Genomic DNA, 57671 nt, shown 5'->3' on the forward strand with positions numbered 1-57671 from the left:
CCTGTCGTTGCAATCACCCGATAGGAAGCCCGGCAGATAACGGAGCATCAGCCTCGAGACAAACTGTCTGCGTTATTCGCCATAAAGCAGCTCGGGAGAGTCAATGAAGATAAGGCCGGCGCAATGACCGGAATCCGTCTGTTCGGTAAAATCTGATTATGGAGCAGGATACTACAAGGATACAAAATGAAAAGAATGCTTATCAATGCTACGCAGGCAGAAGAACTGCGAGTTGCTTTGGTAGACGGTCAAAAATTATACGATTTTGACATAGAAATCCCTTCAAAAGAACAAAAAAAATCGAATATTTACAAAGGAATCATTACTCGAGTGGAACCGAGCCTGGAAGCGGCCTTTGTAAACTACGGCGCCGAAAAGCACGGTTTTTTGCCTTTTAAGGAAATTTCTCCCGCCTACCGTCAAGGTCAGAGCGATGCCGAAACCGAAGGCCGTCGCTCTTCGATCAAAGAATCGATCAAGGAAGGCCAGGAAATTCTCGTCCAGATCGAAAAAGAGGAACGCGGCAATAAAGGCGCCGCCTTGACTACCTACATCAGTCTTGCCGGCACCTACCTCGTACTGATGCCCAATAATCCGAAAGCCGGCGGCATCTCCAGACGTATCGAAGGGGAAACCCGGAACGAACTGCGCGAAGTCATGGCGGCCCTAGAAATTCCGGACAGCATGGGGTTGATCGTCCGGACGGCCGGCTGCGGCAAAAATGCCGAAGAGCTGCAATGGGACCTGAACTACTTGATGCAGTTGTGGGAAGCCATTGAGCGGTCTTCATCCGAACAAACGGCGCCGTTCCTGGTGTTTCAGGAAAGCAACGTCATCATCCGGGCCTTGCGCGATCATCTGCGCGGCAACATCGACGAAATCCTGATCGACAACCCCGAGTCGTTCAAGCTGGTGCAGAACTTTCTGAAACAGGTCATGCCTCACTTTCTGCAGAAAGCGAAACTGTATCAGGACTCGGTGCCTTTATTCAGCCGGTACCAGATCGAATCCCAAATCGAACTGGCCTACGGCCGTGAAGTGCCGCTGCCTTCCGGCGGCTGCCTGGTCATCGACCACACAGAAGCCTTGACCTCGATCGACATCAACTCGGCGCGCGCGACCAAGGGCAGTGACATCGAAGAAACCGCCCTCAACACCAATCTGGAGGCTTGCGATGAAATCGCCCGCCAGCTCAGGCTGCGCGATTCGGGCGGATTGTTCGTCATCGACTTTATCGACATGCTTTCCAACAAAAATCAGAGAGCCGTCGAAAACCGCCTGCGCGAAGCGCTCAAGATCGACCGGGCCCGCATCCAGACCAGCCGTATTTCGCGCTTCGGATTGTTGGAAATGTCCAGGCAACGAATGCGTCCTTCCCTGGGGGAATCGACCCAGTTGCCTTGCCCCCGCTGCAAGGGCCAGGGCACGATACGCAACGTCGAATCGGTGGCGCTTTCGGTCTTGCGCATTATCGAAGAAGAGGCCATGAAAAAAGGCACGGAAAAGGTAATCGCCCATCTGCCCATTGAGTGCGCCACCTTCTTATTGAACGAAAAACGCCATACCATCGAGCAAATCGAAAACAGGCTGAAAGTAGGCATCGTCATCCTGCCCAGCAAGCATCTGGAAACGCCGGCTTACGACATCGAGCGTATCAAGGAAAAGGATGCCTATGAAGAAAAGGCCAGCTATCAGCAGATCAAGGCCGAAGAAATCACCGTTCCCGAGTTTGCCCAGCAGGTCCGCCAGCGAGTGGAGAAGCCCGCCATCAAGGAGTTTTTACCCGAATCTCCGGCGCCTGTGCAGAGTAAAATCGAATCCGCCAGCCTGATCAAACGGTTCTGGTACAAACTGATCGGCCCGGGCAAAAAGCCGGCCGCGCCGGAACCCGTTGCCGCCCCCCCGGCCAAGGAGAAAACGCCGCCTCCTGCCGGCAGAAACCGCGGCGGCAAACGAGGTAAAGATCAACCTCAAAACGGCGAGGCCCGCGCTCATAGAAACCCGAAGGCTTCCGGCAAGAATCTCAAGCCACAGCACGATTCGGCCTCCCAAACGAACGCGAAACCGGAACCGGTTGAAATTGAATCGGTCTCCGCAACCGATGCCGTTCAGGCAATGCCGGAAACAACCGCGGCCAATGGCGAGCAGAAAAAGCATTTCAGCGGCAAGAGCGGCAGAAGAAGCCCGAATCGAAGAAGACCTCGCAATCCCAACTATAACAAGCCCGACGGCAACGGAGAAACCGGTCCCCAGCCCGATAATTCCTCGCCGCCGTCTTTGAGGGAAAACGCATCCGAAACGGCGGGAGCGGCCTCTTATGCGCATGATTTTTCGACTAGAATGGTCGCGCCGGAACTCCAGACGAGCAGGCCGGAACGTCAGGAGTCCAGAAAAGACCCCGACTCCTATCGGGAAAACGAAAACAAGCGTTCTCTTGAAACCACCGCCGTAGCCGCCGAACCGGCCAATTCCGGTTTGAGCCAGGATTCTTGAGGATAAAGACTCACAGCGTGTTGTTTTTCAGGTTAAGAAAAACAACACGCGGGTCTTCTCTGCACTCTACCGCCAGTCCGGTCCACGGCCGATGTCTAGACACGTCTCTGCCGAAGCAGTTGCCGTCATAGGCGGTGGACCGGCCGGATTGATGTCGGCCGAGGTGTTGTCCTTGCATGGCGTTCCGGTTCGGCTGTTCGATGCCATGCCTTCGGTCGGCAGAAAATTCCTGATGGCCGGAAAAGGCGGGATGAACGTCACCCACTCCGAACCTTACGATCTCTTTCTGTCGCGCTACGGCGGCCGTCAAGCCCGAATCAAGCCGCTGCTCGACCGGTTCGGGCCGGAGTCGTTGCGGCAATGGCTGAAGGATCTCGGCATCGACACGTTTGTCGGAACGTCCGGCCGAGTCTTTCCCACCGACATGAAAGCGGCACCGTTGCTGAGAGCCTGGCTGCACAGGCTGCGTATTCAAGGCGTCGAATTCCACGTGCGGCATCGCTGGACCGGATGGGCCGGCGAAGGAACCGATGTTTTATGCTTTGACACTCCCGCCGGCGAACGCCGCGTCCCAAGTCCTGCCGTCGTCCTGGCTTTAGGCGGGGCCAGTTGGCCTCAATTGGGCTCCACCGGCGCCTGGGTGCCGTTGTTGCAGGCAAGAGGCGTCCCGGTCGAACCGTTCAAACCCGCCAACTGCGGTTTTAAGGTCCTCTGGAGCGAGTATTTTCGCCAGCGGTTCGCAGGAGCGCCTTTGAAGCCGGTCGCATTGAAGTTTGTAACTCGGGAAGAAAAAGTCATCTCCCAAACGGGAGAATTTGTAGTGACGCAGGACGGGGTCGAAGGCAGCCTGATTTACGCCGTCTCTTCGCGCCTGCGCGAGGCCATCGCCGCATCCGGCGAAGCGGTCATCGAACTGGATTTAATGCCGGGCCGCGATCTCGGCGATTTGATCGGCCGGCTGTCCCGACCCCGAGGCAAACTGTCTTTGTCCAACCACCTCAGGAAATGCCTGGGCCTTCAGGGCGTCAAGGCCGCCTTGCTCAGAGAACTCTTGCCCGCTTCGGAGCTTAAGGAGCCGGACCGGCTCGGTGCTGCGCTGAAAGGATTGAAAGTCAGGCTGACCGCTCCCAGTCCTATTGAAGAAGCCATCAGTTGCGCCGGGGGCATACCTTTTGAAGCGCTCAACGAACACTTGATGATAAGGAAGCTACCCGGCGTCTTCTGCGCCGGCGAAATGCTCGACTGGGAAGCTCCGACCGGCGGCTACTTGCTCAGCGCCTGCTTCGCCGGCGGCCGGGCGGCCGGCCTGGGGGCCTTGGCCTGGCTGAAAGACAACGAATCCAGTCCTGCTCTTTCATAAAGCCCGCAGCAATTCTTTTGCGGCACGCTCGCCTTCGCTCGCCCCTCCTTCCATGAAGCCTTGAAAATCCTGGGACGTGTGTTCTCCGCAAAACAAAACCGTCCCCTGCGGCGCTTTTTCATAACCGCCGAAGGTCGTGTACTGGCCGACCCGGTAATAGGAATAAGACGCCTTGAAGAACGAACTCAAATGCGGCAGCGATTGGGTAATTTTACCGTTCCATTCCTGTGCCGCTCCCGGAAAAACGGGCGCCATTTGCGTTACCCCCTGCAAAGCGTCCTGTACCGATTGTTTGTTGGCGTCCGTGGCAAACGGTACTTTGGTTTTCATCGATCCGGTGGTCTCTCCTCCGGAATACAAGTTCAGGATTCCCTGGATTCCGGGCTGCGCCCGCGTTACTTCCCACGAGGCCTGATAACCGGTATCGCTGTAGGTGCTGCCGTTACTGACGCCGCTCTCTCCCGTTTGCCGCTGATGCCAGAAACGATGCAAGAATTGCAGTTGCAATTTGCCGTTGCGGCCGCGGCCGAGCTCCTGAATGGCGGTGTGTTTCAGCTCGTCGAAGCCCGCCTCGCTGTAATCGATCTCTCTCAGCACGGCGAAAGGAATCGCCAGCACCACATAATCGAAGTATTCTTCAAACGAGTCTTTGCCGTCGACCGTTTTGAACCGGAGCCGGTATTGCTGGTTTTCGGTTCGGGTGATCTTGGTCAATTGCGCCCCGAAACGAAACCAGCTTTCACCCAGATAGTTTTTGATCGCTTCGGGTAATTTCTGATTGCCGCCGCGAATATGATAGCGCTCGTCGGAAACTCCGAAAATATTGAAAGCATTGGCGCCGGCGGAAGAATTCGCTTGGTATCCCAGAAGATAGAGCAGATTCAGCGCCGACTGATCGGTGGTTTCGGCACCGTATTCGATGTTGTAAGCGACGTCCAGCAGTTGGCCGAACCGCGAGGCGTGGCCTCCGGGTATGCGCGTTTCTATCCAGTCGTAAATGGACATGTGGTCCAGTGCATAACCGGCCTGGGTGAAGGAATCGAACTGTGTGGGGTAATCGGCGGCCTGAAGGTCGTCTTTAATGATATTGAAAACTCCGGCAAAATCGGCTTTCGCTTCGTCGTAGGTATAGTCATTGCCGAAAAAATAATACAGTTCCTCGGCATGCTCAGGTTCGGCGGACAACAAGTCGTCCAGCGGCAACCCGAATCTCATGGCCAGTTGACGGATGGTCTGATGGCCGGAATCGATCAGCTCGCCGCACCATTCGCTGATTTGATTGCCGTCCCAATAATCCGTTTTGGAAAACATTCGGCCTCCGACGCGATGGGAAGCTTCGTAGACGGTGGCCTTCACGCCCCGGTCATCGAGCTTCAGAGCACAGGCAAGACCGGCGATGCCGCTGCCGACAATGGCAATGCGGGGTGTCAGTCCGGCTTTGGCCCATTTCGGCAGCAAAGAAATCATTCCTGCCGCGCCGAGCCCTGCAATAAATTCCCGCCGTGTCAGCGATGGGCCTAAGGTCCCTCTGCCGTTATTCGCATTGATTTCTTTCAATTGCAATTCTTGAGCCCATTTTTTTATGAGGCGCATTAAAGAGGTACGTGCCATGGTATTCCTTATGAAGTGGTTGATATAAAAAGCTGTGAGAGTAACGTAGAATCATCAAGAAAAAACAGCGGGCCTCCTGGCCATGCCGGCAGGAGTGTGCTTTCCGAACCTCCCGCCTCCGGACGAATCGTAACAACCGCGTTCGCCGAGCCCTATCGCAAGTTCCTTACCGACATTATGAAATAAAAGTCTAGCAAAAAAATTCTTTTGACCTGTCTTGATCCCTGCATTTTTCCCGTCGCTCCAGAAACCATGGTCTCGTTAATGCCCCCGGCAAAGGAAAGACCGAAACAAGCGATAAGCCGGATGCGCCCCGGCGCTAAAGACGGGGATTGAATTCGGCAAGACTTTCCATCATTATCGAGCATTTATCGTCGAACCGGTGAGTCGTTGTGAAGATATTCCGCACCCAACATACAGCCAGATACCGCTTTCGCGGCAAGCCGGCCAGAAAGCGCCGGAATACGGCAGCGCAAGACGGTCTAACGATAGTATGCCTGGCCTCGTCATTGGCGCTTTCCGCCTGCTCTTCCCTGCCCCGCCTCGAATGCCCGAAAGAAGAACCGCCTTCCGTTCAAGAGATGCTTTATTTCGGCACCGACGGTCCCGCCGGCATTGTTTCCCGGAGTCAATGGTCCGATTTTTTGAAGTTCACCGTGACTCCCCGCTTTACTCAAGGATTTACGGTATGGCAAGGGGACGGACAATGGCAATCTGTCGACGGAAAGGTCCAGCACGAATCCACCTATATTCTCAGTCTGGTCCATCCCGATAACGATTCCAACGAAAAGGCCGTGCAGGAAATCATCGGCCGATACAAGTTACAGTTCCGTCAGGAAGCTGTGCTTCGAGTCAAGTTTCCGGCATGCACGTCGTTCTAACAGATAAGACAGGTTAAATTTTGTAAGAATAAAGCCATTTCGTGCCCGTCCGATTAATTTAGCGCCCTGTCCGGGCATGAGAACCGACCGAAAACCGGACCAGAAACCTAAGGCGCCATACCGACAATAGCTCTTACAAGCAAGGATAAACCGGGGCTGCAAACGCCCGAAGCAGGCACAAACAGTGTCTGGCGCCTAACCTTAAGTACTTGATAAAAAAATAATCCACTTATCCGTCAAAACAATCTTGCTGCCGAATAGCGAGAACAACGGCGAACAAAAATGTTTTCCTTTACATTTGAAGCAAAAGGAATAGAATTGGCAGCGGAGTTTATAGGTTAGTTCTGCGATTATTTTACCTGGGGCGATCGCGTTAACCATCTAAACTCCATTTAAATGCCGTACTCCGTTCGCGATGGCGAAACGATGCCATTAGCAGCTAATCGAGTCGGATCTTGCACATTCTGAAACTGTTAAAAAACAGTCGTCCCATTGATAGAAATTGACTATGCAAAAACAAAAGGAATAGAGATTTTCCGTTTCCGATAAAAATGAATATTTCTCCGGAGCGGTAAAATCTTGAGCTAATTTAAATAGCTTTTAAATTAAAACTCTAATTAACGTATAACCTGCTGGGGATATTTTATGAAGATGCTAACGAGTTACCTATTATCCGGACTGGCGCTGGCCCTGGCGGTCATGGCCACTCCCGGCCAAGCCGTCGTTCGGGGCTTCGTGCCCAACCCGAGAGGGGGCAACGTAACGGTCATCGACAACGCCAGCGGCACGGTCGTGACCAATATCGTCGCCCAGAACGGGGCCTCCTACATCGTCTTTTCGCCGGACCTGAAGACCGCCTACGTGTCCAACCAGGGCTCGAAATCGGTCTCGGTGATCGATACCCTGACCAATACCGTGACCACGACGATCAGCGTCGGCACGATTCCGGAAGGCATGGCGGTCACCACCGACGGCTCGAAGCTGTACGTGGCCAACAACCAGGACGGCACCGTGTCGGTGATCGATACCGCTTCGAACACCGTGATCAAGACGTTGACCCTGCAGAAGAGTCCGCGGTTCATGGCCAGGACCCTGGACGGCCACTGGATTTACGTGACCAACCAGGGCTCCAATTCGGTCAGCGTCATCGATACGCAGACCGACACCGTCGCCAAAACCATTGCGGTCGGCGTCACTCCGCTGCGCATCACGATCAATCCGGCCAGCACCCGTATCTATGTCGCCAACCATAACTCGAACACCGTCTCGGTGATCGATACCGCGACCCAAGCTGTGATCTCGACGATCACCGTCGGCACCAAGCCGGCGGGCATGGCGGTGACGCCGAACGGGGCCGAGCTCTGGGTGGTCAACATCAACAGCGCCAACGTCTCGGTGATCAACACCTCGAACAACACCGTCACCCACACGATCACCGTCGGCGCCACGCCCTGGACCATCGACTTCTCTCCGGACGGCACCCTGGCCTGCACCGCCCCGGCCAACGCCAACACCGGCGTGATCATGGACACCGCGACCAAGACCGTGAAAGTGACCTTGCCGGTGGGCACCGGTCCCTACTGGGTCAAGTTCGACCCGCAAGGCAAGAACTGTTACGTGACCAGCCCGATCGACGGCAAGATCACGATCATTAACGCCAGCACCTTGTCGGTGTTCAAGAACATCACCACCGGCGGCGGCGCCTGGACGGTGGACGTCCGCGACATCCCGACCGGCGGCAGCACCGATTCGGACGGCGACGGCATCCCCGACAGCAGCGACAACTGCCCGACGGTGGCCAACCCCGACCAGGCCGACAGCGACGGCGACGGCGTCGGCGATGCCTGCGAAACCGCCTCGACCAATCCGGTGATCAACGCGGTGTCGCCGGCCACGGTGACCCGCGGCACCAGCGGCGTGGCGCTGACCTTGACCGGCCAGAACTTCGAAGCCGGCATGACCGCGGCCATCCTGCCGTTTCCGGGCGGCGTCTCGGTGCAGTCGCTGACCGTCAACAGCACCACCAGCGCGACCCTGACCGTCAACGTCGCCTCGACGGCGCGCACCGGCTGGCGCGGCATCAAGCTCACCAAGACCTCCGGCGCAACGGGATCGCTCTCCCAGGCCTTCAGAGTGCAATAAAAAAATCGGCCCGGCTCAAGGTCTTTGGATCTTGAGCATCGGATTATTCCTTCTCTTCATTGAAGCCGCAAAAACTTCTGTCTTATCATCCGGCCTGGTCTCTTTCTGACGAGGAAGAGGCCGGGCTGGACGCAGCCGAAAAACCGGCTCGATCTTCTGAAAAAACCATTGCTCGAATCGATTTCAGATTTTTCTATCTTTATGGAAACGGATAACAGCCTTTTTCCTGGAAGATCACGACCCGGTCCATCTTCTTACATATTCTGAATATTGGAGATCAAATCGCCGAAATAGGAAATCACCTGCTGAAGATAAAGAATCAGGCTGTCGATTCGCTCTTTCAAGAAATAAAAATAATTGTGATGCCTAAAATTTTCTTCGACGTAAAAACTGAGCCCGCGGTAGAAGGTGTGCATTCCCATGACTATCATGATCAATGCGGCCGCCTTGTACATGAAGCCGCGTACGTTCGCCTTGATTTTGCCGAATGCCAGGCTGATAAACAGCATCATCGGCAGGGTCCCGGCGCCGAAAGTCAGCATCAACGCGCCGCCTTCCAGCACGGTAGAAGCCGACGTCGCCTTGACCGCCATCGCAAACGTCAGCGGGCACGGCATCATGCCGTTCAACAAGCCGGCCAGCATCGCTCCGCCGACAGCTCCCTGTTGCCGGGAGCGGGCATAACCCTTGCGCAAAAGCGACATGGGCAGCAGCCGGAAGGCTCCCTGCCACGGCAGCCAGCCCAGGATGCCCAGGCCCAGTCCGATCACCGTCAGACCGATCAGCATTTGCAACAGACTCTGAATTTTACCGAACAAGCCGCCGGACATGACGACGACGCCGAGCAGGGCCGCCGCGAAGCCGAACAATGTATACACCGAGATGCGGGACAGTTGATACATGACGTAGGGCAAATAAGAACGCTGCCGGCCGGAGTTCATAAAATACCCGGAAACCAGCGCGCCGCACATGCCGAGGCAATGTCCGCTGCCCAAAAAGCCGGCCACGAAAGCCAGCGTATAGTCAAAGCCGGCCGAGACAGCCATGTCGCCCATGCCGTGCATGGAGCCATGGTCCATCATTGAATGATCCATTTGAAAACCTATTTTTTACTGAGTCGCAATGAATTAAGGATGACCGATACCGAGCTTAACGCCATCGCCATGGAGGCGATCATCGGATTCAGTTTGCCGACCGCGGCGATGGGAATCGCGATCGTGTTATAGCCGAACGCCCAGAAAAGATTCTCCTTGATGATGGCGATGGTATTCGCACTTAACTCGATGGCGTCCGTCACCTTGGAAATGTCGCCCTGCACCAGCGTCAGATCGGCCGACTCGATCGCGATGTCGGTGCCGCTGCCGACGGCAAAGCCCACATCGGCGGCAACCAGCGCCGGGGCGTCATTGATGCCGTCCCCGATCATGCCGACCTGTTGGCCTTGCACCTGCAATTGGTGGATGATGGCTAATTTCTGATCGGGTTTGGCGTTGGCGACAAACTCATCGATGCCGACTTGAACAGCGACATATTGCGCCGTTTTTTCGGTATCGCCGGTCGCCATCAGCGTTCTGACTCCTCTTTTGTGGAGCCTCGCCAAGGCTGGTCTTGCCTGCGCACGAGGCCGGTCGGCGATGCCGAAGACAGCGGCCTCCTTGCCGTCGACCGCCATAAAAACCGGCGTTTTGCCCTGCTCGGCGAACTGCCCGGCCTCCGACAGTAAACGCTGGACGTCGATCTCCCGTTGCAGCATCCAGGGCAGGTTGCCCAGCAGCACCTGTTTACCGTCGATTTCGGCTTCAATGCCGCGGCCGGGTTCATTGTAAAAATGCGAGCATTCTCTCAATTCAATGCTCCGTTCGCGGGCGTAGTCGACAATCGCCTTGCCCAGAAAATGCTCCGAATTGTGTTCAGCCGAGGCCGCCAACATCAGGACGCTTTCCTCGCCCAGCCTCGAAACTTTAAGAAAATCGCTGACTTTCGGCTTGCCTTCGGTGATCGTGCCGGTTTTATCGAAAACGATCACGTTGAGCTTGGCCGCCACTTCCAGGCTTTCACCGTTGCGGATGTAAATGCCTTTTTTAGCGGCCTGACCGGTGCCGACCATGATCGCCGCCGGCGTAGCCAGACCCAGGGCGCAAGGACAGGCGATCAACAGTACGGTAATGGCATTGCCGAACGCATAGGCGAACGGCGCTCCCGCCAGTTTCCAGCCGGCCAGCGTCAAACCGGACAATGCCATGACCGACGGCACGAACACCGCGGAAATCCGGTCGACCTGTTTTTGAATCGGCAGCTTCGCCGACTGGGCCTGATCGACCATGTGCACGATGCCGGCCAGTACGGTATCCATACCGACGGCCGTCGCCCGGATCCTCAGCACGCCGTTGCCGTTGACGCAGCCGCCGATGACCCTGTGCCCCGTTTCCTTGACGACCGGCATGCTCTCGCCGGTTACCATGGACTCGTCCACGGTCGAGGTGCCGGCAATAATTTCGCCGTCGGTGGGAATTTTTTCTCCGGGGCGAACCAGTAAAACATCGCCGACCGCTACGGCTTCCACGTCGACGACGATTTCCCGGTTATCCTTGATCAGAACGGCCGTCTGCGGCTGCAAATCGACCAATTGCCGTATCGCTTCACCGGCTTTGCCTTTGGCGCGTTCTTCGAGATAACGGCCCAGCAGCACGAAGGTGATGATCGCCGCGGAGGCTTCGAAATAGATGTGCCCGCGCCGACGGAAGAAGGAGGGCAAGCTGTAAGCGTAGGCCGAACCCACGCCGAGCGCGATCAAGGTATCCATGTTGGCGGCTCGATGCCGGGCGAGCTTCCGAGCCTTGACGAAAAAAGGTTTGCCCGAGCCGAACACTACCGGAGTCGTCAGCAGGAATTGAAGCCAGTGCAGCGGCCGGGACTTTGTCATCGTCATCGCCACGGCGACGACCGGAGCGCTCAACAGAGCGGACCAGAGAAGTCGCCGCCGGGCCGACTCGATACGCTGTTGCTCCTTTTTAATTAAGTTTTTCCGCTGCGAAAGCGTATCCATCGGAAAAGCCTTGTAGCCAAGGACTTCGATGCGGGCGCACACGTCCTCCCTGCTTAATTGCCCCTGGACGGCCAGGGTTTCGGTGCCGAAATTGACGCTGGCCGCTTTTATTTTCGGCTCGCGTTTAAGCACCATTTCCAGCAACAGGGCGCAGGAAGCGCAGGTCATGCCCTCGACGGCCAGTTCGAACTCCTGCAGGGGACCGGAAAAATCGGCTTTTTCCTGCCGGATCTCGCCCCCCGGCCTGGCCGCGATATTGCCCAGCACCGCATCCAGTAAAATCAGCAAATTGGCCTTGGGCAAACCCTTGGGATCGAACTCGACGACTACCGTTCCAAGCTGGGCCGTAAACCGGACATTTTTGATCTCCGGCCTCTTGCGCAGAAGGATCTCAAGAATGTAACAGCGCTCCGGATCCTTTTTCAATATCGGCGCAAACGCCCGGATCCGCCGTTTTAACTGATGGATCAATTGATAATTTTTGTAGGGTGCCGATGCTATGGCCATCGTTTTAAATCCGTGACAAAATCAAGAAAAAGCTTATCCGCCGTGTGTTCCGGCCGCTCCTCGGGCACAAGGCCGGCAATCGGCCGCCGGCCGGACCGCACAGTATCCGGCAAAATTATTTGGGCCTGCGCGAGCGCATCAGCAGGAAAATCATGTAAAACACCGCCACCCATTCGTAACGGTATTTGAAAGGCCTGGGAATCCATTCTTTGGTAATATGGTCCCAGTGCAGCCTGATCAGGAACAGCACGAGAACGTCATTGAAGAAATCGATAAAGACTTTTTCGGGATCGTTAAAAAATTTTCCCTGCTGACGAAATCCCGTTTTGGTTAAAATCCTGGCCGCCAGCAGAGTTTCCTTGGCATCGCCGTATTTTTGACCAAACCACCTGGAAATCTTGAGTTGCCTGAATTTGTTTTTGAGACCCGGTCCGGCCTGTGTTGAAACGGCCCGCTGACTCTCCGACATCGCTTTTCTTTCCAGGCCGCCCACGATATCGAACAACAGCCGGGCAAGCGCGGTAAAATCGCAAGCCGCTTCCTGATACCGAATCGACAGCTTGGCCTGGCGCCGATAAACCTTGACCCGATAAATGCCGTCCACAGCCGAAAGCTGATCGGCTAATGCCTTTGCAATGCCCGCATCGGTGAACTGAACAGGTATCTGGAAGCGCACATGCCCAGGCTCCCGGTAACGCAGGACGAACTGTTTTTGGATAGCCATAAGTTAAAACGAAACTGAGAATAGACAAAAACGGGCGATTTCTGCTTCAGTAGAAATCGCCCGTTTATTTGAACAGATAATGAAAAGATTTCGATCCGGGGCGAATCAGCCTTCCTCCTTGGTCTCCGCAACCATATCCTCCAGATTTTCTTTTTGCTGCAAGACAAAATCTTTTCCCGTGTCGACGACTTTGGTAGCGCCGGCAATGATTTCCTTTCTGTATTTATAAACCAGCACTCCGGCCACAACCCCAAGACCGAAAACAAGCGCCGGATGTTTCGTCAATTTACTCACCCATTTTCCTCCTTTCATAACCGCCGCAGAAGTCACGGCCCCCTTTACCGCCTGTTTACTCATAGCTTCTCCGGCATGACTCATGCCCTTCATCACTTCTTTCCCATGTACATGCGCCATGTTTTTTCTCTCCACCAATAACGATTAATCAACAATAAATTCAACTCTTGCCGGATTTTATCAAGAAACGGTGCATTGCTTCCGGACTGCGGCTCGTAACGACCGGGTGCGATAGCGCTCAAGCCTCACTCCGTTTCGTCGATTTGATCGGGAACATCGAGCACCGTCTCCTCGTGCAGCATCTGATATATGCCTTTGCAACCCTCGCAGCAGAACGCCTTGTCCCCTTCCTTCGTGCGCAGTTTGAAGCCTTCAATTTCAACAGGAAGCCCGCAAAGATCGCATGCTTTCGTATTCTCGCCCATAGCAGCCAATAATTCATTTAATATTAACAAATACTACTAAACTAGCAGGCTTTGAGCAATACGGATGTGAAAAGCAAGCTACCGAACTCGTCCGGCAGTTCCTGCTTCAGCAAGGGGGAACGCGAGCTTTCAATCAGGATTCGGCCGAATCGAAGCGGGCAGGACTGAAAGAGAGAGCCGATTACCAACCTCTTAGTCCAACTCAACCGCAACGCGCGACAAGCCTTTTCTTAATCGGCCCGATTCTGGCCAAGTCACCAATTCAGAGTCGGAACGGTTTTAATTCATCCCCGCAGCGCCTGATTGCTGGCCTTCATCATGGCCATTCTCAAGGCACCCGTGACGCTCGCGCCCAAACCGAGACGCGTCGCGAACGCGGGAATCAATATCATCGAAACCAGTGCAAGGCTGGTTCCCAAAAGCAGGGATCCCTGATTTCCGGCTTTGTGATTGACGTGGTGGGTGGCTAATTCTTGATTCATTTTTATAACCTCGTTACGGCGCATGCTTGTACCGATATGAAATAAGCATAAACAGTGCCAGGAGCAATACATAACAATCAGAAACATGCCGGCACTTGACCCCAACCGGTACAGACTCCATTTTTCCGTGTTGTTCGGCCGAATCTTCGGCGGCCGCCGCATTACGACCGAAATATTTCTCGCTCAAAAACCCGGACGGCATCGAAAAAATTTTTTACTCAGCGTAATCCAAGGTATTTGCCGCATTTGGACTGTGTTAAATAACACAGTTTAATTATTGCCTCTGTTGCCCGATCGTCGAGGGATGGCTGATCACTCTCTTCTACTTTTTCGCGCTTGCAGAAAGCTCGGAAAATACAGCCGACTCCCTCTCTCCGGCGCTCCCGTCACCGATGTTTCATCAAATTAAGACCGGTATTTTTCCAATAAAATCCCCCACGGTTAATCGGTCAGGCGCACTTTGGCAAAGCCGCCGTTTTCGGTTCGGAGATTGGTCACCTGCCCGTGGTAAATGCGCGCGGTCAAGCCGAGCAGACGCTCCCGATAGGTAAACAGCCGATAGTCGGTCTTGAATTGCTCGCCTTCTCCGCCTTGCGTCAGTGAGGGCTCGATGCGCCGTTGCAGCAGAGTGTCGGCTTGCTCCAGTTCGGCAAATTTGTGCCGGGTCAGTTTTTCTCCGACATATACGCCTCGGCTGGCATAGCCGGTATCGGGCTTGAAGACCCATTGCTTCCGGGTTCGCCAGGCTTCCTCCGAAGTCAGTGAATGGAGCGGACGCGTTTCCGGAATCGTCTCGGACAACAGGGCGGCTTCGCGTTCGCCTAATCCGAAGCTCCGCATCAACTCGGGCTGAGACCATAAAATCATTCGCTTCTTGTCGGCGAGCAAGCCGTAGGTATGAGGATTCGGGCTCAGGCAGACTTGCCGCCGCAGCCAGGCGTCCCGTATGATTTTCATCGCATCGGTTTGCAAATAAAAATCGCAGTGCCTGTTATAAATCATGTCGATGCGTCGGTCTTCCAGAAACAGTCCGCCCGCTTCGGGCCGGATCGCTTCGGGAGAAGCAATCGCGGCATCGATGCCCGCCTGCAGGAACATCCTTGCGAATACCTGCATTTCCGGATAAAGCGGCTGCTGCTCCGGGGTTTCATCGACAGTCACTAGAAACCCGGGACGCGCCCCCGGCTTTTGCCGAAACAGCGCATAATCGTCGAGAAAGGTTGCCAGCAGCCGACTGCCGAATCGGCCCGAAAAACCGGTTGCCTGCGGACGATAGGTCAAACGGGCGTACCAGAGGCCGCCGGCATTGGTGTTGACTTCGATCAGCTTGGGACCTGCGTCGCCAAGATGGAAATCGTAGCCCATCATGACCGAATGATGTCCCGGATCGAACCGCGCGTTTGCCGGCAACCGGGATTCCAGATAATTCCGGTAGAGACGGTTCTCGCCGATTTTCTGCAGCAGCCGAACCAATCTCACCATTTTCCGGAAATCCTTAAAGGACAAGTCGGCAGTATAAGGACTGATCGGAGGCTCTAAATTCATATTAAACGGGAGATGAATGGCGGGATGGGGGAATAGAAGTTCGGTCATTTCCTTTTCCAAGGTTAGTCTATTGATTCGATCCCGGCGCGAAGGCCGGGCTTGACGTGTGACGGATTATGCCAAAGGAAGCGCAACGATCGGTGGAACCGTGGTTCCCGCAAAATGATCCGACGCCCCGGGCTTGAGCCGATAAACGAGTCCGGAAGAGCTATCGCATCATCTTGCGAAACTGATCCAGAAACGTTTTACCGTCCAGATAACCGACAATTCGGTAAGCCATTCTTTCCTGCTGCTCCGGCCCGAAGAACAGGATCGCGGGCGGCCCGATCAGGTCGAAGCGGCGCAATAAGGAGCGCGCGGGCGCGTTTTCCTCGGTCACGTCCGCCTGCAGCAGGATGACATTCGACAGGGCGGCCTGCACGTCGGCCTCGGCAAAGGTCGTATGCTGCAACTTCCGGCAGGACACGCACCAGTCGGCATAAAACTCCAGCATGACCCAGCGGCCTTGTTGTTGAGCCTCCGCAAGGCTTTGCTGCAATGCCTGTTCCGTGTCGATTCGTTTGAAAGCAAGCGACGACTTGTCCTGGCACGCCACCGCCACATTGCACACCAGAGCCATATAATCCTTTTGCTGCTCGGTGACCACACCGACAAGCAGGAAAACTCCGTAAATGAATGCCAGGGCTGCGGTGGTTTTCCACAATTTTCTCCAGCCCAGATAGATCAGGGGAATCGTCAATACCGCGCCCCACAGCGCCAGAATGGCCGGCAACGGCATGATGCGCCCGAGCATCCAGACCGCTACCGCCAGGAGGCCTACTCCGAAAAAAACCCGAGTGACGTGCAGCCATGCGCCGGCCCTGGGCATCAGCTTTCCGGCCGACGTGCCCACAATCAACAAAGGAATGCCCATGCCGAAGCCGAGTGCGAACAGCGCCGCGCCGCCGAGCACGGCGTCCCCCGTCTTGCCGATATAGATCAACGCTCCGGCCAGCGGCGCCGTAACGCAAGGCCCGACGGCCAACGCCGACAGCATGCCCATCACGGCAGCGCCCAGCCAGTTGCCGCGCCGCTGCCGGGAACTGAGAATTCCCAGCCGGGTTTGAATAAAGGAAGGCATCTGGAAGTTGAACACGCCGAACATGGACAAAGCCAGCCCCAAAAAAATGATGCTGATGCCTATGAGCACCGCGGGCTGTTGAAAAACGGCTTGAATATTCTTGCCGAACAGTCCGGCTAAAACCCCGAACAGGGTATAGGTCGCCGCAGAAGCCAGCACGTAACAAAGAGACAGGCCGAACGCCCGGCGCGCGCCCTGACCCGGCCCATGGCCGCCGATCACGCCGGAAATGATCGGAATCATCGGAAAAACGCAGGGCGTGAACGCCAGCAGCAGACCGAAGCCGAGAAAGCTCAGCATGACGAGTCCTAGAGAACGGCCAGTGAATACCCGCGCAATCCGGTCCTGTTCCGAGACGAAAGGCGGCGGGCTGCCGGACGGAACTTCCCGGACCGATCCGGACAGACTCGCTTCCGGCAAATCGAATTCGACCGTTTTCCGAATCGGCAAATAACAGACGCCGGCCTCGGAACAGCCCTGATAGGCGACTTCAAGCAGTAATTTCCTTTCCTTGGGATCCAGACGACGAAGCGGAAGCTCGATTGCCAGTTTTCTCCGGTAGGTTTCGACGTCCCCGAAATTCGGATCGTGCTTGAGCTCCGCCGCCGGCAAAATGGGCGCGCCCGTCTCGATCTTCGGCGTCAAGGAAGTCCATTTGATTTTATCCCGGTAGAGATAATAGCCGCCCGCAATAGTCCACGAAAACGCCAACGTATCGGAATCCTTTACCGCATAGCTCAATTGAAAAGCCGCATCGGGATCGAGCAGTTCAGCGTCGTCGAGCGCCAGAGACGGGCCCGGCAGCCAGATCATCAGACAAAAAAGAAAGAACGGAATCGGCAGTTTTTCAAACATCGCTTGTCTATATCAAAAGAACTTGCCCCTTATGATACGCTTGCCGGATCAATAACTGGGCGCGTTGCGGGTGGTCCATTGAATGGCCAGGTTGGCGAAAAAGCCGTCCCCCAATTGCACTTGTTGAAAAGGCAGTCCCTTGGCATTCACCATGTCTCTCGAGTTCAGGTCTTCATAAATCGGCAAGCCCACCGAGCCGCGCAACTTGAAATTGCCGCCGAAGGCATTCAGGAAGCGATAATCGCTGACAAAAGCCAGATTGACCGCGGTACCGCCGCTGTTGCCGATTTTAAAGCCGCCGTCCTGATTTTTCTCGGTATAGCTGGCATCCATTTCCATACCCACCATCAGATTGTAGTTGGGCGTATAGTGCAGCGCCAGACCGGCGGTTGCCACGTCCCCGAAGGCAAAATCGTCGTCATTGGCGGGATTGGCCGTATACAGCGCGGAGGAGTGCAGCCAGAAATCCTTCCAGCGCTGCGAATACAGCAAGCCTCCGGTGAACGTGGCGGTGTCCTTGCCCAGTTGCAGCGCCGGCCCGACCTTGACGAGATCCCTTTTGGCCAGCGCATTGAAACTTTTTTCTCCGGCGAACTGGCCGGTCGGCAAGGTAGTGCCGAGCAGGATACTGACGAACTTATCCCAGCGGGTACTGCGCCAAAAATTGTAACGGCCTTCCAGGGTAATGTCTCCGATGCCGTTTTCATCGGCGATGGTTTCGTTGATCTGGCCGTTGGTTTGGACCAGCGTCTTGGTTCTCCGTTCAAGCCACGGCACGTTAATGAACAACGCCAGATCATCGGTCGGCGAATAGTTCACGATCAAGGCCTGCTGATGGCCTTCGAGCTTGCTCGGCGCCTGCGGCTGCGCTTTGTTGGCGCGGATGAATTCGCCCGGAACCTGGCTGCTGGCGGAGCCGATTTTGACCCGGTCCTTTTCGGTGTAGCCGTACACCATGCCGACGCTGAAATTGCCCTTGCCCGGTGTCACCGCGGTGCGAATCCGGAACGGCGCGGTCGTGCCGACGGGCGATACGTCATCGTAAGCGATGCGAAAATCGATCACCTCGCCGCCTTCTTTGGCGGCGAAAGCCTCGGCCTCGTCGCGGTTGGCGAAAGCGATGTAGTTGGGCACCATGTCCGGAATCACTTCGCTGCCGATAACGTAAGTCGCCTCTTCCGCATCGACCAGTTTACCGGAAACCCAGTCGTGCACCTTGACCGATTCAAATGCCGAAATGCCTCCGGCGTCCTCGACTTCGCGCAGCATGCAGGCAACGCCGCACGTGTATTCCTTCCTGCCGTCCTTATAGATCAGCTCGGCGGCGCTCTTTTGGTATTCGTCTATCCACATGCCGCAAACCCGGCAACTGGCTCTTTCATGCGGCTCTTCGGCGCGCAGTTGGAACGACGCCAACACCAGCAGGCAACCTGTCAGCACGGCCGCTATTTTAAAAATAGCCTTCATAAAAATCTCCTTTGTTCAAGACAGTTGTAAAAAACTTTTTCAGTTCGTCGAGTTCCGCTTCCCCGGTCTTCTTCGCGCGCAAGATGCCTTCTCCGTCGATCACAAACGTCGCCGGCAATCCGATGACGCCGAACCGCCGGGCGGCAAGACCGTATTCGTCGATCAGCAGCGGATAGCTTAAATGTCCGAAGCGGTTGAAGCGCTCGTCGCTGGCTTCCACCCGGCCGACGTTGACCGCCACCGGCAGGAAACGGCGGCTCTTGTATTTCTGATGGAAATGCTCCAGGTCCGATAACCTGTCTTTGTTGCAGAATCCGCAATCGACCGACCAGAAACGGACCAGCACGACCTTGCCTTTGAAGTCGTCCGGAAACTTCACCGTATTGCCCCGGAAATCCAGGAGAGTGACCGACGGCGCCGGATCGCCGATCGCCAGGCCGCCCTGCCTATGGCAGCCGGCCAGCAAGACCGCGAGCAAGAAAACCGGCAGCAGCCGGAAGCGGACGCAGGCCATGACGGTCATGAGCGCCGGTCCAGCGATTCGATCACGGCCGGCGTGACTTCCTGAAAGCGCAGGATCGACTTGCCCTCGTGATCTTCCAGAAATTCCTGCGCCGATTCCCGATCCTTGAACGGCAACAGCTCGTGCCCCATGGGCCCGAGTACGTCCGAACCGATTACATAAAAGGCGGATTTGGCGTCGATCAGTTCGACGTCGTAATAATCGGTGACCTCAATGCTCCGGATCTTGTCCGCCGACCTTCCCGGCGTGTATTTGCCGGTATCGAACACATGCTTGAACATGTCCTTGGCGCCGTCGTAGAAATAGGCCGCGTCGTCCTGAAAGACAATCCGGGCGACCCATTTCGGATATTTGTAAACGAACATGCCACAGACCGGGCAGCGGTCGCTTTTCTTGATTTCGACGTCGTCTTCGCCGCCGTGGCCGGAATTGCCGACGAACAACAGCAGGGCCAGCACCGGCCAACGGATAAAACGGAAATAGGCTCGAATGCTCATCGTTACATGACCAGATTGGAATCAAGGATTTTATAAGTGACCAGGACGGCAAAGGCCGTGTATAACAGCACCGAAGCCAGCGTCAGCCGGGCGATGAAACCGCCGAGCACGTCCTTCAGGCTTGCCACTTTGCGAAAAGGCATCAGCACGCCGGCGCCGATGCCCGACACCACCGCGCCGAACAGCAGCAGATAGAGCAGATAGCCGATGTAGTGGTACTCTTCCATGATGAGACAGAACGGGCAGTGATGCGTCGGCAGTTCGTAAATGTAGAGCGAAATAAAGGAAACGATCGATGCCAGCGAGACGACGAACATCGCCAGGCTCAAGCCGGCATAGACATAGCCGCCCTTTCCTTTCGAATAAAAATAAAGGCCGCTGGCCAAAGTGATCAGCAAGGATCCATAAAAAACCCGGATCATCGGACGGGCCGGCAGCGAAGCGATTTCGGAGCCCAAGCCGCCGGATTTTTCGGCGCTGAACAAACTGCCGCAGCAGGAGGTGATGACATCGGCTTCCATGCTCAGAAAATAGGCGCTGGCGAACAGCGTTTCGATCAGAATGATCGGCGCGATGAGCAAGAGCAGCCGATATTTCTTTTTGATCAGCGGATAATCGTAGCCTTGATTGTCGGCATGATTCAGCACCAGCCAAAGCCCGGCGAGCAGGAAATTGACCACCTTCAATACCAGGGTCGGATAGCCGAACGCGTTGACGTTCAGCGTGCCGGCGGCGCACATCGCACCGACGAACAAGGGGCACAAGGTATCGGCCGTGAACACGTACAGAAACAGCGAAAGCAATTGCAGGCCGAAGACATAGCCGAGCAGCGTCGAAATCAGATAGGTCTTGCGCTCGAGAACCAGTTGCAATTCTTCGCCGCTCTCGATATTCCAGCTTCTCAGGATTTGCGCGCCGAAGTAGGCCGCATAGATCACCATGAAACAACTGACGTACGATGCCAGCAGATTGGCGATGACGGTCGGATGCAGGATCACGCCGGCTCGCCTTCGATCTTGCCGTCGCGCAGATTGACGACCCGGTCGACCGCCGCCGACTCATAGACCAAGGGGTCGTGGCTGGTGATGATCACGGTCTTGCCTTCCGCCTTGAATTTCTCGACGATTTCCATGAATCGGCAGGACAGATGGGTGTCGAGATGCGCGGTCGGCTCATCGGCGATGATGATGCCGGGATCGTTGATCAGCGCGCGCACGATCGACACCCGCTGGGCTTCGCCGCCCGAGAGCCACTCGACTTTCGCGGCCGCCTTGCCGGCGAGATTGAGCTGGTCCAGGCCTCGAAGCGCCTTGACTTTCAATGCCGAGCGCTTTTCGCCGAGCGGATAGGCCGGCAGCATCACGTTCTCCAGCACCGAAATGCCCTTGATCAGATTCGGCTGCTGGAAAATGAAGCCGAAAGTCTTGCGGCGGATGTCGGTCAAAAAGCGTTCGGGCAGGCTGGTGATTTCGCGGCCATTCAATCGGACCCGCCCCGCGGAAGGCCGGCTCATGCAGCCGACGATGCTCAGCAGCGTCGTTTTGCCGGAACCGCTCGGGCCTTTCAGAACGGTAACATGATTTACGGCGATCTTCAGGTTGACGTTGTTCAGCGCCGAAAACTCGCTGGGGTTGCCGGCATTAAAGACTTTTCTGACGTTGACCAGTTCGATCATGATTATTCTCCGGTGTGCCGCATCGCGGTATCGGGATCGATCGTCGCAGCCCGCCAGATCGGCACGATCGTCGCCACGGTATAGGGAATGACGGTCAGAAAAAACAGCGTGGTCAGTTGTTCGGCATTGATGAACGGCGTCAGCTCGAAATTCGGATACAGGCTCGACCAGCCTTTCAACGCCGGCTCGAATACCAGCGAGCCGGTGAAGAACACATGTACATAAGCCAGAATGACGCCCGTAAAAAACGCCGTCAGCGACACGATGGCGCCTTCCCAGAACTTCATCTGGATCACGTCCGCGGTTTCCCAGCCCACCGCCTTCAATATGCCGATTTCCCGGCGTTCTCCGGCGCTGAGGCCCGACGCCTTGTCCCAGGCGAAAATCACGAAGGCCAGCACGGCGGCCGAAAACACGACGATCATCATGCCGCCCCGCCAGTTGAAGATCGAATCGTAGGTTCTCAGAATCTCGTCTCGGACCAAGGGCCGGGAATCGGGCAGGCGCTTCTTGATTTTCGCCGCCACGGTCGCTATTTCGCTGGGATTTTTGACCGTTACGGTCACGTCGGTCACAACCTGTTGCTCGATGCCGAACAGCTTTCTGAAGTCATCGGCGGTGATCAGCATCAGATCGGCGGAGACCAGTTCCGATTGCGACGACAGAACGCCGGCAATCCGGAAATTCAAAACCGTACCGTCATAGGCCCGGAACGGCATGTAGTCGTCCTTGCCGATGCCGCGGAGTCGGGCGATGCCGTTGCCGATGATCAGGGTGCCGGGTTCCAGGCGGGCGCCGTCGAATTCGAACAAAGGCTTGCCCGCGCCGTCTTCGCCAGCGCCGGCCGGTGCTTCCTCAACCACGGCGGCATGGGCGGACGCCTCGTTCGGCTTGCTCGCCGGCGGCGTCAGCAACGTATAGTTGGCGCCGACCAGGCTGTCGTAATAATATCCCCACAATCGGCTTTCCACGGCGGCGACGCCGCGAATTTTCCGGATCGAGTCGATGTAACCGACGGGAAACAGATCGTGCCGGCCGGCCACGATTTTCTGCACGACGATTTCCGGCGAGCCTTTCAGAATCAGCGAAGCTTCCTTTTTGATCGAGTAGGTAAAAAACATCGTCGAGGCCAGGATGAACACAATCAGCGTGTACAGCATCAACAAGCCGGTGTTTTTCACTTTCCTGCGCAGCAACGAGGAAATCGTAAAGTCAATGATGTAACGCTGCTTTTCAATCCATGTTTTCATGGCTGCGGGCTTATTCCGACGGGTGGCTGGGTAAACGAACCGGAAGGGAAATGTTCGAAGGACAGGGGATGATCCTGGAACGGCGTATTCAGATCGGCCTGCGACAAATGCCGGGTGTAGCGGGCTTCGGTAAAAAGGCACAGATCGGTCAGTTTCAGCGTTTCGACCAGCTCGGCCTTTTCGGCCAGGCTGCTTTGCCCGACGTTTTCACGAAAAGACGCATGGGTCAGCAGCAGTGCCAACACCATAACCTGAACAGTCAGGCAATAAAAAAATAGCGACGAATATCTCATGTCTTGTTATCCGGAATACGGATGCCCGAAACCGATGTAAAAATATGGGGAGCTCAGGAAACCGCCTTTCCAGATCCAAACCCCACCGATTTTCAGTAAAATTTCCGCTGCCCGCATAACTATCTAAAAATTCCGATATTAGAAATTTCAAATACTCGTATTTTAAAAACAGGTAATAGTTTGCATAATCCATACCATTTTTTAAATTAATCTTGGTGATCATTGTTCGCGGCGCGGTTTTCCCTTCTCCAGAACAGCAGCCTGCCGGTGGATGCGCTCTGCTTATCCACCGGCTACGTTTTGAGTTTATGGCGAAATTGCCGGCCCGCATTCCGCAAGGCATCGGGGTAAAATTAAACTATGTTATTTACCGCATTATTTTTAAGGGATATGACCTACTTTTATTTTCCATAACGCAGCCCCCGGAATTCCGGCCGGAATTCGGGTATTTTCGAATAAGGATACCGACGGTCTTGCGCTTTCGGTGGACCGGAAATTCACACCGGCGACCAGTGTTCCTCGATAGTCGAAATCAATCTGCGCCATATTTTCTTGAACTCCCGAATGAGGCGTTGCCGGTCGGTTTCTGTTGCCGGGACGTCCTCGGGAGAAGCGGGCTGTACCGCTTTTATGCGATCGGCAGGAAGCTTGTTTTCGACAATGATGAAAGTGCCCGGCATCATGCCCATCCAGCAACTCCACGGCACGACTCCGGTTTCTTTGGGGGTGAATTCGATGGTTTGTTTGCCGGGCTCGATGTTGATCTTCAGATCGTATTGCGGAATGACAATCTCTCTGTTGCACTCATTCAATTCCTTGCCGTCAATAACCCATTTGACCGGCACGCCTTGCCGGAGCGTAAAGCGATTCGGAGAAAAGCTCGTTTTTAAAACCTCCATCGAAATCGTCTGTTCCGTAGCGGAAGATTCCGATTCGGCAGTAACCGGCGACCATTTCTGCGCAACGCGCGCCACCAGCGTATTGACGTCGATGCCGGTGCCGGCTACGGCCAGGCCTCGGTTGAGCATGACGGCGCCCAGCAGGACAACGATGACGCCCGAAGCCTTCAATAATTTCGGGGTCAGATTCGCCGACAAAAGGCTGGTGAGAAATCCGAAACCCATCAACAAAGGCAGCGTGCCGAGGGCGAAAAAAAACAGAATCGCCGCTCCTTCGGACCAGTTGCCGGTGCCGGCGGCCATCACGTACATCGCCTGCAACGGGCCGCAAATGATCATCAGCCCGTTGAGCAGGCCGATGACGAAAGGATTGCTGTGCTTTCGGTATTCCTTGCCGACGAAACGCATCACGAACGAAGGCGCCTTCAACTGGAAATGACTGAGCGCCGGAAACCATTCCAGCATGTGGAAACCGAACAGGATCAGAAAAAACCCGGCCGCCATGCCGACGATGCCCTGAGTCAACGGCGTAAAGGCCACGACGGCGCCGAAAGCGCCGAATAACGCGCCGATCACGGTATAGGACGTCGTCTTGCCGAGGCCGTACAGCAAATGAGTACCGTACGACTGGTGCCCGCGCGCGGCGCTTTTCGCGACATAGCCCAGAATGAGCGGTCCGCACATGCCCACGCAATGGAAACTGGTCAGAAAACCGATCAGAAACAGCAGCCCGTAGCTGATGTTGCGGCCCAGCTTGGGCATTTCGGCGTGATCCATGAACCAACTGTCGAGCCAGAGAATAAATCCTATTCCCAGCAAGGCAATCGAAACCGCAGCCGTTTTTTTTATGAATTTAAAAAAAGAACCGGAAGTCGAAGAATTTGAATCAGGATGTGCTTTTTCGTTTGCCACGGGCGGGATCGGTTTCAATTAAAATTCGAGAAATGGGAAAAGGACGCTTCCGTTTCAATGCGTCCGAACATCATAACAAGCAAAAAGGTTGCCAATTTCCAGAGGATCCAGCCGAATAAAGCAAAGACTCTCAAGACGCGCGCCTCGGCTTTGAGTGATCCGCTCTTGCCGCTCCGGAAAATAACCTCCTTCGTATCGCTCCGAATCGATCGTTTAGGATAGCCGATTGCCGAAAGCTAAAGTTTGCATAAAAATTGCTTTTAAATTCGACATAAAGTTTTCTTGATTTACGCGTACTGCCGGCAGCCTGGGAACGGATCAATTCGCGCCGGCGCGCAATCGGAAAACGCTCTAAAATACAACCACGAACAATAGGACTATTCAGAAATATCATGAGAAATCCATCGCATAAAATCGACCGCAACCTGATGACGCGCTCACCTACCGAACCCGTCGGCGAATCGCCCCGGATCGACCGCGTCGCCAAAGGCATCGCCACCGGCGTCGCCGCTTCGCTGATCGTTCAGACCGGCAAAAGCGCGGCAGGAACCCTGGTTAAAAACCCGCTGTTCGTCTTCGGCGTGGGGATGTTGGCCGGCTATTATGCGAGCAAATACCGCAAGGAAATCCTTTCGGTCAGCCGCCAAGCCGCCAGGCAAGGCAGTGATTTTGTCGCGCGGCAGAAAGAGCATCTGAAGGAATTCGTAGCCGAGTGCCAGGAAGGGCCGGAAGACACGCATTGATCCTTGACCAGACGGCTTTTAGTCCTTTCGCTTGCGGATGCTTTGACGTGGAGCCGTGCCAGACTTGGATTGGCTATGCTAAGTGTCGAATCTCAGATTTAATGAAATGTTAGCATCTATAATTTTCAATGAGTTACAAAAATTATGAGAATTAGGTTTTCGTAAAAATCTCATAATTAAAGGTAAAAATTTGGAGAAATCTCATAATTTATGAAATCTTGTCAAAGTTGAAAATTAGCAGTGCTTCCTTTAATCTAAAAAGTTTATTTAGAGGGTCGGCTCACAAAACGGAAAAAATCGTACGGTAAGCGTGTGCTGATTCTGTGGCGTCCAGCCGTACAGCGTTGAAAACGCTCATTGCAATGCTTTTGCCAACGCGGAGCCGATCCTGGACACGGTTTGGTTGCTCGCCATCATGTTGGTCTGGGTGATATAGATGGCAATGACGACCGCTGATCGTTTGGGCGGCCAGACAACTGCGATGATGGATCGTGACCCATGACCTCCCGCCCCCGACTTGTCCACAATTCGCCAATCCTTCGGCAAGCCTGAGCGTAGTAAGGCATCGGCGACTTGGTCCTCGAATATCCATTGCGTTAGTTCGTCACGTGCCGGGACGGAGAAGATATCGCCGAGCAACAGTGTTTGTAGGCTTCGTGATGCCGCAAGTGGCGTTGTCGTATCGCGTATGTCCCCCGGTGTGGCCTCGTTGAGATCAGGTTTTCGCCGGTCCAGGCGTGCCTGGTTGTCACCGATCGACCGCATGAACGCGGTGAGTGCCGATGCCCCACCAATCGCATCCAATGCTAAATTGGCGGCCGTATTGTTACTGATACTAACCCCCTGCATATTGACTCAATCTTGGATGGGGATAGTTTCATCAATGCCTCCCTTACCCTCTTGAGGGGTATATCACATTATTGTTTGGCCGCCATCGATGACCAATGCATGGCCAATGATGAAGGGGACCGCATCTGAACACAGCCATAGGACGGCGTTGGCGATTTCTTCAGGCTGACCCATGCGCCCGATCGGCTCCTCCGAGATCACCCTCGCCCGCCCCTCGGCGGTGCCGCCGGTGAAGCGAGCCATCATCGGGGTGTCGATATAGCCGGGGCAGACGGCATTGATGCGGACATTCGCCGCCGCATAGTCGAGGGCCGCCGCTCGGGTGAGACCGATCACGCCGTGCTTCGCGGCGGTGTACGCAGGGTTGCCCTTGATGCCGATGATTCCCGCACCCGAGGAGGTGTTGACGATCGCGCCGCCTCCGTGCTTGAGCATCAGCGGGATCTCGTACTTCATGCACAGGAAGACGCTGCGGAGGTCAATGGTCATGATCCGGTCCCACTCCGCTTCGTCCAACTCCGCGAGCGGGACCAACTGCTTCTGTTCGACGCCCGCGTTGTTGAAGGCGGCGTCCAGTCGCCCGAACGTCCCGACAGTCTGGTCCAGCGCGCTCTTCACATCCTCGAGCCGCGTAACATCGCAAGTGACAGCGAGCGCCCGTCCACCTATGTCTTCGATCTGGCAGGCCGTTTCCTGGTTGCCCTGTTCCGAAATGTCGACGACCGTTACACAGGCTCCCTCGCGGGCGAACGCCAGCGCCGCGGCACGTCCGATCCCATTCGCCGCTCCGGTTACGAACGCAACTTTATTCTTAAAAGAGAGATTCATAATCAAACTCCTAATTTTAATGAATGCATTTTCTTCACTCCGACTTGAGAGAAACCATGTCGATAGAGAAGCGATATTTCACACCGGACTTGAGCCGTCTTTCGTAGGCTTCATTGACCTTCTGGATAGGGATGACTTCAATGTCGGCGGTGATATTATGTTCGCCGCAATCGAAGTCCATGATGAGGCACCCATACAACCCGTCTTCGTCAAAGCGTTGATGAGCCGCCGGTGCCTCGGCCGCCGGGAAAGTCTTGGCTACCCGCAGGGGCAGCAAGCCGCCGACTACATCTTGGCCGCCAGTGATGCCAAGCTGTGGGTCGATGCCTTCGCCAATTTCGTCGATAGTGGCGGCGGCGCCTATGCCGGGAACGGATGGCGACTGCGCTCCCGTGAACCATCCCGCAAGGAAACCATCGCGCATCATGACATCCACCGGATTGATCCCGGCGGCAAGCACTTTGGCGCGTACTTGGCCCGGCACTGAATGCGGGCCGGGAAATTCCACCAAATGCTGAACCTCGCGACCACCGTAGTTGTTTAATCTCACTGCATACATATGTGCGTTGCTCCTTATTTAGTCGGCGCGAGAGATCGTCACGCGCATTTGGCCCGGCTGGTTAAGCATCTCGATTCCGGAAGTGATCCTTGCAATTTTGATGACGCCGGATGCGTCAGGGCCGCGCCCACGGTAGAAAGCGATATTCCCCCACGGCGCGTAATAGGCAATGTCGCCCACGTCACCGGCATCAGTAGACGCTGCTCCTTCTTCCGAAAGACGCTTTGGCAACGTGCCGCTGACCTTCCCGGCAGGACCGAAATCCCGCATCGTGACGGTCAACGGCAACATGGTGATACGGATATTCACGCGACCTACTCCTTTGTGAACGGGAGCGGCGTCACTCCCGGAAATGACTGTTTCGGATACGCTTGACGCCGCCGTTACCGAACCTGCGGCACCCAGCAAAGCGCAAAGAATGCGTTTGCGTGTTATCGGTTTCGCGGTGACGTGCAGCATGGCATGTGCTCTATTTGAGATTGGCGCGGAAGAAAGCCGCCAGCTTATCGAACGGAATCACATCCACCCGGTCGTACAAATCCGTGTGGACGGCACCTGGAATAATCATGAGTTCCTTCGGCTCCGCTGCGGCTGCGTAGGCGGTTTCGCTGAAATAGCGCGAGTGCGCCTTTTCACCGTGAACAAAGAGGATTGGACGGGGCGAGATTTCCTTGATGTAGGTCAGGATCGGCATATTCATGAACGACAGCGGAGTCGTGAGCGTCCACGAGCCATTCGAGTTGACCGCTCGTGGATGGAAGCCGCGCGGCGTCCTGTAGTAGTCGTGATAGTCCACTAGGAATTGCACTTCGCCGCCTTTCAGCTCATTCATAACCGGACCATACGCCGGTTTTCCGTTCTCCGCATCCTGCCAACGCTGCCTGCTCAGTTGCTCCAGCATGTGCGTGCGCTGTTCGAGGGTCACGCTGTCGTTGTAGCCCTTGGACATGAGCCGCGCCATGTCATACATGGTGCTGGCCACAACGGCCTTGACGCGCTGGTCCACGGCGACGGCATTCAACGCCATGCCGCCCCATCCGCAAATGCCGATGATGCCGATTCGCTCACGATCGACGAAAGATTGCAGACCAAGAAAATCAACTGCCGCGCTGAAATCCTCGGTATTAATATCCGGCGAGGCAACATTGCGAGGCTCGCCGCCGCTCTCCCCGGTATAGGACGGATCGAAAGCCAGTGTGACGAATCCGCGTTCGGCCATCGTTTGCGCATAAAGGCCCGAGGACTGCTCCTTCACTGCTCCAAAGGGACCGCCAACTACAAGCGCCGCCAGTTTGGCGCTAGCTTTTTTTGGCTGATACAGGTCAGCCGCCAATGTGATGCCATAGCGGTTCTTGAACGTTACCTTTTGGTGGTCAACTTTGTCGCTTTTCGGGAAGGTTTTATCCCACTCTTGAGTCAATTGCATGATGTTTCCTCCGTTTGAAGCTGGATTTGTTTGTGCCATAACGGCCTGTGAGCTAACCAACATTGCTGCACAGATAATGACGGCGCCTCGGATAAAATTTCTGCTAGGAATATAACTGTTCATTGAGGAACTTTCTTTTGATATCGAATTGAAAATTGAGTGACTACAAAGCAAGCTTCAGAATGATGGTCACCACTTCCGGAGTATAGATGTTGGCAATCCCGAAGATGCAAACGTTGCTCTGCACATTTTCAACAATGCGTGGCAGTTCGCCTTCCTTAATGCCCAACTGGGGCAAGCGCGTGGGGGTGCCGATCTTATTGAACCAACTTTCTAACGCCGCAATACCTTGCTTTCCGGAATCGGCACCAAACACGTTTTTGGCAAACCGCTCGAACTTAGCCGGGTTTCGGTCAAAATACCACTTCATCCAGGCCGGCACCACTACCGAGAGACCAGCACCGTGCGGCACGTTGAACAGTGCCGATAGCGAATGCTCGATGGCATGGTTGGGGTAATTGAAGCCTGCGACGCCGGAATAGGTCAGTCCATTCAAAGCCAAGGTCGCCGCCCAGGCGAATTGGGCACGGGCATCATAGTCGGCCGGATCGTCAAGCAGCGACTCAGTCGTCTCGATCACCGTGACGATCAGGGATTCGACCAGACGAGACTGCAACTTTGGATGCACGCTTGCGGTGAAATAAGCCTCGATCAGGTGAGCGATGACATCCGAAGCCGAATAAACAAGATAATCACGCGAAACTCCTTGCATGAGTGCCGGATTGACGATGGAAACCTTGGGATACAAGACTGAATCCGAGATAAAGAACTTTTCACTGGTTTCGTCATTGGTGACTACCGCGCCGGCGTTCATTTCACTGCCCGTTGCGGCTAACGTTAGGATAGCAAACAGGGGCAGCGCCGCCTCTATGCCGCTCTTGCCGACAAACAAATCCCAGACATCCTCGGCATAGCAAACCCCTGCGGCAATCGCTTTGGCGCTATCGAGTACCGAGCCACCGCCGACGCTCAAAATGGCATCGACCTGATGCTCTCTTGCCAAGGCGATGCCTTCTCGCACCTTCGAAATCACAGGGTTGCTGACGATTCCGCCAAGTTCGACCAAATCAATTCCCTTTTCGGCCAGGTTTTGCTTCACAAGATCGAACAGGCCTTCCCGTTTGATGCGCTCGCTGCCGTAGCAGAGCAGCACTTTTTTGGTGCCGTGATCGGCCAGATGCTGGCCGATCAATTGTTCCTTACCAGTACCGAATTCGATTTTTGTCGGATTGAAGAATGTGAAGTTTTCCATGTCATTGCCCTTTGTGTTAAATCAAATGCCCAACTGCACATGTTGCGATGGATCGAGATGTATTTTTCTCGAAATGATCCGCTCATCGATATACCAATTCTCCGTTTTTATTGCCTAATCCTACATGATGGCGGATTATTGGTTGGCATTAGTGCCTCAAGCGAATATTCTTCTGACCGTAATAGTTTAGAGATTAGATATGCCGACTCAAAATCAGCTTGGACAACAAGAAATGAAATCACTCGAGGTCGTGAGAGAAGCCATGATTGCAAATATCGGGCGATGGACAGTCGGCAAAACGGACTGTGCGACATCGATACCCAGCCTCGCTTTCTTCCGGCGCGAAGCGCCCGCGCCACCTGCAATGTGTTTGGTGGAGCCCAGCATTGTTCTCGTCGTTCAAGGAGAGAAACAGATGCTTGTAGGCGGTGAGGCTTACCCCTACAACATTTACCGCTTCCTGATCACTTCGCTGGACTTGCCAGCTAATTCACAAGTGGGTATGGCGAGCCCGGACAAACCCTGTTTGGGGTTGGTACTGAAGCTAGATTTCCACGTCATAGCAGAGATGATCGCGCATGGCGGGTTACCGTTCCCCATAGAGCGTTCAAATGACAGGGGAATCGGAATCGGTACGGTGACACTCGATTTACTGCAGCCATTCCGGCGCTTGCTGGATTTGCTTGATGAACCCAACGCGATTCCCGTACTTGCTCCGCTGATCGAGCGGGAAATTCACTATCGGCTGTTGATGAGCGATCAAGCCGCACGCCTGTGGCAAATCGCCTCGATAGGGAGCCAGAGCCATCGCGTTGCCAAGGCCATTGACTGGCTGAAAATGAATTACACCGCAACGCTCAGAATCGATGATCTCGCGGCTTACGCGCAGATGAGTACCTCCAGCCTGCATAGTCACTTTCGGCAACTCACCACTATGAGCCCGCTGCAGTACCAGAAATGGCTTCGATTGAATGAGGCAAAGCGATTGATGTTAAACGAAGACAAGGACGCTGCAAGTGCAGCGTTTCAAGTCGGCTACGAGAGCCCATCCCAATTCAGTCGTGAATATACCCGCCTGTTTGGAGCGCCACCTAAGCGCGACATCGCGAGGCTTCGCTCGCTAGAAAATCACCGATGAGGACTGTCAGCTTTGGGGAAATTAGGGGCTTTGTTGCATAAATCCTGTACCAAGTAAACTTCAACTAGATACAATTAAGTCAAGCCGGCATTCAAAACTCGCAAGCACAGCTTAGCATACTAATTTTTCCGAATTCTGCGGCTACCCCGAATTAGATGAACAAGAACAAGCTGCTTCATGGGAGAGTGCAGAACAGTCTCAGCGTTCGTTTCAGCTACCCGAAGGAATGATACTTCCTGAATACCGGAAGATAAATGAGCTGAAAAAACAATTAGGACAATTAAGCGAAGGACAAATCACGTTGATCCGGGATGTCCTTGCCTTAAGCCCACCTGTTGTCCCACGCCGTAAGCAGTAGAGATACCACCATCCCGAGAATGTTTAGTATCCCTTCGTTTCCAGCCCTCATCAAGCCGACTCCGGTTCCATTACACACATCTAAAAACTTTTACAGAATAATCAGTCCTTAGCCATTTCATAAATTCTGAGATTTCATTTCACAATTGTGAGATTTTTTCAAAAATTATGAGATCTGACACTAAGCCATTGAAATGACTTTCCGGAGTCCAACCGGCGAAGAAACCCGGCGTTCCCGGGGTCCGGAGTCAAGGCACTAATCTTGCCCGATCCGTTCCATTTCGGTTACAAGCCACCGTTCGAGCACTCTGACGATATAAGCCTGTTCGGCTTCGGTCAGCGCCCGGCCTTTGGGCAGCCGGTGCCATTTTTCAAGACATCCCCGGCAGCAGCAGGCGGTCGCATGCTGCGCAACGAACACCGGATGACCCCGGAACGGAGTCTGCTTGCCGTCGTTGGGCAAGTGTGCGGGCGCAAGGCGCCTCGTGACGAAATCCGCGGCATGGTCGAGAATCGCCGGAAGACCCTTGCTCTGCAAATAATCGAGCTCTTTCCTTTGCAAATGAAAACGGCTGCGGAACGGCGATTTCGACAGCGCGGCCCATAATTCGTCCGGATTTCTCATGGAAGGCATTTCCTAAAAACAAGCCGGGGCGGCCCGGCATGATTTAAAATCAAGGCTACCCTTTGAATGCGGCCAAAGTCGCCAGAAGATAATCGACGTCCTGTTCGGACTGGTCGGCCGACAGTTGCAGACGGATCTCCTGGTCGCCTTGAGGCACCACCGGATAATTAAGGCCGGTGGCCAGAATATCATTTTCCAGTAAATGCCCGACCAGCGCCGAAGTCCGGCCGGTATCCCGGACAAAAATCGGCACGATCGGATGCTCGCCCGGCAACGTTTCAAAGCCCGCCGCCATCAGGCCGCTTCTCAAGCGGGCGCTGAAGCGGCGCAACTTGTCCAGAAGCTGCAAGCCTTCGCTGCTATCGACGATTTCCAGGGCCGCCAGCGCCGCGGCCGCTTCGGCCGGTGTAATCGGATTCGAATAGATGTACGTCGGCGCCGTCTCGCGCAGATAGGCTATCGCCGTGGCGCTGGCGGCGACATAGCCGCCGTTGACGCCGAAACCCTTGCCCAACGTGCCGATCAGAAGGTCCGCCCGGCCGCCGGTAACTTCTTCGGTGCCCCGGCCGCTCCGTCCGAAAGCCGCCACTCCGTGAGAGTCGTCGACCAGCGTGATAATGCCTTCTTCGTAATTCTGTTCATGCTCCGCGCAGACGGCGATGATCCGGTCGAGCGGCGCGTGGTCGCCGCGCATGCTGAAAATGCCGTCCGTCACCACGCAGACGCGTTTGAACTGGCCCTTGCCGGTCTCCAGGATCTTGTTCAGCGCGGTCAAATCGAGATGACCGTACACGGCTTTCCGTGCCGGCTGAGCCAAGCGGATGGCATTGATAATGCAGTTGTGGTTGAGCTCGTCGCTGACGACCAGCGTGTTTTCCGTAATAAACTGGGGCAGCACGCCCAGCATCGTCGCGTAGGCCGCGCTGAACAGCATGGCCGCTTCGCGTCCGTGGAATGCGGCCAGCTTTTGCTCCAGCCGGCGATGCGGTTCAAAAGTGCCGCTGATAAAACGCACCGCGCCGGGACCGGTACCGAAGCGCTCGGCCGCTTCGGCTTCGGCCTCGATCAGGCGGCGGTCGAGCGACAGGCCGAGGTAGGAATTGGAATTCATGCGGAGGAAAGCGCGATCGCCGCAGCCTTCCAGAAAATAGCGCGGCCCGAAACCGTCCGTTCCCGGCTGGATGCCGGCAATGACTTTTTCCCGGCCTTTGGCAACGCCCTGCTCCTGTAATTGAAGTAATTTGTTGTTGAGCAACGGCTCTAGTTTGTTCAGCGGCATCGGAACCTCCCTCTAGCCTTTATGCAATTTGAGTTCGATCTGTTCCAGCATGTCCTTGACCATGACCGGCAAATCGTATTCGGCCCGCCAGCCCCATTCGACGCGGGCGGCCTCGTCGTTCATGTGCCGGGGCCAGGAATCGGCTATCGCCTGCCGCGCCGGATCGACTTTATATCGAATGCGGAATCCGGGGATGTGTTTTTGTATTTCCGCCGCCAATTGCTCGGGCGTAAAACTCATCGCGGTGACATTATAGGCATTGCGATGCCTTAACGCCGAGCCGTCCGCCTCCATCAACCGGACCGCGGCCCGTATCGCATCGGGCATGTACATCATGTCCAGCCGGGTATCGGCCCGAAGATAGCAGTCGTAATGCTGCGACGCCACTGCGGCATAAAAAATATCGACGGCGTAATCGGTCGTGCCTCCGCCCGGCAGCGCCTTGCTGGAAACCAGCCCCGGATAGCGCAGGCCGCGCGTATCGACGCCGAAGCGATGACAGTAATAGTCGCACAAGAGCTCGCCCGCCACCTTGGTGATGCCGTAGAGGGTGGTCGGCCTCTGAACGGTGACCTGCGGCGTATCGAGCGCCGGCGTTTCCGGCCCGAAAGCGCCGATCGAGCTCGGAAAGAAAACCGCGCAACGGTGCATTCGGGCCGTTTCGAGCACATGGATCAGGCCGTTCATGTTAATGTCCCAGGCCAGTTGCGGCTTTTCCTCGGCGACGGCGGACAGCAGCGCGGCCAGATGAAAGATCGTATCGCACCGGTATTCTTCGACGATCCGGTCCAGAGCCGCAGCGTTTCGAACGTCCAGATGGCAATAAGGATCGGACTTGACCAGGGCATCGCCCGGCGACTGGTTAAAGCCGGTGGCCACCACGTTATCGGCACCGTACCGGCTCCGCAAGGCGGCGGTCAATTCCACGCCGATCTGGCCGGTGGCTCCGATCACCAATATCTTGTTCATCGGCATCCTCTTTCCTTTATTGATTTCTTTTATTGTTCAAGCGACATCTCGAATAAACTTTCTTCATTTTTCCGGCTTTTTGAATTAGACAATCAAATGATCCGAAATGATTTCCATTTGGGCCGGTTTTTCAGCCGCACGCTCACCGATACCCTGCCAGTTCCACATAGCCCCGCCCTGAAACAGGCAGCCCCTCTTTCGTCCCGGCGATCCTGACTGCACCTTCCCAATAGCGAACGCTGACGTTCAGTTCCTGATCGTCGATGAGCGGGACGATTTCGACCGCCAATTGCCGGCCGGGAATCCTCAACCGCCAGCCGGACGGATAACGGATCTTCGTGCCGGGGCTTTGCCATTGACCGGTTTCCTCGATAATCACGTCCCGTTTCTTCAGCATGACTTTGCTGCCGTCGGCCCGCACCAGGGAGCCGGCGCTGAATTCGTCCGGCCGGCCGTCTTTTCGCCGCAAACGGTAAAACATCAGCTCGCTGTTGTCGGAAAATTGCAGTGCGAACCAGTCCCAGCCACTCTGTTCCTTCGACAGAGCGCTGGTGCTCCATTCCCGGTCCATCCAACTGTTGCCGGTTACCGGGTAGTCCTTGTCGGTAATACGAAGACTCCCCCGGGTCGTCAGGCGGGTATACGAATAATAGTAGGATGCATTGCCGGGCTCACCGCTTTTCCGGCTCAAGCCGTCCTCGCCCTGCAACACCGGACCTTTCTGCGAATCGAGCAAAAGATCGACGGCGAATCGGTCGCTTTCGGCCCGCAAACGCAGCGGAAATTCGGCAGGTCCCTCGGCTTGGGCCGACCAGTCGTACAGCCAGACATGATAAGGATCGGGCTCGGCTCCGGCCAATCCGTTGGCGGCCCGGCTGAAACGCTCGTCGGTATGGAATCGTTTTGCCTGGACGTCGGTCAGGGTCAAATGTGCCATATACAATTGACGGGTTCGCCAGGCGGACGGAGAGGTCCGGACTTTATCCGAGAGCGCAAACCGGAAAAAGGTCAGTTCGTAACCGAATGGCCGGCCGTCCGCACCGTCCAGGTTGCCGGTAAAATACCACCACTCGCTCCGGAAGGCGTCGTGCGCCCCGTGGTCTTTCGGAAAAACGAATGGACGGGGTTTCAGAGCCCGCTCGAAATGAGCCTCGTCGTTGGATAACAGATCGCTCAACGATTCGTCTTTCTGCGCCGCGGTCTCGCCGAAAGAGCGGTCGGCAACCGGCTCGATCCCGAAAGGAAACAGGGTATGCCAAAGGATGCTTGCGGCCGCCAACATCCCAATCAATACGGCAAAACCCAGCGCGATTCTGTTAACGTTCATTCCGTTCTCAACGCCTCCACGGGTTGGGTTCGGGCCATCCTGAGCGCGGGAATAATGCCGGCCAGCACGGCGGCCGCGACGGCCAAAATCAGCCCCTGATAAACGGGGGCGAAATCGGCATGAAACGCTAACGACCAGCCGAACGATCGCCGGTAGATGACAAAAATCAACAGATAAGCGACAAGATAACCGACAGGAATGGCGATGAGTCCTGCGGCGAGCCCCATCAAGCCGGTTTCGGCGGTAATCAACGCCGCAAGCTGCCCGGAAGTCATTCCCAATGCCCGAAGCACTCCGAACTCGCGCGTTCTTTCGAACTGGATCGCCATCAGAGCGCTGAACACGCCGACGAAAGCGATCACGGCCGATAGCCAGCGCAACGTGTCCGTCACCGTAAAGGTCTTTTCGAACAGTTCCATCGAAGCCTTGTAAATGGCCCGTTCGGATTTGACCGACTGATTCCCGGCCACCAGCAGATTGAGCTGATTTTCCAGCTTGTCAAGATCTGCTCCGTCTTCGGCGTAAACTCCGATGCCGGAATAACCCAAATCCGCCCAGTATGGCCGGTAATTCCCGCGGCTCATCGCCAGATGGCCCTGATCGCCGCTGTAGTCGGCATAGATGCCGATGATTTCGAACCACCGGTCGCCGCGGTCGGTCTGCAGCAGAATCTTTTCGCCGACTTTGACACCCTGATGATACGCATACGGTTCGGTCACCAACAGAGTGGGTTCCCGCTCGAACCGGTCCCAGAGCGTATCGTCGACCGGGTGTTTAAAGATGAAGCCCTTTCTTGATTCTTCATTCGTCTCGTAGACGGAAACGGCGGTCAGCCTGCCCTCGGCGATCACTTGCGTATGCAGGACGCTGCTGAGCCGGCGGACGTTGTCCAGTCCGGCAATTCGCGCCTTTAAGCGGCGGTCCGCTTCCGCCTGAGCTCCCGGCCGTTTTTCGCCGGGCAAGGCCACATAAAGATCGGCCTGAAGCGTCGTTTGCAGCCAGTCGGCCACGGTCCGGCGAAAGCTGTCGATCATCAGATCCATGCCGATGGTCGCAGCGACGGCAATCATCAGCGCGGCGATGGCTATCCCGGCCCGGCTGATCTCGGCCGAAACCAGACGCACCGGCAAGCGCGTCAAAATACCGGAAAAGCGGCCCAGAATCCGTTCGATCAGTTTCATCGCCCCCAGCGTCAATAACGGCGTCAGCAGCGCAAAGCCGAACAGCAGCAAAAAAATGCTGGCCAGGCCCAGGCCGATGCTTTTGCCGGAAGCCCAAGCGAGTCCAAGGCCGCCCGCGATAAAAATACAGCTCATCCAGGTCGCGATCCGGATTAATCGGCGTACATCCGACTCCAGCCGCGACCTGACCAATACCGCCGCCGGAGAAATCCGGGTCGCTTCAAAGGCGGGCGGCAAGACGGCCAATAGCGTGGCGGCAATACCGAGCAAGGCGCCTTTGGCCAGATGCCAGGGCGTAATCATTAACGCAGCCGACTCGATACGGAAATAAATATCGTTCAGCGTGGACGAAATCAGAATCAGCAGGCCCTGGCCCAAGGCGATGCCGAGGACGACGCCGAGCAGAATGCCGACGGCGGCCAGCGCCGATGCTTCGCCGATGATCAGGCCAAAGATCTGTCTTCGGGTGACGCCAAGCGCTCTGAGACTGCCGATCAGGCGCCACCTTTGCAGTACCAAGAAAGTCATCGTGTTATAGATCAGGAACATGCCGACCACCAGGGACAAGAGCCCCATGGCTTTCAAATTGATGGCGAAGGCCCGGGTCATCTCCCGTACGGCCTGGGACTGGCTGTCGACGGTAACCAGTAAAACGCCCGTCGGTAAGGTGCGGCGTATTTTCGCCGCGATGTCGGGCCGATCCTGATCGATCAGCACGTCGATGGCGTTGAGCCTGCCGAACGAGCCCAACAGTTCCTGAGCGGTAGCGATATCGGTCAAAACCAGCCGGGACAACAACCGTTCGGTGACTGCATCAACCGGAGTCATCAAGGCGATAATTTTCAGTCGGCGCCGCCCTTGACCGGTGTCAATCACCAACTCGTCATTGACTTTGAGCCCCAGTTCCAAAGCTGTCCGCCGGCTGATCAGCGCGGTGTCCGGCTCGGCCACCAGGCGCGCCAGCCAGTCTTTGGTATCGCCTACATTTTCCTGCATTTGCCAGACCGATTCGAACGATTTCTCGATGAAAGGATCGATCCCGATCAGCTTGAAGACCTCGTCGCTTCGGGTTGATACGCGGACGGAACCGTAGACTACCGGAGACAGGTGCCTCAAGCCTTCCTCGACTCTGAGCCGGCGATACAATGTTTCGTCCAGCCCCCCCTCGTCGGCAATGATCTTGTAATTGGCCGCTCCCGAAAACGCACGGGTGGCGCGCTCGAAAGTACTAAGCGAGCTTTCCAGCGCCAGATCGATGGCGATAACGACGGCCACGCCCAGCGCGACGCCCAGGATCGCCAAAGCCAGTTGCCACGGGTGACGCCATAAAAAGTTACGGCTTGCGCGATAAAGGACGGAACGCATCGGTTATTCCTCGGCCACCAGCGACTTGTTGCGAATGGACAGCACCCGGTCGGCCTTGCCCAGCACCTCGCGGCTGTGCGTCGCCATGATCAGAGTCTTGCCCGAGGTTCTGACCAGGTCATCGAACAATGCCAGAATGGCCTGGCCCGTCTCCAGATCCAGATTGCCGGTCGGCTCGTCCGCCAGGATCACGTCGGGGTCGTGAATCAGGGCCCGGGCGATCGCAACCCGCTGCTGCTCGCCGCCGGACAGACGGTCGGGGTAGGCCTCCCGGCGCTCGCCGAGTTCGAGCCTTTCCAGCAAGCCGTCGACTTTTTCCCGCAATTCCCGGCGGGAACACCGGACCAATTCCAGCGGCAACTGCAAATTTTCAGCTACGGTCAAGGTCGGGATCAGGTTATAGGCTTGAAACACGAAACCGATGTGACGACGGCGGAATAAAGTGCGGTCGTGTTCCGAAAGTCCGGCGATCTCGGTGCCGTTAATCACCACCTGACCGCTGTCCGGCTGATCGATGCCGCCGAGCAGATTCAACAAGGTCGATTTGCCGGAACCGCTCCGTCCGAGCAGGACGACAAACTCGCCCTTCATCACCCGCAGATTTACCTCGCGCAAAATCTCGTGCCGGGCTCCGGATTCCCGATAACTTTTGTTAAGATGATGCAGAGTGATTACGGGAAGGGCCGGTACAGTCATTGGGGTTTCAACAGCGCACGTTCAAGTTTGACGGAAGGTTCCGTCTTTTTGCTCTCGGTTATCAATAATCCGGATCTACAATAGATCGTTACCGTCGATTAGGGGTTCCTGTAGTGTAAACATTAATGCCGGAAAGAGTAAAATATCGCTTCCTCGTATCAACCGTTCTAACCATTAAAGGACTTTCATGCGTTGCTGCTTTTTAGCCTTGGCTCTTGCTTCCGTTTCGGCAAAAGCTGCCGACGGCCTTTGCCTCGACCGGGAACAAACCGTTTTTTCCTGCATAACCGACAAGTCTGCAAAATGGATTTCGGTGTGCGCTTCGCCGGCTCTGGATAAAAAAGACAGCTATCTTCAGTACCGCTTCGGCACGCGCGAAAAAATAGAATTGCAGTTTCCCGCCGACAAAAGTAACGCCATCGCGCAATTCAAATTCGATCACTATTTTAGATACCGGGTCGACCGTTCCGAATTATCGTTCGACATCGGCCCATATCGCTACTCAGTCTTTCACGACTATGAAGGCGACATCGAGCCTGCCGAGACCCGAGAAGGAGTAACCGTTTCAAAATCCGGCGCTCCGGAAAATGAAACTGAAATTCTTTGCGCCAAGCCCGCCGTCAATCGTTTATTGCTGCTCGAAAACGTCGTACCTTGCGACAGGGAAAGCGCCACGGCAAGCTGCGGATAATGAGCGGGTTCGCCTAAAAGCCACACGCTTTTTAGGGCAAAAAAGGCGAGCGGAAGCAAAAGCCCCGCGCTCATCGATTCTAATTTCGCTCTTTCCGAAGCATTGTTGTTACAATAATGGCTCGATCAGAAGAAGAAATTGATAAATCGATACCCTCTCATGGCTTGTTCATCAACAGGATATTTTCAGGAAAGCAGGCAGTCGGCCAAAGCCGGCTATATGGCGGTGCTGGTTTTGCTGGCCGGAGCGCTCAACGGCTGCGCGACGAAGCCGGTCAGCGTGCCGTTACCGTCCTTTTCACCGAAAGCTTACCGCTCCAGCCATCCCAACCCCAGGGCGGCTTACAACAGGCCTTATAAAATCAAAGGCCAGACCTATTACCCCTTGGCGTCGGCCATCGGTTACCGCGAGTACGGCATTGCTTCCTGGTATGGAGCGGAATCGGGCAATAAGACGGCGATGGGTGCCCGATTCAGACCTCAAGGCATTTCGGCCGCGCATAAAACATTGCCTCTTCCCACCAAGGTTCGGGTAACGAATCTGCAGAACGGAAAGTCGATTGTCGTGTTGGTCAACGACCGAGGCCCTTTTAAAAAAGGCCGGTTGATCGATTTATCCCAGGGTGCGGCGAAAAAAATCGGCTTACGAGGGCTGGCCCGGGTAAAAGTCGAATATTACGATGAAACCCAGGCGAGCGCCTCGTCGACCATCAGATATTGAAGTTTTTATCGAGGCTGCTTCGCCGCAATGGCCTCAGCGGGTACTTCTCATGAAAAACGATCAGACCGAGCGCCCAGGCTATCAACCAGATAATCGGCGTATCGCCCCATCGAGCATAAGGCGTCATGCCGCCCATCGGGTTGATTTTCCCGGTCAAAGCCACCGCTTTAAACAACGGCGCCCGGCTTTTGATCTTGCCGTCGGGACCGACGATGCCCGTCAGCCCGGTATTGGTAGCCCTTAACAAAAAGCGGCCCGTTTCCAGCGCGCGCATTCGTGCCAGTTGCATATGCTGATAAGGCTCGATTGAATTACCGAACCAGCCGTCGTTCGTCACGTTCACCAGATAGGCGCCCTCAGGCAGTCCCGCTCTGGCCCTGTCACTAAAAACGTCTTCATAACAAATCGAAGTAATGAAAGGATAGCCCCCCGCTACCAGCAACGGCTGATCCTTTTTTCCCGGAGTAAAATTGCCTAATTTGATTTTGAGGCTATTCAATAACAAGCCGGACAGCGGTTGCCACGGCAGATATTCGCCGAAAGGCAGCAGATGGGTCTTGCGGTACATGCCCTCGTTTTGCCCCAAGGTGACAACCGCATTATATTTTTCGCCGTCCGGACCATGCGCGGGAACGCTGACGATCAAATCGGCATCGTGCCGTTTTGCATCATCGCCGAGAGGAGAAATAAAAACTTCTTCGACTTCATCCAGATAGGCGGGTACCGAAGTTTCGGGCCAGACAATCACGTCGGAATCCCAATGCTGCACGGTCATCGCTTGGTATCTCTGAAGGGTGGATTCCCTGTATTCGGGACGCCATTTTTGATCCTGGGAAATATTGCCCTGGATCAACGAGACTTGAATCGGCTTGCCGATGGAATGGGTCCAGTTTACCGACTTTAAACCGGCTCCGATGCTCCATAAGCTTATTAAAATGCAGGCGATTAATCGTTTTTTTCTGCGGTTTTTAATCAGCATCAGAAGCAGAGCGGCACTCAAGGCCGCTATTAAACCGGTGCCGTAAGAACCGGCTATGGGAATAAAACCTGCCAATGGAGAGTCGATCTGGGAATAAGCCATTTGCAGCCACGGAAATCCGCCGAGAACCCACTGGCCACGCAGGTATTCAACCAATATCCAGATGAAGGGAAACATTAGGATCCTATGATTTTCCGATGCCGCCGGAGTCAGTGCGGCCAGCCCTGCCGCAAGTGCCGGAAACAAAGCCCAGAAAACCACGAACAACAAGGTCAGAAGGCTTGCTGAGGCAATCGAAGCGCCGCCAAAATGATGCATACTGACGAAGACCCACGACACGCCCAAGCCGAACATGCCCAAGCCGAATAAATAGCCCCGAAAAAAGGCTCTTGCCGGATTCAGATTTAAACAGACGGCGGTCAGAAATAAAAATGCCGTAAGGGAAAAACAGGAATAATCGAAAGGCGAAAAAGCCAAAGTAAACAAGAGGCCGGCCAAAAGCGAGCAGAAATCCCAGATTTTACTTTGTAACGGCGGCATATGATTAACGATATCGTGGAAACCCCGATCCCTTGTAAAGCGCAAAAAAGCGAACTCGCGTTTCAGGCAGGGATTCAGAGAATGGAAATCAGGTAAAAGCTCCAGCAGGCGGGGTTGGTAATCCGCCAGTTATTTTTCGATTCGAATCGCCGGATTTCTTCTCCAAAGCCTTCGGCAGCATTCGGCCGATTTGGCGGTTCCATTCTAAAAACAGTTCCCAAAGCTCTGATCGAGAACGGTTTAGTGTATCGAAAATAATTGAACAATCAAATCGGACAATAATCTCAAAAAAACCGGTAATAGCATTTATTCTAAAACCAAAGATCATTTTAAAGAAGAGTTACCCGGCATTTCCATTTCTAGATAAGGAGGGAATTATGTCCATAGAAAATAAAGCCCGTTCGGCTGGCGAGCAAAGTCCAAGTAAAAAATATCCGAAAAGCCCGATGCCCGTTCAACATCAGGAGCGTCCGGGCATTGAAGCAAAAATGACACCCAGGCCGGAATATCTGGCACGTGATTACAAAGGAGCCGATAAATTAAAAGATAAAGTCGCGCTGATCACGGGAGGAGATTCGGGTATCGGCCGGGCTGTTGCCATCCTTTTTGCACGCGAAGGCGCGGATTCCGCAATTACTTTTCTTCCGCAGGAACGGATCGACGCTGAAGAGACGCAACGGCAGGTCGAAGAAGAAGGCCGACGCTGCCTCCTGATTTCAGGGGACGTGACTGACCCGGAATTTTGTCGAAATGCCGTTGACAGAGTCGTTCAGGAATTCGGCAAACTGAACGTTCTGGTCAACAATGCGGCTTATCAGCAAAATCAGGAATCCGTCGAAAACATTTCGGACGAGCAATTCGATAGAACTTTCAAAACCAACATCTACGGTTACTTCCGTATGGCAAAGGCCGCGCTCGAGCACTTGCATGATGGAGATGCCATTATTAATTGTGGATCCATTACCGGTCTGGAAGGAAACAGACACCTGATCGATTATGCTGCCACCAAAGGCGCCATTCATGCTTTTACCAAATCACTGGCGCTGAATCTCGTAGAAAAAGGCATTCGCGTCAATTGCGTGGCACCGGGGCCGATCTGGACGCCGTTGAACGTCGCCGACAAACCGGCCGAAAAAGTCGCACAACACGGCGCGAGCACACTGATGAAGCGCCCAGCTCAACCGGAAGAAGTTGCGCCGGCGTTTGTCTTTTTTGCTTCCAATTGCGACTCGAGTTATATCAACGGCGAGGTTCTGACCCTGCTCGGCGGCGAAACCCGGGCCGCCTAAAGGTTTTTTTTCAGGCGAAAAAAAAACCCAGGGAGCGGGAGCTCTCTGGGTTTGGGATTAAGCGCTTGGCGATTCCCTACTTTCGCACGACAACCTGTCGCACTATCATCGGCGCTAAGCGGTTTCACTTCCGAGTTCGGGATGGGATCGGGTGGTTCACGCTCGCTATGGTCACCAAGCAAACGGGTGCGGTTGACGATGCGGGTCAACCTTCGGCGGGGCTCTCGCCCGGCCTTGGAAATCTGTAACAGTCGGTTCTCTCGCTTCAAAGCGTCAGCTGTTCCTGAAGGTGTCTTCTTCAGTCCACCCAAACCGATTGGGTGTTATATGGTCAAGCCTCACGGGCAATTAGTACACGTTAGCTGCACCCATTACTGGGCTTCCACACCGTGCCTATCAACCTGGTGGTCTCCCAGGGCCCTTTAGGGGACTTCAAGTCCCAGTGAGATCTCATCTTGGGAGGGGCTTCCCGCTTAGATGCTTTCAGCGGTTATCCTGTCCGTTCATAGCTACCCGGCCATGCCACTGGCGTGACAACCGGAACACCAGAGGAACGTCCACTCCGGTCCTCTCGTACTAGGAGCAGCTTCCCTCAAATCTCAAACGCCCACGGCAGATAGGGACCGAACTGTCTCACGACGTTCTGAACCCAGCTCGCGTACCACTTTAAATGGCGAACAGCCATACCCTTGGGACCTGCTTCAGCCCCAGGATGTGATGAGCCGACATCGAGGTGCCAAACACCGCCGTCGATATGAACTCTTGGGCGGTATCAGCCTGTTATCCCCGGAGTACCTTTTATCCGTTGAGCGATGGCCCTTCCATTCAGAACCACCGGATCACTATGACCTACTTTCGTACCTGCTCGACCTGTCCGTCTCGCAGTCAAGCACCCTTATGCCATTGCACTCATTGCATGATTTCCGACCATGCTGAGGGTACCTTCGTGCTCCTCCGTTACTCTTTGGGAGGAGACCGCCCCAGTCAAACTACCCACCAGACACTGTCCCCACCCCCGATCAGGGGGCCAGGTTAGAACTTCAAATAAACCAGGGTGGTATTTCAAGGTTGGCTCCACCAGAGCTGGCGCTCCGGCTTCACAGCCTCCCACCTATCCTACACAAGTCGATTCAAAGTCCAGTGTCAAGCTATAGTAAAGGTTCACGGGGTCTTTCCGTCTAGCCGCGGGTATACTGCATCTTCACAGCAATTTCAATTTCACTGAGTCTCGGCTGGAGACAGTGTGGCCATCGTTACGCCATTCGTGCAGGTCGGAACTTACCCGACAAGGAATTTCGCTACCTTAGGACCGTTATAGTTACGGCCGCCGTTTACTGGGGCTTCGATCAAGAGCTTCGCTTACGCTAACCCCATCAATTAACCTTCCAGCACCGGGCAGGCGTCACACCCTATACGTCCACTTTCGTGTTTGCAGAGTGCTATGTTTTTGCTAAACAGTCGCAGCCACCAATTTTATGCTACCTTTCTCGGCTCCATGAGCAAGTCACTTCACCTAACAAAGGCGTACCTTATCCCGAAGTTACGGTACCATTTTGCCTAGTTCCTTCAGCCGAGTTCTCTCAAGCGCCTTAGAATTTTCATCCCACCCACCTGTGTCGGTTTCGAGTACGGCCACTCGTAACCTGAAGCTTAGAGGTTTTTCTTGGAAGCAGGGCATCAATTACTTCGTCGCTCCGAGGAGCAACTCGTCATCACTTCTCAGGATTGAGCGCCCGGATTTGCCTAAGCACTCTCCCTACCAGCTTAAACTACCTATTCCAACAGGCAGCCAACCTAGCCTTCTCCGTCACCCCATCGCAGTTACGACCGGTACAGGAATATTAACCTGTTTTCCATCGACTACGCCTTTCGGCCTCGCCTTAGGTACCGACTAACCCTGCGTCGATTAGCGTTGCGCAGGAAACCTTGGGTTTTCGGCGTCAGGGTTTTTCACCCTGATTATCGTTACTCATGTCAGCATTCGCACTTCCGATACCTCCAGCCGACTTCTCAATCGACCTTCGCAGGCGTACGGAACGCTCCTCTACCGCGCATCTTACGATGCACCCGTAGCTTCGGTACACTGCTTAGCCCCGGTAAATCTTCCGCGCAAGCCGACTCGACCAGTGAGCTATTACGCTTTCTTTAAAGGGTGGCTGCTTCTAAGCCAACCTCCTGGCTGTCTGGGCCTTCTCACATCGTTTCCCACTGAGCAGTGATTTTGGGACCTTAGCTGACGGTCTGGGCTGTTTCCCTTTTCACGACGGACCTTATCACCCGCCGTGTGTCTCCCGTGCTCGCACTTGTTGGTATTCGGAGTTTGCATCGGGTTGGTAAGTCGAGATGACCCCCTAGCCGAAACAGTGCTCTACCCCCAACAGTGATACACGAGGCGCTACCTAAATAGCTTTCGAGGAGAACCAGCTATCTCCGAGCTTGATTAGCCTTTCACTCCAATCCACAGCTCATCCCCATCTTTTTCAACAGATGTGGGTTCGGCCCTCCAGTAAGTATTACCTCACCTTCAGCCTGGCCATGGATAGATCGCCCGGTTTCGGGTCTAATCCCAGCGACTGAACGCCCTGTTCAGACTCGCTTTCGCTACGCCTCCCCTATTCGGTTAAGCTTGCCACTGAGATTAAGTCGCTGACCCATTATACAAAAGGTACGCAGTCACCCCACAAAGGGGCTTCCACTGCTTGTACGCATACGGTTTCAGGATCTATTTCACTCCGATCTCCTCGGTTCTTTTCGCCTTTCCCTCACGGTACTGGTTCACTATCGGTCAGTAAGGAGTATTTAGCCTTGGAGGATGGTCCCCCCATCTTCAGTCAAAGTTTCACGTGCTCCGACCTACTCGTTTTCACATCGAACCCATTTTCGTGTACGGGGCTATCACCCGGTATCGCTGGACTTTCCAGACCATTCCACTAATCGAATCGACGCTTAAGGGCTACTCCCCGTTCGCTCGCCGCTACTAAGGGAATCTCGGTTGATTTCTTTTCCTCCGGGTACTTAGATGTTTCAGTTCTCCGGGTTCGCTTCCAGCACCTATGTATTCAGTGCAGGATGACTTGCTGATGCAAGCCGGGTTTCCCCATTCGGACATCCGCGGATCAGGGTGTGTTTGCAAACTCCCCGCGGCTTTTCGCATGCTACAACGTCCTTCATCGCCTCTTACTGCCTAGGCATCCACCGTATGCGCTTATTCACTTGACCATATAACCCCAATAAGTCTGAAGTTATCAGTCAGCTGACATTTTCGCTTGTTCTGCTTGAGAACGGGTTCGTATTCCCTTCTACGGCTTCCCCATGCCGAGATTCCTTACGAATCCCACACGCTTCCCCGTATCCGTTCACTCGAACTCGTCAGTCACTTCACCGCAGTGATACGGCGTCATGACTTTGTTACAGATTTCCACTTTGTTAAAGAGCTATCGATACGTTTCTGCATCAATTCGATAAAGTCTTTTATCCGAAGTTACCCTTCGCAAAACCTTATGGAATTGATGGTGGAGCCAAGGAGGATCGAACTCCTGACCTCCTGCGTGCAAGGCAGGCGCTCTCCCAGCTGAGCTATGGCCCCAGTATTCCAGGTTCCCTAGCCCGTCTTCCGGTCTTTACATGCACTTGCTTGCGTTCATGCAAAGATGGTGGGCCTAGGAGGACTTGAACCTCCGACCTCACCCTTATCAGGGGTGCGCTCTAACCAACTGAGCTACAGGCCCAGGCTCATTTCTCTTAGATCAAAATAATTTGTTGTGGATGCTCATGACGCGTCGGGCGTCTTTGTAAGGAGGTGATCCAGCCCCAGGTTCCCCTAGGGCTACCTTGTTACGACTTCACCCCAGTCATGAATCACAAAGTGGTAAGCGCCCTCCCGAAGGTTAGACTACCTACTTCTTTTGCAACCCACTCCCATGGTGTGACGGGCGGTGTGTACAAGGCCCGGGAACGTATTCACCGCGACATTCTGATTCGCGATTACTAGCGATTCCGACTTCATGCAGTCGAGTTGCAGACTGCAATCCGGACTAGGACCGGCTTTGTGGGATTTGCTGACTCTCGCGAGCTGGCTGCCCTCTGTACCGGCCATTGTAGCACGTGTGTAGCCCACCCCATAAGGGCCATGATGACTTGACGTCGTCCCCACCTTCCTCCGGTTTATCACCGGCAGTCTCCCTAGAGTTCCCAGCCGAACTGTTGGCAACTAAGGATAAGGGTTGCGCTCGTTACGGGACTTAACCCAACATCTCACGACACGAGCTGACGACAGCCATGCAGCACCTGTCTCAGAGCTCCCGAAGGCACTCTACGATCTCTCACAGATTCTCTGGATGTCAAGGGGTGGTAAGGTTCTTCGCGTTGCATCGAATTAAACCACATGCTCCACCGCTTGTGCGGGCCCCCGTCAATTCATTTGAGTTTTAACCTTGCGGCCGTACTCCCCAGGCGGTCAACTTAATGCGTTAGCTGCGCCACTAATCTTATCAATAAGACCAACGGCTAGTTGACATCGTTTACGGCGTGGACTACCAGGGTATCTAATCCTGTTTGCTACCCACGCTTTCGTACCTCAGCGTCAGTTTTAATCCAGGGAGTCGCCTTCGCCACTGGTGTTCCTTCCGATCTCTACGCATTTCACCGCTACACCGGAAATTCCACTCCCCTCTATTAAACTCTAGCCCTCCAGTATCAAATGCAGTTCCCAGGTTAAGCCCGGGGCTTTCACATCTGACTTAAACGGCCGCCTACGCACGCTTTACGCCCAGTAATTCCGATTAACGCTTGCACCCTCCGTATTACCGCGGCTGCTGGCACGGAGTTAGCCGGTGCTTTTTCTATCGGTAATGTCAAGCTGCCGGGTATTGGCCGACAGGTTTTCCTCCCGATTAAAAGTGCTTTACAACCCTCAGGCCTTCTTCACACACGCGGTATTGCTGGATCAGGCTTGCGCCCATTGTCCAATATTCCCCACTGCTGCCTCCCGTAGGAGTCTGGGCCGTGTCTCAGTCCCAGTGTGGCTGATCGTCCTCTCAGACCAGCTATGGATCGTCGCCTTGGTAGGCCTTTACCCTACCAACTAGCTAATCCAACGCAGGCTCATCTGATAGCGCGAGGCCCGAAGGTCCCCCGCTTTCCCCCGTAGGGCGTATGCGGTATTAGCTTGAGTTTCCCCAAGTTGTCCCCCACTACCAGGCAGATTCCTACGCGTTACGCACCCGTCCGCCACTCGTCAGCGCCCGAAGGCCTGTTACCGTTCGACTTGCATGTGTTAAGCATACCGCCAGCGTTCAATCTGAGCCATGATCAAACTCTTCAGTTCAATCTTTGTTGCCACTAAATAAGATCAGTGACCAATCTTGGCTCGACGTCAGAATCAAACGTAAATGACTTGAATTAACGTAAGTTCTTGTGTCGAATGTTTTTCAACTGCTCCGACATTCATCACAAGCACCCACACAAATTATTTTGATCGTTTTGTTAAAGAGCGTGAGGTTTTCACCCCGTTGAGTCCGACTATTATAAAGACCTTTTGCAATATGTCAAGACTTTTTTCATTTATCGCCTCTCTCCGAAAACCTCTTCAGGAGAGGAGAAGCGAGCCGCCTATTATAACCCGCCATTTCATTTTGTCAACCACCCCGTCGACTTTTTTCGCCTTCCTTGAAGGCTTCCAATTCCTTCAACCTCCTGTCGAGCCGGCTATTATAACCAACCCAAAATCCCTGTCAAGACCTCCCTGCCTCTTTCTTCGGCCTCCCTGACCCCTCCCAGCTCACCGCCAGAAGAAAGATGCGCATTATACGCGAATCCGCCAGACAATCAACTTTTAATTTTTATCCGCATGAATCGCCTCTTTCCCACCTGATAAACATGCTCCGTTCCGGCAGGAATCTCAAGTTTGGCATCGGCTATTCTTTCGCCATCGATCTTTACAGCACCCTGATTGATCATGCGTATTGCTTCTGACGTACTGCTGGTTAATCCTGCATTTTTTAGAATGCTGGCAATTCCATTTTGCCCCGAAACGACAGTCAATTCCTTCTCTTCGATTTTTTCAGGCATTTCTCCGCGCTGAAAGCGCGCTTCAAAACTTTCCAGCGCCGCACGAGCGGCCTGAGCATCATGAAATCTTTCAATGATTTCCTGAGCTAACTTGACTTTATAATCCCTCGGATTCGCGCCCAATTCGCATTCCTGCATCCATTGCCGAACCTCGGTCATCGGACGGAAACTCAGTAGTTCGAAATAGCGCCACATCAAACCATCCGAGATGGACATGATCTTGCCGAACATTTCATCGGGCGAGTCGGTGATCCCTATATAGTTATTGAGCGATTTGGACATTTTCTGCACGCCGTCCAATCCTTCCAGAATCGGCATCGTGATGACGACCTGCGGCTTTTGCCCAAAAATTTCCTGCAGATGCCGCCCCACCAACAAGTTGAATTTCTGGTCGGTCCCACCCAATTCGACATCCGCTTTCATAGCCACCGAGTCGTAGCCCTGAATCAGCGGATAAAGAAACTCGTGTATGGCGATCGGCTGACCGCTCTTGTAACGCTTGCTGAAATCGTCCCGCTCGAGCATGCGGGCAACGGTATATTTTGCCGCCAGTTGAATCAGATCGACCGGAGACATGGCGTTCATCCAGCTCGAATTGAACATGACCAGCGTTTTCTCCGGATCGAGAATTTTGAATATCTGCTGCTCATAAGTTTTTGCATTCTCGATCACTTCATCTCGAGTCAACGGCTTACGCGTCGCATTTTTTCCGGTCGGGTCGCCGATCATTCCGGTAAAATCGCCGATCAAAAACAAGACTTCGTGCCCGAGATTCTGAAACTGTTTCAGCTTATTGATCAGTACGGTGTGCCCCAAATGCAAATCCGGCGCAGTAGGATCGAAGCCGGCCTTGATTCGAAGAGGACGCCCTTCCTCGAGCTTTTTGACCAACTCTTGTTCGACTAAAACTTCATCCGTACCTCTTAACAGATCCGCCAATACGCTTTCTTGCAAAGTTTGTCTCCAGTCAAAAATGATATATACAAATGAATTATTATTTGAAGTTATTGCCTAACTGTTTATTATAAACATTTTTATCTGGCATATAATTGAAATAGTAAGCGGAATAGCCGTATAATCCGCTCCTAGAGTAAATATGGAAAAAGTTAAATCAATTAAAACAATTACTTATCTTATTTATTGTGAAAGTCAAGTTTTATGCGCCTTTTTTGATTAGCTTGGGACTGGCCCTGGCCGCAACGAATAGCGACGCCAAGTCCGCTCATCATAGCATTAAAAAACACTCGACAAGCTCCACCAAGCGCGCCAAATTGTCGGCACGCCGGAAAGGCGGCCATCAATCGTTCGGGCGGAAACGAAATTTGATCGCCGATAAATCTCCCGTGCAACCCACTGAAACCGATCTTCTTCAAAGAAGGCCGGTTACGCAAGAAGTTAATTATACGAAACTGTCAACCCAGCTTTATCCTATTACCGAAATCAGCCGGGACAGTCAGGGATCGCAGACAACTTCCGATCAGAATCGCATTCATTCGATCATTCTTCCCGATAGAAAATACAACTCAACCGAAAATACGACCGTCTTCGAATCGTCCCTGCATTTCAACAGCACCTACGGCGTCATCGAGAGTTCTTTTAGCGAGGCGGCCCATAAAGCCGGATTATCGGACGAGCTGATCGAAGAACTCACCCGGATCTTCGCCTGGGATATCGATTTTGCGTCCACTCTTCAACCCGGCGATCAATTCACCGTAATCTATAAAGAAGGGCGTTCTACGTATAGAAACAAGGATCGAGGTCAAATTATTTCCGCCGAATTCATGACCAACGGAAAAGTTTATACTGCGGTTCGCTATAAAGATCCCAACGGCATCGTGAGCTATTACACGCCGGAAGGAAAAAGCATGCAAAAAGCTTTTTTGAGCGCGCCGGTCGATTATGCGCGCATCAGCTCTCATTTCGACATCCACCGAAGACATCCGGTACTGAACCGCATCCGTGCTCATAAAGGAGTCGATTATGCCGCACGAACCGGAACACCGGTAAAATCGGCAGGAGACGGCATCGTAAGTTTCCGCGGCCGCAAAGGCGGCTACGGTCAGGTGCTGATCATTCAGCACGGGGAACATTACGAAACGCTATACGCTCATCTTTCCGGCTTCAAGAAGGGCTTGAAAGACGGCGATGCGGTCAGACAGGGGGATATCATCGGTTATGTAGGACAGACCGGCCTCGCAACCGGTCCGCATCTGCATTACGAATTCCGGATTGACGGAGTGCACCGTAACCCGGAATCGTTGCATCATGCCCCTTCAATCCCTATCGACAAGGATCTGATGGCCGATTTCAAATCCCAAACCCAACCCTATCTGGCTCAACTGTATCAGGCGAAAGCAAACAGTTTACTGGCCAGGAACCTGAGCAACACCGATTAAACCAGCCTCATCGTGGCATGCTCCGGCCGGCTCTCTTTTTTAAAACAATCCGTTTAAGTAAAAAGACTCGAGCGGCGATTATTGCTGAAAATCCGGAAAAAATCGCCCTCTCGCTTTACTCTCCATTATGCCGAAAAAGAAGACCCGCATCCGCACGTGGTAGTGGCATTCGGGTTTCGGATAACAAACTGAGCTCCGGAAACGTCTTCCTTGTAATCGACTTCGGCCCCTTGCAGATACTGAATGCTCATTGAATCGATCAAGACCGTTACGCCGCCGTTAACCACACGTGTATCGTCTTCATTGATTTCTTCGTCGAAGGTAAAACCGTACTGAAAGCCCGAGCAGCCGCCGCCGGTGACATAAACCCTCAGTTTCAGATTATCGTTTCCTTCTTCGGCGATCAGCTCGCTTACCTTGGCGGCCGCACTGTCTGTAAAAATGATTGGATCAGCCATAAACTCAAATTCTCGAAGTAAAATAGGACCAAATTATGACTATACCTACTGAAATAGTCAAGAATTATGGATAAAGCGCCACGGTTTTTAAACCGGTCTCTTCGTTAAAACCAAACATCAGGTTCATATTCTGCACCGCCTGACCGGCCGCACCCTTGACCAGATTGTCTATCACCGACAAGACGACGACCGTGCGCCCGCCCTGCGGCCGGTAGAGCGCAATCTGGCAGTTGTTGCTGCCTCGAACGTTGCGGGTATCGGGATGGGATCCGGAAGGCAGCACATCGACAAACAGTTCGTCGCGGTAGCGTTGCTCGTACAGGGACTGTAAATCGTCGACGGAGGTTTTCAATTGCCCGTAGAGCGTGGCGTGAATGCCGCGAATCATCGGCGTCAAATGCGGCACGAAGGTCAAGCCCACGGCCTTTCCGGCGGCCGCCTTAAGCCCTTGACTGATCTCCGGCAGATGGCGGTGCCCACCGACGGCATAGGCTTTGAAGCTTTCACCGCATTCGCTCATCAGGGTTGCCAGCTCCGCTTTCCGTCCGGCCCCGCTGACGCCCGATTTTACGTCGGCAATCAAGTGATCGCTGTCGATCAGATCGTTTTCGATCAAGGGCAAGAAACCCAACTGGACCGAGGTCGGATAACAACCGGGGCAGGCGATCAGCCGGGCCGTTTTGATCGCCTCACGATTCACTTCCGGCAAGCCGTAGATCGCTTCGGCGATCAAGTCCGGGCAAGCGTGCTCCATGCCGTACCATCGGCTCCACTCACCGGCATCCTTGATCCTGAAATCGGCCGACAAATCAATGATTTTAACGCCTCTTGCCAGCAATTGCTCCGCCATCCCCATCGCCGTACCGTTCGGCGTCGCAAAAAAAACCACGTCGCATTCGGCCAGAATAGCCACGTCCGGCGCACTGAAAGTCGCTTCGACGTATCCTCGCAAACCGGGATAAACCGCATCCACCCGCGAACCGGCATCGGCACGCGAGGTCACGACCGCTACCTCCACTTCCTCATGTAAAGCCAAAATCCGCAAGAGTTCGACTCCCGTGTAACCGGTGCCGCCAACAATGCCTGCACGAATCATCTGTTTTTCCTTGAGCCTCAATAATGACAAAGTCATATCATACCCGTATCCTGACTCAGTTTTTAATCATTTTTCTTTACCGGAAAACATCCAGGTATTATTGTTTTAGAGATTATTGGAAAAATGCATTCCCCTTGCAGGAGATTGAAAGCATGATCGCTATAGAAATAACCGAAGCCGGTGAACCGCAAGTTTTAAAACCGACCGAGCGGTCAATCCCTTCACCTGCCGAGGATGAAGTTCTGATTAAAATTGCCGCCGCGGGAGTTAACCGGCCCGACGTCATGCAGCGCCGGGGGCAGTACCCTCCTCCCGCCGGCGCCTCCGACATACCGGGACTTGAAATAGCGGGTACCGTTGCCGCGCTGGGAGAACAGGTAAACAATGTATCGATGGGCAACAAAGTCTGCGCCCTGGTGACCGGCGGCGGCTATGCCGAATATTGCACGGCTCCGGCATCGGTATGCTTGCCGATACCGAACGGGTTGACTTTCGTTCAGGCGGCCGCCCTGCCCGAGACATTTTTTACCGTATGGAGCAACGTGTTCGACCGAGCCGATCTTGCCGCCGGAGAAACCCTGCTCGTTCACGGCGGCGCCAGCGGCATCGGCACGACCGCAATACAACTGGCCAAAGCATTTGACGCCAAAGTATTCGTGACCGCCGGAACTGCCGAAAAATGCCGATTCTGCACGGAACTGGGCGCGGACGCCGCCATCCATTACCGGGAGCGGGATTTTGTCCAGGAAATCGAACGGCTCACGACCGGCCGTGGCGTCGACGTCATTCTGGACATGATCGGCGGCGATTATTTGCCGCGCAATCTCAAGTGTCTGGCTCCCGAAGGCCGGCTGGTGCAGATCGCCGTGCAACACGGCGCGAAAGCCGAAATTAACCTGGTGCCGGTCATGCAAAAACGGCTTGTCCTGACCGGCTCGACCTTGCGCGCCAGAGAAACCGCATTCAAAGCGAAAATCGCCAAAAACCTCTACGAACACGTATGGCCTTTATTGGAATACGGGCTGGTCAAGCCCGTCATTCATGCCACCTTTCCGCTGACGGAGGCGGCGAAAGCCCATGTCCTAATGGAAAGCAGCCAACACACAGGCAAAATCATTTTAACGGTATGACATCATGAGTTACACGACCCTTATTTCGGCAGAACATCTTCTCCAAAACTTGACCCATCCGGACTGGGTCCTTCTGGACTGCCGTTTTTCTCTGGCCGATGCCGACGCCGGCGCCCGAAGTTATCGCAAAGGCCATATTCCCAATGCACGGTACGCGCATTTGAACAAGGATCTTTCCTCTCCCGTCACCGGTTATACCGGCCGCCATCCATTGCCCGACTTTTCGCTGCTGACCCGGAAGCTCGGGTTCTGGGGCGTCGGCAACAGGAGTCAGTTGGTCGTTTACGACGATGCCGGCGGCGCCTTTGCAGGACGCCTTTGGTGGCTATTGCGCTGCATGGGGCATGAAAACGCAGCGGTTCTGGACGGCGGCTTCAATCACTGGCAGCGCCTGGGCCATCCTCTCACAACCGCCCTTCCGATAACAAAGCCGGTCGTCTTCCGGATGTATCTGAATGAGAAAAACTGGCTGAGTGCGGCGCAAGTGCGCGACCAATTGGCCGCAAAGACCATCCGACTGATCGATGCCCGAACTCCGGAACGCTTCCGGGGCGAACAAGAACCGATCGATCCGGTCGCGGGCCACATACCCGGCGCCTTGAACCGTCCGTACCAATCCAATCTGGACAGCCGCGGCCTGTTTTTGCCGCCCGAGGAGCTTCGGCGACAATTCAAGCGGATCCTTAACAATCACCCCGCCGAAAACACCGTCCACATGTGCGGCTCCGGCGTCACCGCCTGTCATAATTTACTGGCGATGGAGCGCGCCGGTCTCAGCGGCTCCAGGCTCTACGCCGGCTCCTGGAGCGAATGGATCCGGAATAAAAACCGGGCGGTCGTCATCGGATAGATGAGCAAGAAGCTAACGTGTCAAGGCAGGAAAATACCCTTTTGCGAGAAATTTCAGGGTAAGGCGGATAATAATTTTTCTTGCCTCGTATTTGTTTTTCCTTTTCCTAACTGCGGCTATCCTGGCGGAGAGAAAACGGGAATCAGACTTCCAGAGGATTCTTGGTCAGAATATTACCGCCGGGGCTCATCGCCACAGCCCAGTTAACGCCGTTTTCTTTGAGGTTGACCTCATATTCAACGCGCCCGTCGGGATGTTCCAGGATGAGGCTATTCAGTAGGGTGTATGCACCAAACGCTCTCTCGAGCTTTTTGCTGACAGCCGTCGGCAACTGCCGAGGATCGATCCTTTTTTCCTGGCCGAACGGCCTCCCCCGCAGGTCAAACAATGCGAAATTTTGCTGAGCGCCTGTTTTAAACTTTACCTGATACAACGGGGTTCGAAAATGCAGTTTTCGATCAATCACGATATTTTCGGCATCGGGATGGCTGGATTTTATGCCGTCAATGACCGAGGCCGGCACCTCGGAAAGACCGATCTGCCTGGCTTGCGCCGAAAATACGGAAAACAGTAAAACTGAAAATAGGGTAAAAGCAATCCTGTGGATCATAAGGGCGATACCTCGCTATCGACAAACAAATAAAGTCCAAGTCCGATTTTTTCTATGCCGGCCCGTCAATAGAACGACGGATACCGTACCCAGCCAAACTTTATCAAGCAATAAGCAAATATCGAGCCAATGAGCCAACCATCAACGACATCAGTAAAATCAGGCGGCTCGGACGATACGGAAATCAACGAAGAGAACGGAGCTAAAGCCATTGGTTCAAATAAACCGAAAGCGATGGTGGATTTTAACCGGAGCGGGATAAGATCCGTCAATCCAACGCGTGCGCATCCACTTGCTCAAGCAAAGCCAACGCAGATCGTTCACTAACAAGCCGCGCCGTTCGAAATTCAGGTTGATGGCAATCAGCCAGGCACAGTAAGATGCGTCATCCTGATTCATCCTGAAGCCTATGAAAGCCGACAGCGCAACGATAAAAAAACGTTACAACCGGATCGCACCGTATTTTGAAGGGATCGAAGCCGTCATGGAGGGTCTGTTTTTCAGAAACTGGCGGAAGAAATTATGGGAAAAAGTGGATGGCCATCATGTTCTCGAAGTCGGCGTCGGCACGGGCAAGAATTTTGATTACTATCCGCCGCAGGCCCGAATCACCGCGATCGACTTCAGCGAGCAAATGCTGGAACAGGCAAAGCGTAAAAAAGAACGCAAAAACATCGCCGTCGACCTGGATTTGATGGACGTGCAATCCCTGGCTTATGCCAGCAACAGTTTCGATACCGTCATCGCCTCGTTCGTTTTTTGTTCGGTGCCTTTGCCGTCGAAAGGCCTCAAAGAACTGTATCGGGTGTGCAAGCCGGGCGGCCAGATAGTACTGCTGGAACATGTTATAAGCGCCAACCCTCTCATCGCTTCGGTGATGAATTTCATCAATCCGCTCGTAGTCGGCCTGGTCGGCGCCAATATCAATAGAAATACGGTCAAAACGGCGCGCTCCTGCGGGTTCAGTTCGGTTCGAGTCGACGAGCGCAGCAGCGACATCATCAAGTTGATCGAAATCAGAAAATAACCGAAAAGAGGCGGGCGAAAAAACCTTTTTTAACCTGAAATACAGAATTGGTTAGAATATAATGTTTTTTTTGGATTAATGATTGACGTGCCTCCACAAGTAAAAAATTTAGTACAGACACCGATACCGACTCGACACGGCGAATTCATCCTGCATTATTA

The 57671-nt window shown here is 54.4% G+C and carries 50 protein-coding genes, 2 tRNA genes, 3 rRNA genes and 1 pseudogene (1 of these 56 only partly in view); 16 read left to right on the plus strand and 40 right to left on the minus strand.

Going from position 1 to position 57671, the window contains the following annotated elements; all coding sequences use genetic code 11:
* The first annotated feature begins 186 nt into the window (after positions 1-186).
* Complete coding sequence (locus tag A3OW_RS24880) at positions 187-2493, plus strand: Rne/Rng family ribonuclease (protein WP_020563709.1); 2307 nt, start codon at positions 187-189, stop codon at positions 2491-2493.
* Positions 2494-2584: 91 nt separating this feature from the next.
* Complete coding sequence (locus tag A3OW_RS0112130) at positions 2585-3853, plus strand: TIGR03862 family flavoprotein (protein WP_026223538.1); 1269 nt, start codon at positions 2585-2587, stop codon at positions 3851-3853.
* On the opposite strand, the gene A3OW_RS0112135 is transcribed toward A3OW_RS0112130, so the two are convergent.
* Positions 3848-5464: a flavin monoamine oxidase family protein gene (locus tag A3OW_RS0112135; protein ID WP_026223539.1), complete on the minus strand. Its 1617-nt coding sequence runs from the start codon at positions 5462-5464 to the stop codon at positions 3848-3850. The genes A3OW_RS0112130 and A3OW_RS0112135 overlap by 6 nt on opposite strands.
* A 392-nt stretch (positions 5465-5856) precedes the next feature.
* On the opposite strand from A3OW_RS0112135, the gene A3OW_RS24885 reads away from it, so the two are divergent.
* Together A3OW_RS24885 and A3OW_RS26455 are read left to right on the plus strand one after the other, a co-directional pair.
* Positions 5857-6345 carry a DUF3574 domain-containing protein gene (locus A3OW_RS24885; RefSeq protein WP_020563712.1) on the plus strand — a complete coding sequence of 163 codons (489 nt, stop codon included), beginning with the start codon at positions 5857-5859 and terminating at the stop codon, positions 6343-6345.
* A 645-nt stretch (positions 6346-6990) separates the two neighbouring features.
* Positions 6991-8487 (plus strand): beta-propeller fold lactonase family protein, encoded by a 1497-nt coding sequence (locus A3OW_RS26455; RefSeq protein WP_020563713.1) that lies wholly within the window; start codon positions 6991-6993, stop codon positions 8485-8487.
* Between the two features lie 254 nt (positions 8488-8741).
* Here the strand turns inward: A3OW_RS26455 and A3OW_RS0112155 are convergent, their stop codons facing one another.
* The 16 genes from A3OW_RS0112155 to A3OW_RS0112240 all read right to left on the minus strand — a co-directional run bounded on the left by A3OW_RS0112155 (position 8742) and on the right by A3OW_RS0112240 (position 24866).
* Positions 8742-9569, minus strand: coding sequence for a sulfite exporter TauE/SafE family protein (locus A3OW_RS0112155; protein WP_020563715.1), 828 nt, complete (start codon positions 9567-9569; stop codon positions 8742-8744).
* Positions 9570-9589: 20 nt separating this feature from the next.
* Positions 9590-12040, minus strand: a complete 2451-nt coding sequence (locus A3OW_RS0112160) for a heavy metal translocating P-type ATPase (protein ID WP_020563716.1) — start codon at positions 12038-12040, stop codon at positions 9590-9592.
* A 115-nt stretch (positions 12041-12155) separates the two neighbouring features.
* Positions 12156-12764: a hypothetical protein gene (locus tag A3OW_RS0112170; protein WP_026223541.1), complete on the minus strand. Its 609-nt coding sequence runs from the start codon at positions 12762-12764 to the stop codon at positions 12156-12158.
* Between the two features lie 105 nt (positions 12765-12869).
* On the minus strand, positions 12870-13178 hold the full coding sequence (locus tag A3OW_RS0112175) for a hypothetical protein (RefSeq protein ID WP_026223542.1): 309 nt from the start codon (positions 13176-13178) through the stop codon (positions 12870-12872).
* Between the two features lie 125 nt (positions 13179-13303).
* Positions 13304-13483, minus strand: a complete 180-nt coding sequence (locus A3OW_RS0112180) for a heavy metal translocating P-type ATPase metal-binding domain-containing protein (RefSeq protein WP_020563720.1) — start codon at positions 13481-13483, stop codon at positions 13304-13306.
* A 284-nt stretch (positions 13484-13767) separates the two neighbouring features.
* A complete protein-coding gene (locus tag A3OW_RS0112185; RefSeq protein ID WP_026223543.1) occupies positions 13768-13965 on the minus strand; it encodes a hypothetical protein in 198 nt (65 codons plus the stop codon).
* 441 nt (positions 13966-14406) lie between these two features.
* Positions 14407-15558: a hypothetical protein gene (locus A3OW_RS0112190; protein ID WP_232422377.1), complete on the minus strand. Its 1152-nt coding sequence runs from the start codon at positions 15556-15558 to the stop codon at positions 14407-14409.
* A gap of 160 nt (positions 15559-15718) precedes the next feature.
* A complete protein-coding gene (dsbD, locus tag A3OW_RS24895) occupies positions 15719-17485 on the minus strand; it encodes a protein-disulfide reductase DsbD (protein WP_020563723.1) in 1767 nt (588 codons plus the stop codon).
* 48 nt (positions 17486-17533) lie between these two features.
* Positions 17534-18952 (minus strand): nitrous oxide reductase accessory protein NosL, encoded by a 1419-nt coding sequence (locus A3OW_RS0112200; RefSeq protein WP_020563724.1) that lies wholly within the window; start codon positions 18950-18952, stop codon positions 17534-17536.
* Complete coding sequence (locus A3OW_RS0112205; RefSeq protein ID WP_020563725.1) at positions 18936-19475, minus strand: TlpA family protein disulfide reductase; 540 nt, start codon at positions 19473-19475, stop codon at positions 18936-18938. Before A3OW_RS0112205 ends, A3OW_RS0112200 begins: the two co-directional genes overlap by 17 nt.
* On the minus strand, positions 19472-19972 hold the full coding sequence (locus A3OW_RS0112210; protein ID WP_020563726.1) for a nitrous oxide reductase accessory protein NosL: 501 nt from the start codon (positions 19970-19972) through the stop codon (positions 19472-19474). Before A3OW_RS0112210 ends, A3OW_RS0112205 begins: the two co-directional genes overlap by 4 nt.
* A 2-nt stretch (positions 19973-19974) precedes the next feature.
* Entirely contained in the window at positions 19975-20970 is a 996-nt protein-coding gene (locus tag A3OW_RS0112215) for a hypothetical protein (protein ID WP_020563727.1), read from the minus strand.
* A complete protein-coding gene (locus tag A3OW_RS0112220) occupies positions 20967-21647 on the minus strand; it encodes an ABC transporter ATP-binding protein (RefSeq protein WP_020563728.1) in 681 nt (226 codons plus the stop codon). The genes A3OW_RS0112215 and A3OW_RS0112220 overlap by 4 nt, the downstream gene beginning before the upstream one ends.
* Positions 21648-21649: 2 nt before the next feature.
* Positions 21650-22897, minus strand: coding sequence for an ABC transporter permease (locus tag A3OW_RS0112225; RefSeq protein WP_020563729.1), 1248 nt, complete (start codon positions 22895-22897; stop codon positions 21650-21652).
* On the minus strand, positions 22894-23190 hold the full coding sequence (locus A3OW_RS0112230; RefSeq protein WP_020563730.1) for a hypothetical protein: 297 nt from the start codon (positions 23188-23190) through the stop codon (positions 22894-22896). Before A3OW_RS0112230 ends, A3OW_RS0112225 begins: the two co-directional genes overlap by 4 nt.
* A 497-nt stretch (positions 23191-23687) precedes the next feature.
* Positions 23688-24866, minus strand: coding sequence for a sulfite exporter TauE/SafE family protein (locus A3OW_RS0112240; protein WP_020563732.1), 1179 nt, complete (start codon positions 24864-24866; stop codon positions 23688-23690).
* On the opposite strand from A3OW_RS0112240, the gene A3OW_RS27860 reads away from it, so the two are divergent.
* Both A3OW_RS27860 and A3OW_RS26460 read left to right on the plus strand, forming a co-directional pair.
* Positions 24865-25023 carry a hypothetical protein gene (locus A3OW_RS27860; protein ID WP_020563733.1) on the plus strand — a complete coding sequence of 53 codons (159 nt, stop codon included), beginning with the start codon at positions 24865-24867 and terminating at the stop codon, positions 25021-25023. The genes A3OW_RS0112240 and A3OW_RS27860 overlap by 2 nt on opposite strands.
* Before the next feature lie 370 nt (positions 25024-25393).
* Entirely contained in the window at positions 25394-25744 is a 351-nt protein-coding gene (locus A3OW_RS26460; protein WP_020563734.1) for a hypothetical protein, read from the plus strand.
* A gap of 354 nt (positions 25745-26098) precedes the next feature.
* On the opposite strand, the pseudogene A3OW_RS0112255 reads toward A3OW_RS26460, so the two are convergent.
* The 6 genes and pseudogenes from A3OW_RS0112255 to A3OW_RS0112280 all read right to left on the minus strand — a co-directional run.
* Positions 26099-26584 (minus strand): annotated as a pseudogene (locus A3OW_RS0112255) (class A beta-lactamase); the annotation flags it as partial.
* Between the two features lie 72 nt (positions 26585-26656).
* Positions 26657-27421 carry an SDR family oxidoreductase gene (locus A3OW_RS0112260; RefSeq protein WP_020563736.1) on the minus strand — a complete coding sequence of 255 codons (765 nt, stop codon included), beginning with the start codon at positions 27419-27421 and terminating at the stop codon, positions 26657-26659.
* A gap of 34 nt (positions 27422-27455) precedes the next feature.
* The gene (locus A3OW_RS28955) at positions 27456-27980 is read right to left on the minus strand and encodes an alcohol dehydrogenase catalytic domain-containing protein (RefSeq protein WP_020563737.1); all 525 of its coding nucleotides are present in this window, start codon (positions 27978-27980) and stop codon (positions 27456-27458) included.
* A gap of 18 nt (positions 27981-27998) precedes the next feature.
* Complete coding sequence (locus A3OW_RS0112270; protein WP_020563738.1) at positions 27999-28439, minus strand: cyclophilin-like fold protein; 441 nt, start codon at positions 28437-28439, stop codon at positions 27999-28001.
* A gap of 10 nt (positions 28440-28449) precedes the next feature.
* On the minus strand, positions 28450-29406 hold the full coding sequence (locus A3OW_RS0112275; RefSeq protein ID WP_020563739.1) for an alpha/beta hydrolase: 957 nt from the start codon (positions 29404-29406) through the stop codon (positions 28450-28452).
* Positions 29407-29569: 163 nt separating this feature from the next.
* Positions 29570-30718: an iron-containing alcohol dehydrogenase gene (locus A3OW_RS0112280; protein WP_020563740.1), complete on the minus strand. Its 1149-nt coding sequence runs from the start codon at positions 30716-30718 to the stop codon at positions 29570-29572.
* A 199-nt stretch (positions 30719-30917) separates the two neighbouring features.
* On the opposite strand from A3OW_RS0112280, the gene A3OW_RS0112285 reads away from it, so the two are divergent.
* Positions 30918-31856, plus strand: a complete 939-nt coding sequence (locus A3OW_RS0112285) for an AraC family transcriptional regulator (protein WP_020563741.1) — start codon at positions 30918-30920, stop codon at positions 31854-31856.
* Positions 31857-32469: 613 nt separating this feature from the next.
* On the opposite strand, the gene A3OW_RS0112290 is transcribed toward A3OW_RS0112285, so the two are convergent.
* The 6 genes from A3OW_RS0112290 to A3OW_RS0112315 all read right to left on the minus strand — a co-directional run bounded on the left by A3OW_RS0112290 (position 32470) and on the right by A3OW_RS0112315 (position 39655).
* Complete coding sequence (locus A3OW_RS0112290; protein ID WP_020563742.1) at positions 32470-32838, minus strand: DUF4186 domain-containing protein; 369 nt, start codon at positions 32836-32838, stop codon at positions 32470-32472.
* A gap of 55 nt (positions 32839-32893) precedes the next feature.
* Positions 32894-34117, minus strand: a complete 1224-nt coding sequence (locus A3OW_RS0112295) for an aminotransferase class I/II-fold pyridoxal phosphate-dependent enzyme (RefSeq protein WP_020563743.1) — start codon at positions 34115-34117, stop codon at positions 32894-32896.
* 12 nt (positions 34118-34129) lie between these two features.
* Positions 34130-35086, minus strand: a complete 957-nt coding sequence (locus A3OW_RS0112300; protein WP_026223547.1) for an L-threonine 3-dehydrogenase — start codon at positions 35084-35086, stop codon at positions 34130-34132.
* Positions 35087-35228: 142 nt separating this feature from the next.
* Positions 35229-36413: a lipocalin-like domain-containing protein gene (locus A3OW_RS0112305; RefSeq protein WP_020563745.1), complete on the minus strand. Its 1185-nt coding sequence runs from the start codon at positions 36411-36413 to the stop codon at positions 35229-35231.
* On the minus strand, positions 36410-38959 hold the full coding sequence (locus A3OW_RS0112310; protein ID WP_020563746.1) for an ABC transporter permease: 2550 nt from the start codon (positions 38957-38959) through the stop codon (positions 36410-36412). The genes A3OW_RS0112305 and A3OW_RS0112310 overlap by 4 nt, the downstream gene beginning before the upstream one ends.
* 3 nt (positions 38960-38962) lie before the next feature.
* Positions 38963-39655, minus strand: coding sequence for an ABC transporter ATP-binding protein (locus tag A3OW_RS0112315; protein WP_020563747.1), 693 nt, complete (start codon positions 39653-39655; stop codon positions 38963-38965).
* Positions 39656-39842: 187 nt separating this feature from the next.
* Between A3OW_RS0112315 and A3OW_RS26465 the strand changes: the two genes are divergently transcribed.
* Together A3OW_RS26465 and A3OW_RS0112325 are read left to right on the plus strand one after the other, a co-directional pair.
* On the plus strand, positions 39843-40346 hold the full coding sequence (locus A3OW_RS26465) for a hypothetical protein (RefSeq protein ID WP_020563748.1): 504 nt from the start codon (positions 39843-39845) through the stop codon (positions 40344-40346).
* 159 nt (positions 40347-40505) lie between these two features.
* Positions 40506-41066: a septal ring lytic transglycosylase RlpA family protein gene (locus A3OW_RS0112325; RefSeq protein WP_020563749.1), complete on the plus strand. Its 561-nt coding sequence runs from the start codon at positions 40506-40508 to the stop codon at positions 41064-41066.
* Here the strand turns inward: A3OW_RS0112325 and lnt are convergent.
* Together lnt and A3OW_RS27870 are read right to left on the minus strand one after the other, a co-directional pair.
* Positions 41056-42585: an apolipoprotein N-acyltransferase gene (gene lnt, locus A3OW_RS0112330; RefSeq protein ID WP_020563750.1), complete on the minus strand. Its 1530-nt coding sequence runs from the start codon at positions 42583-42585 to the stop codon at positions 41056-41058. The two genes, A3OW_RS0112325 and lnt, sit on opposite strands and share 11 nt — an antisense overlap.
* Before the next feature lie 88 nt (positions 42586-42673).
* Positions 42674-42913, minus strand: coding sequence for a hypothetical protein (locus A3OW_RS27870; RefSeq protein WP_157385882.1), 240 nt, complete (start codon positions 42911-42913; stop codon positions 42674-42676).
* 49 nt (positions 42914-42962) lie between these two features.
* On the opposite strand from A3OW_RS27870, the gene A3OW_RS0112340 reads away from it, so the two are divergent.
* Positions 42963-43874 (plus strand): SDR family oxidoreductase, encoded by a 912-nt coding sequence (locus tag A3OW_RS0112340; RefSeq protein WP_020563752.1) that lies wholly within the window; start codon positions 42963-42965, stop codon positions 43872-43874.
* Between the two features lie 63 nt (positions 43875-43937).
* On the opposite strand, the gene rrf is transcribed toward A3OW_RS0112340, so the two are convergent.
* The 6 genes from rrf to tyrS form a co-directional block, all read right to left on the minus strand.
* Positions 43938-44053 (minus strand): 5S ribosomal RNA (gene rrf, locus A3OW_RS0112345).
* 148 nt (positions 44054-44201) lie between these two features.
* Positions 44202-47093: ribosomal RNA gene (locus A3OW_RS0112350) — 23S ribosomal RNA — on the minus strand.
* Between the two features lie 291 nt (positions 47094-47384).
* Positions 47385-47460 (minus strand) — tRNA-Ala (locus A3OW_RS0112355).
* Between the two features lie 65 nt (positions 47461-47525).
* A tRNA-Ile gene (locus A3OW_RS0112360) sits at positions 47526-47602 on the minus strand.
* A 64-nt stretch (positions 47603-47666) separates the two neighbouring features.
* Positions 47667-49200: ribosomal RNA gene (locus tag A3OW_RS0112365) — 16S ribosomal RNA — on the minus strand.
* The 16S, 23S and 5S rRNA genes sit together here with 2 tRNA genes alongside, the layout of an rRNA operon.
* 500 nt (positions 49201-49700) lie before the next feature.
* Positions 49701-50897 carry a tyrosine--tRNA ligase gene (gene tyrS, locus A3OW_RS0112370; RefSeq protein WP_020563753.1) on the minus strand — a complete coding sequence of 399 codons (1197 nt, stop codon included), beginning with the start codon at positions 50895-50897 and terminating at the stop codon, positions 49701-49703.
* A 215-nt stretch (positions 50898-51112) separates the two neighbouring features.
* Between tyrS and A3OW_RS0112375 the strand changes: the two genes are divergently transcribed.
* Complete coding sequence (locus tag A3OW_RS0112375) at positions 51113-52339, plus strand: peptidoglycan DD-metalloendopeptidase family protein (RefSeq protein ID WP_232422378.1); 1227 nt, start codon at positions 51113-51115, stop codon at positions 52337-52339.
* A 125-nt stretch (positions 52340-52464) separates the two neighbouring features.
* Here the strand turns inward: A3OW_RS0112375 and erpA are convergent, their stop codons facing one another.
* Both erpA and argC read right to left on the minus strand, forming a co-directional pair.
* Positions 52465-52797 (minus strand): iron-sulfur cluster insertion protein ErpA, encoded by a 333-nt coding sequence (gene erpA / locus A3OW_RS0112380; RefSeq protein ID WP_020563755.1) that lies wholly within the window; start codon positions 52795-52797, stop codon positions 52465-52467.
* Between the two features lie 64 nt (positions 52798-52861).
* On the minus strand, positions 52862-53893 hold the full coding sequence (gene argC, locus A3OW_RS0112385) for an N-acetyl-gamma-glutamyl-phosphate reductase (protein ID WP_026223550.1): 1032 nt from the start codon (positions 53891-53893) through the stop codon (positions 52862-52864).
* Between the two features lie 152 nt (positions 53894-54045).
* Between argC and A3OW_RS0112390 the strand changes: the two genes are divergently transcribed.
* Together A3OW_RS0112390 and A3OW_RS0112395 are read left to right on the plus strand one after the other, a co-directional pair.
* The gene (locus tag A3OW_RS0112390) at positions 54046-55023 is read left to right on the plus strand and encodes an NAD(P)H-quinone oxidoreductase (RefSeq protein WP_020563757.1); all 978 of its coding nucleotides are present in this window, start codon (positions 54046-54048) and stop codon (positions 55021-55023) included.
* Between the two features lie 4 nt (positions 55024-55027).
* Positions 55028-55873 (plus strand): sulfurtransferase, encoded by an 846-nt coding sequence (locus A3OW_RS0112395; RefSeq protein WP_020563758.1) that lies wholly within the window; start codon positions 55028-55030, stop codon positions 55871-55873.
* Between the two features lie 142 nt (positions 55874-56015).
* Here the strand turns inward: A3OW_RS0112395 and A3OW_RS0112400 are convergent, their stop codons facing one another.
* Positions 56016-56396 (minus strand): hypothetical protein, encoded by a 381-nt coding sequence (locus A3OW_RS0112400; protein WP_157385883.1) that lies wholly within the window; start codon positions 56394-56396, stop codon positions 56016-56018.
* Between the two features lie 216 nt (positions 56397-56612).
* On the opposite strand from A3OW_RS0112400, the gene A3OW_RS27875 reads away from it, so the two are divergent.
* From A3OW_RS27875 to ribA, 3 genes are all read left to right on the plus strand, one after another.
* Positions 56613-56810, plus strand: a complete 198-nt coding sequence (locus A3OW_RS27875; protein ID WP_157385884.1) for a hypothetical protein — start codon at positions 56613-56615, stop codon at positions 56808-56810.
* Between the two features lie 82 nt (positions 56811-56892).
* Positions 56893-57510 (plus strand): class I SAM-dependent methyltransferase, encoded by a 618-nt coding sequence (locus tag A3OW_RS0112410; protein WP_020563761.1) that lies wholly within the window; start codon positions 56893-56895, stop codon positions 57508-57510.
* A 78-nt stretch (positions 57511-57588) separates the two neighbouring features.
* A protein-coding gene (gene ribA, locus A3OW_RS0112415) for a GTP cyclohydrolase II (protein ID WP_020563762.1) crosses the window boundary here: on the plus strand, positions 57589-57671 show its 5' end (the start). Its footprint extends 532 nt past the window's final position; the window shows 83 of its 615 coding nt (coding positions 1-83); the start codon lies at positions 57589-57591; its stop codon lies off the right edge, out of view.

Origin of the sequence: Methylosarcina fibrata AML-C10, assembly GCF_000372865.1 — a bacterium.
Taxonomy (GTDB): Bacteria; Pseudomonadota; Gammaproteobacteria; order Methylococcales; family Methylomonadaceae; genus Methylosarcina; species Methylosarcina fibrata.

Excerpts from the sequence above, each read along its gene's own strand:
- A3OW_RS24880 (WP_020563709.1), top strand. The coding sequence starts at position 187 with ATGAAAAGAATGCTTATCAATGCTACGCAGGCAGAAGAACTGCGAGTT.
- A3OW_RS0112130 (WP_026223538.1), top strand. The coding sequence starts at position 2,585 with ATGTCTAGACACGTCTCTGCCGAAGCAGTTGCCGTCATAGGCGGTGGA.
- A3OW_RS0112135 (WP_026223539.1), bottom strand. The coding sequence starts at position 5,464 with ATGGCACGTACCTCTTTAATGCGCCTCATAAAAAAATGGGCTCAAGAA.
- A3OW_RS26455 (WP_020563713.1), top strand. The coding sequence starts at position 6,991 with ATGAAGATGCTAACGAGTTACCTATTATCCGGACTGGCGCTGGCCCTG.
- A3OW_RS0112155 (WP_020563715.1), bottom strand. The coding sequence starts at position 9,569 with ATGATGGACCATGGCTCCATGCACGGCATGGGCGACATGGCTGTCTCG.
- A3OW_RS0112160 (WP_020563716.1), bottom strand. The coding sequence starts at position 12,040 with ATGGCCATAGCATCGGCACCCTACAAAAATTATCAATTGATCCATCAG.
- A3OW_RS0112170 (WP_026223541.1), bottom strand. The coding sequence starts at position 12,764 with ATGGCTATCCAAAAACAGTTCGTCCTGCGTTACCGGGAGCCTGGGCAT.
- A3OW_RS0112175 (WP_026223542.1), bottom strand. The coding sequence starts at position 13,178 with ATGGCGCATGTACATGGGAAAGAAGTGATGAAGGGCATGAGTCATGCC.
- A3OW_RS0112180 (WP_020563720.1), bottom strand. The coding sequence starts at position 13,483 with ATGGGCGAGAATACGAAAGCATGCGATCTTTGCGGGCTTCCTGTTGAA.
- A3OW_RS0112185 (WP_026223543.1), bottom strand. The coding sequence starts at position 13,965 with ATGAATCAAGAATTAGCCACCCACCACGTCAATCACAAAGCCGGAAAT.
- A3OW_RS0112190 (WP_232422377.1), bottom strand. The coding sequence starts at position 15,558 with ATGACCGAACTTCTATTCCCCCATCCCGCCATTCATCTCCCGTTTAAT.
- dsbD (WP_020563723.1), bottom strand. The coding sequence starts at position 17,485 with ATGTTTGAAAAACTGCCGATTCCGTTCTTTCTTTTTTGTCTGATGATC.
- A3OW_RS0112200 (WP_020563724.1), bottom strand. The coding sequence starts at position 18,952 with ATGAAGGCTATTTTTAAAATAGCGGCCGTGCTGACAGGTTGCCTGCTG.
- A3OW_RS0112205 (WP_020563725.1), bottom strand. The coding sequence starts at position 19,475 with ATGACCGTCATGGCCTGCGTCCGCTTCCGGCTGCTGCCGGTTTTCTTG.
- A3OW_RS0112210 (WP_020563726.1), bottom strand. The coding sequence starts at position 19,972 with ATGAGCATTCGAGCCTATTTCCGTTTTATCCGTTGGCCGGTGCTGGCC.
- A3OW_RS0112220 (WP_020563728.1), bottom strand. The coding sequence starts at position 21,647 with ATGATCGAACTGGTCAACGTCAGAAAAGTCTTTAATGCCGGCAACCCC.
- A3OW_RS0112225 (WP_020563729.1), bottom strand. The coding sequence starts at position 22,897 with ATGAAAACATGGATTGAAAAGCAGCGTTACATCATTGACTTTACGATT.
- A3OW_RS0112230 (WP_020563730.1), bottom strand. The coding sequence starts at position 23,190 with ATGAGATATTCGTCGCTATTTTTTTATTGCCTGACTGTTCAGGTTATG.
- A3OW_RS27860 (WP_020563733.1), top strand. The coding sequence starts at position 24,865 with ATGAACCAACTGTCGAGCCAGAGAATAAATCCTATTCCCAGCAAGGCA.
- A3OW_RS0112240 (WP_020563732.1), bottom strand. The coding sequence starts at position 24,866 with ATGGATCACGCCGAAATGCCCAAGCTGGGCCGCAACATCAGCTACGGG.
- A3OW_RS26460 (WP_020563734.1), top strand. The coding sequence starts at position 25,394 with ATGAGAAATCCATCGCATAAAATCGACCGCAACCTGATGACGCGCTCA.
- A3OW_RS0112260 (WP_020563736.1), bottom strand. The coding sequence starts at position 27,421 with ATGAATCTCTCTTTTAAGAATAAAGTTGCGTTCGTAACCGGAGCGGCG.
- A3OW_RS28955 (WP_020563737.1), bottom strand. The coding sequence starts at position 27,980 with ATGTATGCAGTGAGATTAAACAACTACGGTGGTCGCGAGGTTCAGCAT.
- A3OW_RS0112270 (WP_020563738.1), bottom strand. The coding sequence starts at position 28,439 with ATGCTGCACGTCACCGCGAAACCGATAACACGCAAACGCATTCTTTGC.
- A3OW_RS0112275 (WP_020563739.1), bottom strand. The coding sequence starts at position 29,406 with ATGCAATTGACTCAAGAGTGGGATAAAACCTTCCCGAAAAGCGACAAA.
- A3OW_RS0112280 (WP_020563740.1), bottom strand. The coding sequence starts at position 30,718 with ATGGAAAACTTCACATTCTTCAATCCGACAAAAATCGAATTCGGTACT.
- A3OW_RS0112285 (WP_020563741.1), top strand. The coding sequence starts at position 30,918 with ATGCCGACTCAAAATCAGCTTGGACAACAAGAAATGAAATCACTCGAG.
- A3OW_RS0112290 (WP_020563742.1), bottom strand. The coding sequence starts at position 32,838 with ATGAGAAATCCGGACGAATTATGGGCCGCGCTGTCGAAATCGCCGTTC.
- A3OW_RS0112295 (WP_020563743.1), bottom strand. The coding sequence starts at position 34,117 with ATGCCGCTGAACAAACTAGAGCCGTTGCTCAACAACAAATTACTTCAA.
- A3OW_RS0112300 (WP_026223547.1), bottom strand. The coding sequence starts at position 35,086 with ATGAACAAGATATTGGTGATCGGAGCCACCGGCCAGATCGGCGTGGAA.
- A3OW_RS0112305 (WP_020563745.1), bottom strand. The coding sequence starts at position 36,413 with ATGAACGTTAACAGAATCGCGCTGGGTTTTGCCGTATTGATTGGGATG.
- A3OW_RS0112310 (WP_020563746.1), bottom strand. The coding sequence starts at position 38,959 with ATGCGTTCCGTCCTTTATCGCGCAAGCCGTAACTTTTTATGGCGTCAC.
- A3OW_RS0112315 (WP_020563747.1), bottom strand. The coding sequence starts at position 39,655 with ATGACTGTACCGGCCCTTCCCGTAATCACTCTGCATCATCTTAACAAA.
- A3OW_RS26465 (WP_020563748.1), top strand. The coding sequence starts at position 39,843 with ATGCGTTGCTGCTTTTTAGCCTTGGCTCTTGCTTCCGTTTCGGCAAAA.
- A3OW_RS0112325 (WP_020563749.1), top strand. The coding sequence starts at position 40,506 with ATGGCTTGTTCATCAACAGGATATTTTCAGGAAAGCAGGCAGTCGGCC.
- lnt (WP_020563750.1), bottom strand. The coding sequence starts at position 42,585 with ATGCCGCCGTTACAAAGTAAAATCTGGGATTTCTGCTCGCTTTTGGCC.
- A3OW_RS27870 (WP_157385882.1), bottom strand. The coding sequence starts at position 42,913 with ATGATCTTTGGTTTTAGAATAAATGCTATTACCGGTTTTTTTGAGATT.
- A3OW_RS0112340 (WP_020563752.1), top strand. The coding sequence starts at position 42,963 with ATGTCCATAGAAAATAAAGCCCGTTCGGCTGGCGAGCAAAGTCCAAGT.
- erpA (WP_020563755.1), bottom strand. The coding sequence starts at position 52,797 with ATGGCTGATCCAATCATTTTTACAGACAGTGCGGCCGCCAAGGTAAGC.
- argC (WP_026223550.1), bottom strand. The coding sequence starts at position 53,893 with ATGATTCGTGCAGGCATTGTTGGCGGCACCGGTTACACGGGAGTCGAA.
- A3OW_RS0112390 (WP_020563757.1), top strand. The coding sequence starts at position 54,046 with ATGATCGCTATAGAAATAACCGAAGCCGGTGAACCGCAAGTTTTAAAA.
- A3OW_RS0112395 (WP_020563758.1), top strand. The coding sequence starts at position 55,028 with ATGAGTTACACGACCCTTATTTCGGCAGAACATCTTCTCCAAAACTTG.
- A3OW_RS27875 (WP_157385884.1), top strand. The coding sequence starts at position 56,613 with ATGAGCCAACCATCAACGACATCAGTAAAATCAGGCGGCTCGGACGAT.
- A3OW_RS0112410 (WP_020563761.1), top strand. The coding sequence starts at position 56,893 with ATGAAAGCCGACAGCGCAACGATAAAAAAACGTTACAACCGGATCGCA.